Raw genomic sequence first — 55,569 nt, 5'->3', positions numbered from 1 at the left:
CACCATCCGCTCGTCGCTGCAGGTGCTGCTGGACGGCGACCTCGCCTATGAGGACGGCCAGTGGCGGCCCGCTGAGGGCCTGGCCGTCAAGCGCACGTCGTTCACCTTCCCCGGTCAGAGCGAGGAGAGGCCGACGGCGCGGTGGCCGGGTGCGGAGATCGTGACCGTCCCCCGACACGTGCGAGCCCGGCGCGTCGAGATCATCACCGACGCGGCCGTGTTCACCCCGGAGATGATCTCCCTCATGCAGCTGCCGACCGACCAGTGGGACGCCGTCATCGGCCAGTTGCCCGAGGGCCCTTCTGAGGAACGCCGCCCCGTCGCCGAGTTCACCATCGTGGCCGAGGCCATCGGCGTGGACGGCCGGCGTGCCACCGGCGTGGTGCGCGCCACCGACATCTATGGCAGCGCCGCGGTGTTCACCGTCGAGGCGGCGCGCCGCCTGGCCGCCGGAGAGGCCAAGGCCGGGGTGCTCAGCCCGGCGCAGGCGTTCGACTCGGCCGCCTTCCTGGACTGTCTCGCCCCGTACGGCGTCGAATGGAGCGTTGTCGCCGGCGAGAAGGTGAACGCGAGCTGACTAGTCATTTGACAGATTCGCACACAGGGCCGTGCCTTTAGTCTGAACAATGCGAACCGCCTGGTGACAGGCCTCGCCACGGTGCATCGCCGCGGACGAGACCGCTGGGGGAGGGCGTTGGGCACGAATCTCTGCTGGTGACCGGCAGATCAAGCCAGGCATCGAAGTCCTGGTCGGCGGCCGGCGCCCATCGTGACGAGGGCGGAAACGGACGGCGCCGGCAGCGTGGCCGGACAACGCCGGGCGAATGGGGATGCTCATGCTCATAGGGCGGAACAAGGAGCAGGCGGCGATCGACCGGCTGCTCGCCGCGGCCAGAGCCGGGAAGAGCGGATCGCTGGTGCTGCGCGGCGAAGCCGGGATCGGCAAGTCGGCGCTGCTCGACCACGCCGCTGCCGCAGCAGCGGGTCAGGAGATGCGGGTGCTGCGCGGGACGGGCTTCGAGCCGGAGATGGAGTTGCCCTTCGCCGGGCTGCACCTGCTGCTGCGCGGCACCGTCGACACCATCGACCTGCTGCCCGCCGCGCAGGCCCGGGCCCTGCGCAGTGCGCTCGGCCTGGAGCCCGGCTTCAGCGGTGACCGGTTTCTGATCGGGCTGGCCGTGCTCACCCTGCTGGCCGACCTCGCCGAGCGGCGCCCGCTGCTGTGCCTGGTGGACGACGCCCAATGGCTCGATCACGCCTCCGCCGAGGCGTTGCTGTTCGCGGCCCGGCGGCTGGAGGCCGAAGGGGTGGTGCTCGTCTTCGCCGCCCGCGAGGACGAGCGCGCCTTCCCCGCCGCCGGCGTGCCGGACCTGCACCTGACCGGGCTCGACACCGTTCGCTCGGCCGAATTGCTGGCCGCCTATGCTGGCGACCTGGCCCCGCAGGCGCGCGAACGCCTCCTGCGCGAGGCACGCGGCAACCCCCTGGCCCTGCTGGAGCTGCCCGCGCTGCTCACCCAGGCACAAGCGGCGGACGCGGCGCCCATCCACGCCTTCGGCATCGGCTCCTCCCCGGCCCCGGGCCGGGTGCACGGCGCGTTCCGCGACCGCATCGCGCGCCTGCCCGAGGCGGCGCGCACTGTGCTGCTGGTGGCCGCCGCCGACGACACCGGCTCGCTCGACGTCATCCTGACGGCGGCCCGCACGCTCGGCGCGGACCTGGCCGGCCTCGACACCGTCGAGGCGGCCGGGCTGGTGCATGTCGGTGACGGGCGCGTCTGCTTTCGCCACCCCCTCGTCCGCAGTGCCGCCTACCATGTCGCCTCCTTCATGCGGCGGCTGGCCGCCCACCGCGCGCTGGCCGGGACGTTGGCCGGGCGTCCCGGCGACGTGGACCGCTGGGCCTGGCACCTGGCCTCGGCCGCCACCGGGCCCGACGAGGAGAGCGCGGCGGCGCTGGAGCGCAGCGCCGAGCACGCCCGCGCCCGGGGTGGGCACGCGGCGGTCGCCGCCGCCTGCGAGCGCGCGGCCCAGCTCAGCCCCGACCCCCGCGAGCGCGGCCGCCGCCTGACCCTCGCCGCCGCCGCGGCCGCCGAGGCCGGGTTGTACGAGCGCGCCGGCGAGCTCGCCGACCGGGCGGCCGCGGACGTGGCCGACCCCAAGGTGCTGGCCGACCTCGCCCGCACCCGGGCGATGATCGCGATGGCGCACGGCGAGCCGGAAACCGCCCATGCGGTGCTCACCGGAGCAGCCGAGGCGATCATCGGCCAGGCCGAGGACGTCGCCGTCACGCTGTTCTTCGAAGCACTCACGCCCGCCTGGATCAGTAGCAACTACGCCGCCATCGCACGGGCGGCCACCCGCGTATCCCAGCTCCCCAGCACGAAAGCGGGGCCGCTGCGGCCGATGACGCGGATACTGGCCGGCATGGGCGGCCTGGCCGGCGAGGAGCCGCCGGCCGGCCTGGCGTGGCTGCGCGACATGATCGAAGGCCTGCGCGACCGCTCCGAGCCCGCCGAGCTGCAGGAACGCGCGCAGCTCGCCATCTGGGACCTGGTGATCGGCGACGACACGAAGGCCTACGAGCGCGCCGTGGCCATCGAGCGCCAGTGCCGGAACCAGGGCGCGATCGGGGTCCTGCCGCTGGTGCTCGCCCTGGTGGCCCGCTCGCAGATGTTCCTCGGCCTGCACCGTGAGGCGCTGGCCAGCGCGGAAGAAGGGCTGCGCATCGCCCGCGACACCGATCAGGGGTACTACGGGGCGCTGCTCATTGGCGTCCTGACGTACCTGGCTGCGATCGAGGGCGACGAGGAGCGGTGCCTGAAGTTCGCTGAACAGATCGCTGACGTCCACGACGCCGCCACCGGCGGCATGCGCTGCGTCTCGCTGAACCTGCTCGACCTCGCGCTCGGCCGGCCCGAGATGGCCCTGCGCAGGGCCGAGGCGTTCGGCACGGTCGGGCCCGCCGCCCGTACCGTCATGATCATGCACCGCATGCCGGACCTGGTGGAGGCGGCCGTGCGGGCCGGCCGCCCCCGCTTCGCCGCCGCCGCGTCCGAACGGGTGCAGATGTGGGCGGCGCAGACCCCGTCATCCTGGGCTGATGCGGTGGCGCTGCGCTGCAGCGCGCTGCTGGCCCCCGACGAGGACGCCGAACGCTACTACGAGCAGGCACTGCACCTGCACCAGCGGGGCGGCCGGCCGTTCGAACGGGCCCGCACCGAGCTGCTGTACGGCGAGTGGCTGCGGCGGCTGCGCCGGCGTGCCGACGCCCGCCACCAGCTCCGCTCGGCGCTGGACATCTTCGACCGGCTCGGCTCGCGGCCGTGGGCCGAGCGGGCTCGTGCGGAGCTGCGTGCGGCGGGAGAGCGGCAGACCAGCGATGGGCGTCCGTCGGAGGGTGTGGTGGATCGGCTCACGCCGCAGGAGCTGCAGATCGTCCGGCTGGCGGCCACGGGGCTGAGCAACAGGGACATCGCGGCCCAGCTCTTCCTGAGCCCGCGCACGATCGGCTACCACTTGTACAAGGCTTATCCGAAGCTGGGGGTGGCCTCCCGGGCGGAGCTGGCCGGGCTCGACCTCGACGAGGGCGGCCGACTTACCGGCTGAGAGCTCAGCGCCGGGGATTCGGTCACCGCGTGTGCTGTCCTTGTCGCGTCATGGCTGTTCGGCCGGGCTGATGTGGCGAGCGAGGGATTGATTCATCGGCTCGATCACCACGTAGCCGTTGCTCCAGCCGTTGTAGTACTCGTACGCCTCCTGCGCGCTCAGACCCCGGTGCATCATGGCCTGCCTGACCAGCCGGTTCAGCTCGTCGGAGCTGGTGACGAGCTCGCCCTCACCGGTGAGCTCGATCGTGCCCACCACGGTGGCGGTGCGCACGTCTCTGACTTGAAGCACGTTCACTCCTGCTCGAACATCGAACGAGTTCCTGCCGCATTCTCGGCAATCGCGACGAATCGGCTCCACACCTTGGCGTACCAGTCGGCGCGGCCGAGCGCTTCAAAGGCGGGCCGCGTCGAGCGGATCTGGCCGGCCAGCCATGCGACGTCCGCCTGGTTGAGCTCGTTGGGAAGGTAACGGAAGCTCTGGATGAGCAGCCCTGACCACGTTCTCGACACCCAAGGGTCGGCGAGCGGGCTGTTCGTCACTTCGGGGAGTACTCCGCGGTACTTCTCGGACACTTCGTGGAAGGCCGCCGACATATCGATGCCCCATGGATGGCCGTGCTCGTCGACGATGATGTTGAGAGAGTTGGCGTCCGCATCCCGGTTGAGGACGTGGAGGAGGCCGAGCACCTTCGCAGGCAGGGAGTCCATCGCCACCGGCGCGATCGCCATCGGGGTGCCCGTCGCCACGTACGGCATCGCGACCCGATGCGGGTCGAGCCGGTAGACAGCGGGGACGTTGGCGCCGATGCGCTCGCCGAGGATCGACCCCAGTTCCTCCGCGTCCGCCTCCCTCGTGGTCTTCACCTGCTTGAACACCCAGCTTGAGCCGTCCTCGAAGGTGAGAAGGCGGACCGATCTCGCACTGACGCCGCCGCCGAGCCTGAGCCCGTCGTCCGGGCCGACCGCCGCGAACGCCTCGGCCAGGTCCGGCGGGATCGGCCGATGGCCCGGGTGAGGCGGGACGGCCGGGTCCGGGGTCTGGGGCCTCGCCCGCGGGACGGCACCGTCGTGGGTGCGGGTGGGGTGGGCGGGTGGCTCGTCGTGGGGGCGGTTGATGAGCCAGTCGATGCGGTTGATCGAGGGTCGCGGCGCGCCCGGTGCGGTCACAGGACGGCTCGGGGCGCTCGCCGTCGTGGTGGCGGGGGCGGCGGCGGCCGTGCGAGGGCTCCAGGTCGCCACGCGCACGTCCACGCTCGACAGCGCCCCGCCCGTTGCCCCCTTGGCCACCGCCTCCCAGTCGATCGGGTCTCCTCTCAGCGCCATGACAGCCAGCGAAGTCCCGCCCCCGGCCACCCCGGAGTGCCCCATCATGGCCAGGATCGACCGGGGCGGCAGCAAGCCTGTGGTCAGCGTCAGCAGGCCGCCGGTGATCGCGCCGGACAGGGCCGACCAGCCCACCTGCGCCAGGTCGATCCCGTCGCGCCGGGACTGGGTGGCCTGGATGTAGAGGTCCACCCCGCCCATCAGCAGCCCGAAGAGTGCGATGTTGAGCAGCAGCCGCTTCGCCAGTTGCCGGATCATCGCCCGCGTGACCCGAGCCCGCGCGCCCGCCGCGCTCCAGGCGATCCCCGAGGCGGGCGAGAGGGCCGCCCACAGCAGCCAGATGAGCTGCACCATCAGCAGCAGCACCGACAGCTTGATCATGCGCTTGGTGTACTGGACCTGGACGCCGAGGTCGTTGCAGGCCAGCGCCATCCCGGCCAGCCGCTCGAGCAGTTCGGCCTTCCGGCCGCCGGTCATCTCCTTCGCCCGCTCCAGGAACGCCTCCAGCGCCTGGCCGTCCCATACGCCGTGCCGGGTGCCGGAGGCCGCCCCGCCGGCGAGCCGGCCGTCGCCGCGTACCCCGCCGTTGATGCGGTGGAAGGCCCTGGCCAGGTCATCGGCCAGCTGGAACAGCTTGGCCTCGTCCCCTTCCGGCCAGTCCATGCCGACCACCCAGCCGATCCACGGTCGCACCGGCTCCGGGACCGGGATCCCGTCCAGCCACATCGGAGTTCAGCCCTGCTCCGGCCTCAGCAGTGGTTGGTCGGCCGCCTCGTAATTCCCGGCCGCCGTGCCCAAGCCGGTGCTCAGCTCGTGGAGCTCGTCGAGGTAGGCGGCGAACGCGTCGAAGATCTGCTCTCTCAGCCGCGGGAAGCTCTTGTCCAACTCCGCGCCGTACTGGTCGTGTCCCATCGGGCGGCCGGCGGCGGCGAAGGCCTCGCGCACGTCGTCGCGTACGGCCTCGACGAACTCGGCCTCCTCCGCCGCATCGCCGCCACGGCGGCGGACGCCTTCCGCCTCGACGGTGAAGCCGTCCGGCGAGCCGCTCACGCCCTCTCGCCCGGTGCCGGGAAGGGTGCGGAGAAGAACGCCTCCAGGCTCGCGCCCGCGCCGAAGATCTCCTCGTAGCGCAGGCCGTCCGGCATGAGCGGCTCCACCACCTCCCGCAGGTGCGCCGACACCTGCCTGGAGGCGACGGCGATCTGACCGGTGATCGCATCGGCCAGCTCGGACGGCGACAGCTTGCGATAGACCCGGGGGTCCAGAGATATGGAAACAACCTGGCCGTGAGCTCCCACAGTGACCGTCACCATCCCGTTGGAGGATCGGGAGGTGTGAGTCAGCTCCTTCAACCGGGCGTACACCTCGCGCAGCGGGCCGGTGGTGCGCTCGAAATCAGCCGCCGCCTTCTCGAGTGCGGCATGAACCTCGTCGTGCACACCAAGCCCCTTATCGGAGACCGCCATCCCTGTCGCCGCAGACAACGTTAGATCCATCGAAGAAGACGTGAATCCGTCAGTCGACTGGTTGCCGGCATCCTTACTCCTGGGGGCAGTCCTTGGCGTAGTCGGCCCGGACGGGGCGGTCCCAGCGGAAGCCCCTGCTGATGCCGAGGCTGCTGCGCGGGATCGACAGGCACTGCAGGCTGGTGCCGTCCATCAGGACGACGGTCCCCTGGATGGTGTAGTCGCAGTCGTTGCTCACCCAGGCGTAGCCATAGCCGGTCGTCTCCAGCTCCGCGCAGGCGCCGAACGTCCTGTCCGAGGCGGAGGCGGGGCCGGCCGTGAGGGCGCCTGCCGCCGCGAGGGCCGCGACCGTGGCGAGAGCGGCCGTGAAACGCTTGATCGCAGACATGCGTGTGCTCCTTAGGGGGTGCGGATCTTGCGACGGGTCACACTATTGAGCACGCGCCGGACGTCGTGCATCAGTCACCTGACCGGTGCCGTCCTCGAGCGCCCGGGGTACGAGCAGCGCGGCGACGGCGCCGAGCGTGGCGCAGGCCGCGAAGAGGTAGAAGCTCCACGTGTAGGACGCCTGCGCGTCCATGAGGACGCCCACCACCAGCGGCCCGGCGATGGCGCCGGTACGCCCGACGCCCAGGGACCAGCCGAGCGCCCCGGCCGGGCGGGCGGGAAACGTGGCCGCGACGAAGCTGTTCACCAGGACCTGGCTGGAGACCGCTCCGGTGCCCGCGAGGGCGAGCAGCACGTACAACATCAGCGGGTTCAAGGGGATGCTGAGTGCCAGCAGGGACACCGCGACCATGAGGAAGGAGGTGACGACCGTGATGCGGTGCCCGAACCGGTCGCCGGCGGCGGCGGTGGCCCAGGATCCGAGCGTTCCTCCGATGCTCAGCGCCAGTAGGGCGCCGATGGCCGGCCCGAGCGGGTATCCGGCCGACAGCATGATGCGGGGCAGCCACGTGCCGAGGCCGTACCAGGTGAGCAGGGCCAGGAAGGTGGCCGCCCAGAAGCAGAGGGTGGCCGCCAGGTTGCGTCCACGGAAGAGGGGCTGGGTGCTCGGCCTCGAGGACGCTCTGCGCTCCGGGACGGTCAGGCCGTACCGGTGCGCGAGCGCCGCGGCCCGCTCGGTTTTGCCGGCCTGGGCCAGGTGGTTCAGCGATTCGGGCAGGTAGCGCCACGCCAGCGGAACGATGAGCACGAGCGGGCAGGCGCCGATCCAGAACAGGGCCCGCCATCCGGGGGAGGGCAGCAGCGCCGCCGACAGCATGGCCGCCAGCACTCCGCCGAGGGGGATGCCCGACAGCGCGAGCGCGTAGGTGAGGGTGCGGTGGCGGGGTGGCGCGTACTCCATCAGCAGCGCCGAGGCGGTCGGGATGAGCCCGCCGAGGCCGAGGCCGGTCAGCAGCCGGCTGGTGGCGAGCGCGGTGGGCGAGCCCGCCAGCGCGCAGCCCATCATGCAGATCGAGAACAGCGTGATGGAGGCCAGCATGCAGGCGCGGGGGCCGAACCGCTCGCTCAGCACGCCGGCCGTGATGGCCCCCAGCAGCATGCCGAGGAAGGTCAGCGATCCGATGACGCCCAGCGTCGTGCCGTCCAGCGTCCAGCCGGGTTCGGATGCGAGCACCGGCAGGACGCTGCCGTAGACGATGAGGTCGTAGCCGTCGAAGACGATGGCCGACCAGCACAGAAGCGTGATGAGGAGGGCTGGGCGGCGTGAGAGCGCAGGGAGGACGACGCTCATCTGGGCATCCCCTTTCCGGGGCCGTGCGAGTTCAGGTGGGTGAGCCGGCCCCGCGGACAGGGATGCTCATGTGGCCCAGCCGGCTGATGGAGACCGAGACGAGGTCGCCGGCGACGATGGGGCCGACCCCGGGCGGGGCTCCGGTCATGATCACGTCGCCCGGGTGCAGCGTCATGAGCGCCGACGCGTGCGAGACGATCCGCGCGACCGGCGTGACCATGTCGCCGGCCGACACCTTCTGGCGGACGGCGTCGCCGACGCGCAGCTCGATGTCGAGCGACTGGGGGTCGCCGACCTCGTCGGCGGTGGTGAGCCACGGGCCGAGCGGGGTGAAGGTGTCGTGGCTCTTGCGGCGGGAGCGGTCGCCGTCGCCGCGCTCGGTGATGTCCAGGCCGATGAGGTAGCCCAGGACGTGGGAGAGCGCCGCGTCCTCGCCGATGTCCCTGCCGCCGCGCCCGATGACGAGGGTGAGCTCGCTCTCGTGGTGGATCTCGCGGCCGGCGGCGAGCGCGGGCAGGACGATCGGGTCGGCCGGCCCGCTGATGGAGCTGGGCGCCTTGAGGAAGACGTCGAAGTCCAGCAGCCATGAGGGTGGCGCGCTGGCGTGGCGGGGGAGCACGACGTCGCGCATCTCGGCGACGTGGGCGGCGTAGTTGGACGCGCACGCGATGATCTTGCCGGGGTTGAGGACGGGGGCGCGCAGCCGTACCTCGCGCAGGGGGCGGGCGTGCGCCTGCCGCGCGGCCTCGGCCAGGGCGGGCCGGAGCGCGGACAGGTCCCGGCACAGCCGCAGCCACCAGCCGGCGCCGTGCGGGTCGGCGTCCCGCCGGTCGGGCACGGCGGCGGTCACGTCCCTGATCGTGTCGCCGCCCGCGCCGACGAGGCCGAGCCGCCAGTCGTCGAAGATCGCCAGTCGCATGTCTCAGCCCTTCACCGTGTAGTGGTCCAGCGCCTCGGGGTTCCAGCGCATGCCGTGGCCGGGACGGTCCGGTGGCACCGCCATGCCGTCCCGCACGGTGAGCGTCTCGGCGAGCAGGTCGTCGATCAGCGGGAAGTGCTCGACGTAGGTGGCGGACTTGGCGGCGGCGGCGAGGTGGACGTGCAGCTCGGGCAGGAAGTGCGGGCTGATCGCGACGCTTGCGGCCTCGGCGAGCGTGGCGATGCGCAGGCATTCGCTGATCCCGCCGGCCAGCGGCGCGTCCGGCATGAGGACGGCGCAGGCGCCTTCGTCCAGGTACTGCTTGGCCTCGAACCTGCCCAGCAGGTGCTCGCCGACGGCGATCGGCACCGGGCAGCGCGCGGCCAGCAGGGCGTGGCCCCTGACGTCGTCGGACGGCAAGGGTTCCTCCATCCAGGCGACGTCATGCTCGCCGAGCCGGTGGCCCAGGCGCTGGGCGTCGGCGGCGGTGAGCCGCTCGTTGCAGTCCACCATGATGACGATCTCGGGGCCGACCGCCTCCCGGACCCTCGCCACCCGCCGCACATCAGCCTCGACGCCATGCACGCCGGCGCGCAGCTTGACCGCCCGGTAGCCCTCCTCGACGTACGACAGCGCGCCGGCCACGAGGTCGTCGTCGCTCATCTGGTGGGTGGCGCGCCCGCTGCCGTAGATGGGGACGGTGTCGCGGTGCGCGCCCAGCAGCCGGAACAGGGGCAGGCCGGCGCGGCGGGCGCGCAGGTCCCACATGGCGATGTCCAGCGCCGACAGGGCGGGCAGCGCGACGCCCCGGCCGACGCGGTGCGTGGCGGCCCAGAGCCGGTGCCAGGTGCGCTCCCAGTCCAGCGGGTCGAGGCCGGTCACGGCCGGGGTGTAGAGGGAGGTGAGGATGGCGTGGGCGCCTTCGATCCCGCCGGTGAGGGCGTAGGTGAAGCCGGTGCCGCTCGCCCCGTCCGTGTCGTGCACGGTGACGTGCAGCACCTGGACGCTGGTCGCGCCCGATCCGCCCCTGGCGGCGCCCAGGGGCACGACGACCAGCCTCGCGGCCACGTTGTCGATCTTCAAAGGGTTCAGCTCCTGTCTTGCGCGGGCAGGCCGAGGCAGAGCCAGCCCTGCCGGACCTCGACGGGGTAGGTGGGGACGGGCTGGCCGCGGCGGTCCAGCCGCTGGCCGGTGCTCAGGTCGTAGCGCCATCCGTGCAGGGGGCAGGTGACGGCGCCGTCGCCGACGCTCCCCTCGCTGAGCGGGCCGCCCATGTGCGGGCACGATCCGGCCAGCGCGTGATAGCCGTGCTCGGTGTGGAAGAGGGCGATCCGGTCACCGTCGATCTCGACGGTGACCGACTCGTTGAGGGGAAGCGCGCCCGCGGGGGCGAGGCGCACCCAGTCGATCACGTGCGCGGAGGCAGGTAGTACGAGAGGTACGCGCCGGTACGGGCCCATGCGGTGGTCGCGGCCACGGGCCGGTACACCTGCGGCCGGAAGTCCTCGTGGAAGGCGTGACCGGCGCCTGGGTAGGTGTAGATCTCGGCGGGCTTGCCGTGCAGCCGCTCGGCCAGTTCGGCGGCGTCGGCCGGCGGAACGAGATGGTCGGCCTCGCCGAAGTGGCCGAGCACCGGGCAGGCCGCCTTGTCGACGGTCTCCAGGGGGGAGACGGGCTTGTTCTCGGTGAGCTCGGTGTAGCGCAGCATGCCGTAGAAGGTGATCGCGCAGCTCAGGTCGGGGATCTGGGAGGCGGCCAGCAGCGCGTACGTGCCGCCGATGCAGAAGCCGAGGGCGCCGACGCCGCCGTACCAGCGGTCCTTGAGCCAGGCGACCGCGTCGCTCATGTCGGCGAGCACCTGAGGGTCGGACAGTGAGGCGACCGCCCGCATGACCTTGTCCATGCCGCTGAGGTCGGGGGCCTTGCCGCCCTGGCGGGCATAGTAGTCGAGCACCAGGCAGGCGTAGCCGTCGGCGGCCAGCCGGTCGGCCTGCCGCAGGACGTAGTCGTTGACGCCGGCGATCGCGGTGGTGAGCACCAGCGCGGGCCGCTCGCCGCCGCCGCTGCCGTCGCTGACGAGGAACCCTCCGGCGCCCCGCTCGCCGACGACGACCGGCTGCCGCACGATCTCAGGCATCGGCGTCGTCCTTCGTCCGGGTGACGCTCCAGGAGGGGCTCGTTCCCGTGACCATGTGCCGGATGTTCTCCTGGCCGAGCGGCTCCTCCCAGAACAGGGTGCGGCTGACGGCCATCATCGGCATGTCCTGGACGACGTACATGAGGGTGTCGGCCTCGCCCTCGGCGTAGTGCGCGTGGTACGCCCAGGCGGGACAGGCCAGCGTGTCGCCCTTCTCCCAGTGGTACTTCGCCCACGTCGAACCGGCCTCCTGGACGGCGGTGTAGCCGCTGCCCTCCAGGATGTGGTAGATCGCGACCGAGTTGTGCCGGTGCGGCGGGACCTCTTCACCGGGGTGGATGAGCTGCCAGCCGATGAAGATGAAGGGCGTCGCGCCGACGAGCTCGCCGGTGTCGGCGTTCACCGTCGTGCAGAAGCGCCGCTCGGCCTCGCGCAGCGGCTCCTCGGCGAGCCGGTCGAGGGTGGCGCGGACGTCTGCGAACTTCCAGAAGGCCGGGCGGGTGTCCGGCTTGTTGACGACCTTGAAGTAGTCGTCGGCGGTGAGAACGGAGGCCACCTCGTTGGACTCCGTCACCGAGCGCATGTTCGGGAGCAGCTCGCGGTACTCCTCGATGCTGATCGCTTTGCCGTGGGCTGGTCGGGACTCTGTCATCGCGGGGCACCTGCTTATCAGTTTAGGTATGACTTTACCTAAAAAAGCACCTACTGACCGGCGCGTCAAGAGGCAATGGGCGCAGATCGCGCGGGCCAGTCGCGCGGCAGATTCGATCGCCCGGGCACCGGTGCCAGGCTTGCCGTGAACCCTTATGTGCTCGAAGGAGACCCTTTGATGGCCACTCATCGCTTCGCGGCGCCGGCGAGACCGGCGTACTTCAGGCAGCGGACGGACCCGGCGCGGCAGGCGCACTCCAGGCACCGGATGGAATCGGCGCAGCCGGTGACCATGCTCGCGAGCGGGCTCCTGGCAGCCCTGGCCGCCTTGTCCGGTGTGGCCGCTCTGGCCGGCACCATCATCGGCGGGCCGGGCCAGGTACCCGCCGATTTGGCGTATGAGCCGTTGGTGGCCGAGTTGCGTCGGGCCGAGGTCCACACCGAGCTCGTCATGCGCGGCCACGTCACCGCCAGCGCCGGGCTGCTCGTGCTGGCGGTGACTCTGCTGCTGGCCACCCGGCAGCGCGGGGCGCACGTGGCGCTCACCCTCGTCACGCTGCCGGTCATCGCCTTGTGGGTGTACGACGCCGGCGCGAGCGTCGTCGTGCTCCGGTCGGTTCTGTCGTTCGCGGCCGCGGGCTGTGCGGCCTGCATGCTCGTCCTGGTCTGGCTTCCGTCCTCGCGCAGGTGGCTGGCGTTCCGGCCGGGCCGGTAGGACCAGGAGGAAGGGATCGGCCGGGCGCGCGCTGCTGACCCGCTGACCTTGGGCCCGAGCGCAGGACCGGTCACCGTACGGATCCGCGCCGGCCTCGGCCCGCCTGTCTACGCTGAGGTGTCCGGGACGAGCGGTAGCAGCAGTTCGTAGAGGCCGCGCAGCCGGTCGGCGTCGATGGGCGGGAAGACGACGGTGGCGCCCACCGCGAGCAGGTAGGGCAGCAGGGCCGCGGTCCTGGCCGCCTCGTCGCTGTCCACGGCCGGTCGCCACACCTGCTGCAGCGCGGCCAGCCGGGCCTCGTCGAGGCGGGTCTGCACGGCGCGTACGTCGGCGTCCCAGGTGGCCCAGGCCCGCAGGGCGATCTCGAGCTCGGGCCGGTAGAGGCCGGTGCCGTCGGGGCGGACGAGCCGCGTCAGGTGCGCGAGCACGGCGCGGGCGTCCGTCGATCCGGCGGCCTCGGCGATGGCACGGTCGAGCGTTTCGAGCGACAGGCGCTCGACGTGCGCGAGAAGCGCCTGCTTGTATCCCTCGGCGCCGTCGAAGTGGTGGTGGAACGAGCCCTTCGACAGCTTCAGCCGGGCGGCGATCCGGTCGATGCGGACCCCTGCCGCGCCCTCTTCCGCGAGGACCTTCAACCCTTCGTCCAGCCACCGGTCACGTGCCGTGCTCATCGGGCGAACGTAGCACAGGCGCCGGGCCGGCCCGGGTGTGCACGGGCGCGGGCCGGCCTCATGGCAGGAAGCTGTAGACGCCGGTCGCGATGCAGATCAGGAGCATGCCGGTCGCATTGAGGAAGAGATTGCGGCCGAAGTCGCGGGCCATGATGTGCATCGAAATGGCGACGATGAAGTACAGCACGAGCGCGGCGCAGGTGAGGGCGGCGAGGTACGGCAGCCAGATGCCGATGATCAGGCCGGCCGCGGCGGCGAACTTCAGCGGCGGCATCATCCACCAGTAACGCCGCGGCCAGTTCACGTCCTCGAAGCACTGGGCGATGAACGGCATGGGCTTGATGCACATGACGGCGTCGCCGGCCTGGATGAAGGCCAGGACGGCGACCGGCCAGATGGGGTCGGGCAGGGCGTACCAGAGGGGGCCGGACAAGGCGTACATATCTCTCCTCGGATCACGGGACGACGGACAATCCAACGAGACCATACCATACGGTATGGTACGTCGTGGAGGGCCCGGCGGCCAGCCAGGCGACCGGGGTGATCGGCGGCGCTGCACGGCGTGGAGCAGGATGGCGGCGGCCAGGCCGAGGGTGTGCTGGACGGTAGCCGGGCATCGTCACCAGCCGCGGCGCGGCGGCCAGGGCCGGCAGGCGATGAAGGCGCGATGGTCAGCGAGGGTCGTGGCGCGGCGCTGCGCGGACAGGGTCGTGCGGGGGTCGGCGAGCACGTGGCGTCCGATCGTCGGCAGGAAGCCCGCGCGGGCACCCTGGCGATGAGAGCGCTCCGATCAGGGCCTGACAGGGCAATCGGAGAGTAATCGCCCGGCTGCCGGCGCACATCTGTCATGTGACTGGCCCTGCGAAGGGCGGCCGTGCGTACGTTCTGGGGCCGGATCAAAGGGGTACGCCGGGCACCTGATGCTGCGCCCTCAGCGGCCGGCGCCATGCCGGAACCAGCCGCCCGGCACGGAGCGGCGGCACGACCGGACCGCGCCCGGCCCGAGGGCGCTCGACCAGCTCGGCGCGGGCGCGGAGCTGGCCGTCGACGCCCTGACCCGCCTTCGCCCGCACGGACGGTGCTCGGGCGTCAGTCCCCGTTTCCGGCGGAGCGGGCATCCACCGAGCGGGAGCGGTAGCCGCCCGCTTCGACGGCCTTGACGATGAGGTCGTGGACGGGCCGGGGCTTCGTGGTGAGCAGGCTGGTCAGATCGGTGCCGCGGGCTTCGAGGACGCCCGCGCCGGCGTTGGCGAACAATGACATCGAGTGCGCGATCTGGTAGGGCTCCAGGCCGCTGCCCTCCAGCGCCTTGCGGGTCTCCTCCAGGGAGACGGGCCGGTATTCGACCGTACGGCCCAGCGCCGTGCTCAGCACCCCGGCGATGTCGTGGCCGCCGATCGCGGTGACACCCTCGAGCTCGTAGACCTTGCCCGCGTGCCGGCTGCGCCCGCCCGCGTCGAGGTCGTGCTGGGTCTCGGCCGCCACGCGTACGGCGACGTCCGCGAGGTCCTCCTTGGCCACCACCGACACCCTGCCGTTGCCGAACGCCGCCGCGAAGACCCCCGTGGCCGCGGCGGATCCCGCTCCCGCCGCGGCCAGGCCGACCGGCACGTCGGCGTAGAAGCCGTTGCGCAGGACGGTCACGTCGAACGGGGCGGCGGCCAGGCGGGCCTCGGTCCAGCGATGTGACAACGCGAGGGTCATCAAGTCGCCCGAGCCCGCCAGGCTGGTGTAGATCACGTGCCGGATGCCCGCCGCTGCCGCCGCCGCGACCACGGCCCCGTGGCGGGCGAGCACCACGTCGTCCTCGGCGTACCCGGCCGAGACGAACACCAGCACGTCCACCCCGGCGAACCCGCCGGCCAGGGTCGCCGGGTCGTCGAAGTCGACGCGGCGCGCCGCCGTACGGGTGGCGGAGCTGGTGCCGGCCACCACCTCCATCCCGCCGGCGGCGGACAGGCCGTCCAGGACCAGGCCGCCGAGAGCTCCGGAAACACCGGTGACGAGAATCATCTGGGGACACTCCTTTGTGTTGATCCCGCGCGGACAGGTGGAGTATGCGCGGGTCTTCACGCAGGGCGTAAGGAGGCACTTTCGTGTCGGTCACGAACATGGCGGTAACCTCCCAGGTCACCGTGGTCATCTCGGCTAGGGTCAGGAGCGTGCTGGGCGATGTCACCTGATGGGGCCGGATTCGCCAAGGGGTTCTTCTCTGGATGCCGCGCGTGCGGATCGCCGTGGCATGGGAGAACTCCTCAAGGCTCGTCCTCGCCTGCTCCGGTGGGGTCTCGCCGGGCGGGTCATTCCCGGACCCGCAGCACGATCTTGCCGGTGGTGCGGCCGGTCTCGCCCAGTCGGTGCGCGGTGGCCGCCTCCGACAAGGGGAAGACGCGCTCGACCGCGGCGTGCAGCCGTCCCGTGGCGGCCAGGTCCGCGACGGCGGCCAGGGCGGCGTTGTCGGGCTCGACCAGCATGAAACCGGCATGCAGGCCGAGGGCCGTGGCGTGCGGTTTCAGTGCGTCGTCGGCCGGTGAGGCGAGCGAGACCAGTGTTCCCCCCTTGCGCAGCACGTCCAGGGACCGGGGTCCGTAGTCGCCGCCGACGGGGTCGAGCACGATGTCCACGTCCCGGACGGCGGTGGTGAAGTCCGTGATGGTGTAGTCGATGAGGTGATCGGCGCCGAGTCCGCGCAGGAACGCATGCTTGTGCCGGCGTGCGGTGGCGACGACGTGGGCGCCGTGTGTCTTGGCGATCTGGACGGCGATGTGCCCGAAACCGCCGGCGGCGGCGTGGCTCAGAACCCGCTGTCCCGGCTTGAGCTGTGCGGTGTCGAAGAGGGCCTGCCAGGCCGTCAGCGAGACGAGAGGCAGGGCCGCCGCGTGGATGTGGTCGATCTGCGGTGGTTTGCGGGCGAAGTGCCGTGCGGGAGCCGCCACGTACTCGGCGTACGCCCCGGCCTGGTGCGGGAAGCGGGGCATGCCGAAGACCTCGTCGCCCTCCCGGAACAGCGTCACGCCCAGGCCTGTGGCCTCGACCGTCCCGGAGGCGTCCCATCCGACGATGGGCGGGTCGGCCCACAAGCCGAGGCCGCCACTGGTGCGCTGTTTCCAGTCGGTCGCGTTGACTCCGGCCGCGTGCACCCGCACCAGGATCTCGCCGGGCCCCGGCGCTGGCCGGGGAAGCTCGGTCTCGCGCAGGCCTTCCGCGCCTCCCCAGGCGGCCACGACGATGGCCCGCATCCGCGCGGTCGTGTCGTTCATGTTCGATGTGCCCCTCTCGGTGTGCAGGACGCCGCCAGCCTGCCGCCGGAGGGGAGCGACCACCATTGGCCGGAAGGTCACTTTGTGCCAGGATCTGGCCATGCATCGTGTGGTCGTTCTCGCGCTCGACGGCGTCATCCCGTTCGAGTTGGGCATTGCGTCCCGCATCTTCGGCGAGGCCACGGGGGCGAGCGGGGAGCCGCTCTACGAGGTGATCGTTTGCACGGTGGACGGAAAGCCTGTGGTCAGCAGCGAGGGCTTCGCGATCGGCGCCGCGTATGACGCCGGAGCCCTCGACGGCGCCGACACCATGGTGATCCCTCCGTTCACCGCTCTGGGGCCGGTGCGCGAGCACGGCCGATTGCCTGAGCCCGTGGCCGGGGCGCTGTCGCGCATCCGGCCGGGCGGCCGCATCGTGTCGATCTGCACGGGCGCGTACGTGCTGGCCGCCGCCGGTCTGCTGGACGGCCGTCCGGCGACCACGCACTGGCGCGAGGCGGAGGCCTTCCAGCGGACGTTCCCCCAGGTCAGGGTTGATCCGAGTGTGCTGTTCGTCGATGACGGCGACGTGCTCACCTCCGCGGGCGCCGCCGCAGGGGTGGACCTGTGCCTGCACCTGGTCCGGCTGGACCACGGCAGCGAGGCCGCCAACCGCGCGGCCCGCGGCTGCGTCGTGCCGCCCTGGCGGGACGGCGGGCAGGCGCAGTACATCGAGCGGCCCATCCCCGAAGCGGCGCAGGCCACCACCGCCGGCACCCGGGCCTGGGCGCTGGAGCAGCTCGAACAGCCCCTGACCCTGGCCCAGCTCGCCGCCCATGCGCGAACGAGCGTGCGCACCTTCACCCGCCGCTTCCGGCAGGAGGTCGGCATGACCGCCGGGCAGTGGCTGACCAGGCAGCGGGTGGAGCGCGCCCGCCGCCTGCTGGAGACCACCGACCTGACGATCGACCAGGTAGGCGACAGGAGCGGCTTTGGCGGCCCGTCGTCCTTCCGGCAACACTTCCGGACGATCGTCGGCATCTCGCCCGCCGCCTATCGCCGCAGCTTCCCTTCACCCGAGCGCGTCACCCCGGCGGTGAGAGGGCGTCCTGGTAGCGGAGGGTGAGGCAAGCCCGGCGGCTCAGCCCCCGAGGTTCGTGCACTTCTCTGCTTCGGCCTCGGCCGCCTTGTCATCCTTGCCCAAGCCCTTGACCTGCTCCAGCGTGATCTTCCCCGCCATGTAGGACTGCAGGTCGTCCTGGTCGCCGAACTTGAGCGCGACCTCTGCCATGCAGTCGGTCAGGTCCCCCGGCAGCCCCTTGAAGTTCTCGTCGGCGGTCAGCTTGCCCACGAGCCCGGCCTTGTCAGGCGCGCCGGTACCGCCGGCGTCACCAGCGGCATCACCACTGCCGCACGCCGCGACGGCCAGGGCCAGGATGGCCGTCGTGATGCCCAGTGTCAGAGCGCGGACCGTCGTGGAGAGGATCATGTGGGTGCCTTCCGGATTCGGCGTCGAAGATCATTTGGCTTCGGACGTGGAAGCAATGATGCAGACGGCCACACCCCTGGTCCATCGGATGCGCCCCTGATTCCGGAGACCAGTCACGTGACGGATACGGCCGATCCCAGAAGTTCATCGAGGTCCGCCTCGATGCGGGCGCGGGCGTGCTGCAGGTGCCGGAGCGTCCTGTCCAGGCCAGGCCCCACCAGGCTCGCGGGGCCGTGCGTGGTGATGGTCATGGCGCCGAGCGTGCGGCCGGAGCGGTGCTGGATGGGGGTGCCGACGGCGGTGATCGTCTTTTCGCACTCGCCCTTGGAGATGGACCAGCCGGTGCTTCTCGTCCAGGTGACGCCGTTCATGAGCCGGTCGAACTCCGCCGTCGAGACGCCCGCGCTGTGATCCACGCCGAGGTACAGCCGTTCGAGCGCCGGGTCAGGGAGAGCCGACAGGATCGCCTTGCCTCCCGCGGTCCTGTGCGCGGGCAGGATGGATCCCCGCCAGTCGTGGGTGCCGCCGGGCACGGTCGCGCTGGACAGGACGCGGATGTCGTGCTGGGCGTGGACGGCCAGGTTGATCGAGTTGCCGACGCGCCGGCTGAGCCGGATCATGTGCGGCGTGGCGATCCGGCGCAGGTCGCGGCTCCAGCTCAGGCCGGCCGCCCCGGCGGACATGGCGGGCCCGGGGACGTAGGCGTGCGTCTCGTCCTGGACCAGGAAGTCGCGGTACACCAGCGCCTGGAGCAGCCGGTGCGCGCTGGAGGTGGCGATGCCCAGCTCCCGCGCCGCCTCCTTCACGCGGATGCCGCCTTCGTCGCGGACGAGCTGGATCAGCCGGAGGCCGCGATCGAGGGCGTTGGTGGGGTACATGGGCGGTGTTTTTCCCATGAGGGCACCTTCATTCCCGAGCCTGGCCCGTCACGACGGGCCGCGCGATCGTTCCGCTCATGAGCGCCGGTGTACGAGCCGGCACCTTCGTCGTGCTGGTCCGGTCGAACACTCCGGCAGGCGGAAGACGCACGTCACGCTCCCATCGTGATGGGGAAGGCGAGGGAGTCGCCGGTGCCCGGCCCGTACACCGGCATCGACGCGGCCCATCGGCTTCTCACGATAGAGGCCGGAGGCGGCGTGCCGAATCAGTCACCCGACCGGAAATCGCCTCCCGAGCCCTGTGAGGTGGCGAAGCCGTAGAGCAGGCCGTCGACCAGGGCGGAGATCTCTTCGGCGCCGGGCAGGGGGCTGCCGTCGGCGACGCGGATGGAGATGACTCCCGAGATCAGGTCCGCGATCAGCCTGGCGTCGGTGCCCGGCGGGAACGTGCCGCGTTCGATCCCCCGCTCCACCAGCGAGGAGATCAGCTCCAGGCGGCGCTTCATGACGTCGCGGAACAACCCGGTGAAGTCCGGATCGCGGCAGGCCTCGCCCAGTCCCTGCCTGAGCAGCATGCGCAGCTCCGGCCTGCCGAACTCCCGCATGATGACCGTCAGCAGCTCGCACAGGTCGTCGCGGACGGAGCCGGTGTCAGGCAGATGAAAGCGTTTGAGGCTGACCTGGGAGAACGCCTCGACCAGCAGCTCGCGTTTCGTCGGGAAGCGGCGGAACACCGTGGTGCGCCCCACCCCGGCACGTGCCGCCACATCGTCGAACGTCATGTCCAGGCCGCGCTCGAAGAGCAGCTCGGCCATGGCCTGCCTGATGGCCTCGTCGACCTCGGGATCGGGCCTGCGTCCTCCGCGATTGGCCGGCATCGGTCACCCCCACGCCCATTGACAACTATCCGGTACTGAGAGTACCGATTTAACAACCGGTACTTGTAGTACCGGAACTCTGAGTATCTCATGGAGGCGTTGTGAGCGTCATCGTCGTGGGGGCCGGTCCCACCGGGCTGATGCTGGCCGGAGACCTGGCCGCCGCCGGCATTCCGGTCAAGGTCCTTGAGCGCCGGGCAGAGGAGTCCAATCTGACCAGGGCCTTCGCCATCCACGCTCGCACTCTGGAGTTGCTCGACATGCGTGGCCTGGCCGACAAGCTGGCGGCCGAAGGTCTCAAAGTCGATGAGGTACGACCGCACGTCAAAGGTGTGAAGGGGGACGGGGTCGTCTTCAACGTGCGTCACCCGGACAGCCGTTTCCCCTATCTGATCATCCTGGGTCAGGCCCGCACCGAGGCGGCGCTGGCGGAGCGGGCCCGCGGGCTCGGTGTGGAGATCGTCCGGGGCGCGGAGGTCACCGGTCTGGCGCAGGACGGTGCCGGGGTGACGCTCACCCTTGCCGGCGGCCGTACCGAGCGGGCCGGCTACGTGGTGGGGTGTGACGGGGCGCACAGCGCGGTGCGGCGGCTGCTGGGGGTGGGGTTCAGCGGGCGCGCCTACGACACCCGCATCCTGCTCGCCGATGTCCGGCTCGAAGCCGACCTGCCGCTGGCGGTCAACCCGTTCATGGGCGACGACGGCGTCGTGCTCCTGCCCCCCTACGGCGGCGGCTGGTACCGCGCGACGATCTGGGACCGCACCGGCCAGGGCATCCCCATCGAGCGGCCGGTGGCCATCGAGGAGGTCCGCGACGCGATGCTGCGGATCACCGGCCGCGACCTCGGCGTGGCCGAGATGCGCTGGTCCACCCGGTTCCTGAGCGAGCGCCGCCAGGCCAGCGACTACCGCGTCGGCCGGGTCTTCCTGGCCGGGGATGCCGCCCACGTGCACTCACCGCTCGGCGCCATGGGGATGAGCACCGGCATCCAGGACGCCGCCAACCTGTCCTGGAAACTGGCCGCCGCCGACCGGGGATGGGCGCCGTCCTGGCTGCTGGACACCTATCAGCCCGAACGCCACCCGGTCGGCCGCCAGGTTCTGCGCCTGACCGACACGCTGCGCCGCGTCGCCGAAGCACCGCCGGCCGTCCGGGCGGTCCGCCCCTACCTCTTCCCGAAGATCGTCAACCATCCGCGGGTCTCCGAACGGCTCCGGCTGATGTTCGCCGGCATGGCCGTCACCTACCCCACCCCCGGCCCGGCCACCGCAACGCCGCTCGCCGGCACCCGCGTCCCCGACCTGGCGCTCACCCTGGACGACAGGGCGAGCCGCCTCTACGAGCAGCTCGGCGACGGCCGCTTCGTCCTCCTCGACACCACGCAGAGCCTCCCGCCCGGCGACGATCCCTGGCCCGACCGGCTGCGCGTCCTGCGCTCCTCCCGCCCGCTGCTGCTGGGCAAGGCCACCACCATCCTGGTACGGCCCGACGGCTATACCGCCTGGACGGGGACCTTCCCGAGCGGAGAGCAGATCAGCACGGCGCTCGCCCAATGGTTGTCCCGCTAGCAAGGAAGAAGCGGCGTGCCGGGAATCCTCCGCATTCCAGCCCCGCAGGCCTCATGAGTGCTCGACGATGATGGGCATCGGCGCCGCGCGCGAGACGTTACGGATGATCGTGGCCGGTCAGGCCTTCTGCATCTCGGGGCTTGGCACGCTGGCGGAGCTGGCCGCGGGCGTGGTGACAGGTGTGGCGCTGAGCCGGCGATGACGACCCGTGGGGCGGGGGATCCCGCCACCATCGCCATGCTGGGGCCCTTCGTGATCGCCGTGGTGGCGGGCCTGCCCCTACTGGCGACCGCGGCGGCGCTGATGACCCGTACCGGACTGCCTTTCGCGCCCCGGCACCCCTTTGAGGTGCGGGCAAGGGCCTGCGGCGTGCGGTCCGGGCGACCGGTGCGTCCGGCGGCCTGGCGAAGAGCCCGGTGGCGCAGGTGATGGTGATGGCCTCGCGAGTCCTACCAGCCGAGCTCGGGCAGAGGGCTCGGCGACTTGATCGCGCTGGGGTCGAAGGCGGCTTGCGGATCGTCGACGATGTCCGCCTGTGCGGGGTCCCAGATGGCGCGGGCCTCGAGCAGGTCGGGCTTGGCGGCCGATACCGGCTTCACCAGCGGCAGGTCTCGGGTGAGCTGGTTGAGCGTCACACCCGCGCCCGACAGGATGAGGCCGACCTTCAGCACCAGTTTCCAGTGGTTTCTGATTACGTTGGACAACGACACGTGCATTTTTCCCACGAGGCTGATCGCCTGGGCCTCGGCCGCCGGACCGGCCGGCGTGGGCCGCACAACGATCACGTACGCCGCCAGCGCTACCAGAATTCCGGCGAGGGCGACGCAGATCATCGTCAGTGCGTGGAAGGCCGTCGCGGAGCATTTGAGGGTGTTCCCGCAGCCGATCCTGTTGTTCTCCAGCGTCTGCAGGTGGCCGTCGAACTCCGCGACCTTGTCGAGGAACGAGGTGTAGGCGCGTCCTTGCCAATCCTCGGACTCGCCGATCTGGCTGCTGAGTCGCTTCAGCTCGTTGCGCACGTAGGTCAGGTCGCTGACGCCCTCCGTGTGCACGGCCGGTGCCGACGGTGCCGACGGGCCGTACTCGGGGCCGATGCCGGTCGGGGTTTCGTCGAGCCACTGCTCGGCTGCCCGATGCTGCTCTGCGGGGTCAGCGATCAGCGTCGACATGAGGCCGGCGATCGGCAGCACGTACGGAATCACGCCTGATAGGGACGTGATGGTCACGACAGCCCCCATGAAGAGCTGCAGATCCCCCTGATAGCTTTCCATCTCACTGCTCCGGAATGCCGAACGTTGCCGGCGTCGTCGTCGGGAGCGGCCTCAGTACTCGAGGCGCTGCACCATCCGATGGATCTCTCCCGCGGGGTCCCCGAACATGCGATCTTGTGCCGCCCGCAACAGACGCGCCTGTTCCGCAGCCGGTTCCGGGTCAAGGTCAGGGCGCAGCGGGTTCTCCTCGCCGAAGACCTCCTCCATCTTCTCGGTCGTCTGCCGCCGCAGGTCCGTCGCGGCCTGTTCGATGGCACGTTTGACGCGCTCGGCCAGTTCGGCGGAGGTGAGCAGCATCGCCTTAGGGTGCAGCCGGAGGTCATCGAGCCCGGTGCCGGCGTAGGTGACCGTCACCAGTTCGTCCTCGGCCCGGCCCACGAGCCCGGCCATGGCGGTGCCGAGGTCGGCCGAGCGCGCCATCTGCGCGTCGGCGTTCTTCAGGAGCCTGTCGATGTCCAGATGCCCGAGATCCCGCTCGATCATGCTCCCGCACGTTATGTCCACTCAGGCACGGGACGAATCTGTCGCATGACCGGTTACGCGAGGGCCCGCTGATGCGGCCAGCCGTCCAAACGGCCGGCCGACAAACCTGCAGATGCTATCGGCGGGCTCGCCGATAGCATCCCCATTCGTGCCACCCCGACCCTCTGTCGATCAGATTTCCGTGGGCAGCGGAACGCTCTCCGTGACGAGACGGCCGCAACTGAGGGCGCTGCCGGCCATCGCATCGCTGGGCGTGACGCACGTGGTGACGCTGCTGTCCCGGCACGAAGGTGCCCTGCGACTCGGCTCTGCCGTCAGGGCGCTCGGCCTGCCATGGATATGGATCCCCCTTCCCAGCGCGGCCCCTCCGCCGCCTGCCGGCGATCAACGGCTGGGGATCGCCTTCATGCAGGTGAGTTCCCTGTTGCGCGATGGCGGGCACGTGCTGGTCCACTGCTCCGCGGGGATCCACCGGACCGGGATGTTCGCCTACGCGTTACTCCGGTTCACCGGCATGACCGCCGAGGAAGCGGCATTGTCCCTGGAACGGCTGAGTGCCGTCATGGCCGCGGAAGTCGGAGACCATCGGCTGGCCTGGGCGGACCATATCTACGCGACCTGGCGTGGTTGACCGCTCACCCACCTTGCACGGCACGCCCGTAGAAGGCGCGTTGCGACACCAGGGCGCGTCAGACCGGTCGTGCGACTGATTCGGCTGATGTCGCCTCGATCTATTCTCTCAAGGGTTTTCTGCAAGCCGAGATGTGGTTACAGGGGACTGTCCGCCGGGATGCGTAGACAGAGTTCATGAAGGGATCCCAGTGCGGAAGATCGCGAACAGCGTCATGGCAGCCGGAGCACTTGTGTGCGGTCTTCTTCCGGCGCAACCGGCCCAGGCCGTCCCTCGCACAGCCGAGACAGCTACCGCGGTGATCTACTGGTCATTTCGGAACGCCTCCACCGGCGGCTGTCTGAGCACCTACGAGAGCGGCAAGGTCATCACCTGGGTCTGCGAAGATGACAGCCAGGCCCAGCAGTGGCACTGGATCGACAGCTCGTGGAACGGCGATCACCGGCTACTCAAGAACAGGTGGACCGGGAGGTGTTTGATCGCGACATCGCCGGTCACCTCGGGCACTTGCGAAGACTGGACGAGCAGGCACTGGAGGATCGCTGACTCCGGGGCGAAGAACAGTATCGTCAGTGGTACCGACGCGGGCCGCCTGTTCGTGCATGAGTGGGATCGCCTCGAGGTGTATGTCGCACCAGGCGACATGGGCTACTGGTACATCGACTAGTGCTTGCTCGTCCGGCCGGGCAGGGCACTTGTCCGCGTCCTCGAATTCAACATCGATGAGTTATTTTGCAGGAGTGAGTGAGACCCGCCAGAGACGAGGTCCCGGACGCCGTCCAGGGGCGTCGGGGACCCGCGAGGCCATCGTGCGAGCAGCGCAGGAGAGTTTCGCCGAGCGCGGCTACACGACGACCACCATCCGGGGCGTCGCCCGCCGTGGCCGGCGTCGATCCGGCGCTGATCCTGCAGTTCTACGGCAACAAGGACGGGCTGTTCGATGCCGCCCTGCGGGTCGATCCACCGACCCGGTCCCTGCTGGCCCTGGTGTTCGAGGGGGAGACCGGGACGCTGGGCAAGCGGCTGCTGCGCCGATACCTCGAGCTGTGGGAATCACCGGACACGGGGGCACGGCTGCTGGCGGTGGCGCGTGGGGCGTCGGCGTCGCCGAGTGCGTCGGCGATGGTGGCGGCGTTCATGTCCGAGGAGGTGATGCTGCCCCTGGCCCGCGCCATCGGGGCCGATCACGCCGAGCTGCGGGCCAACCTGACGGGCGCCCACCTGCTGGGGCTGGCCACGGCCAGGTACGTCCTGCGCGTGCAGCCACTCGCCTCGCTCGACCGCGAGCGACTGGTCGCTGTCCAGGCGCTGTCGTGCAGCGCCACCTCACCGGAGACCTCGGCTGACACGCTGCTCACCCCGATGAGGCGGCCTCACCGCCGGTGGCACTGCTCGTCCCGACCGGCGGCGGCCGCACCGCCGCAAGGGGGGCCGCGTCGGCTCATCCGCCCTGCTTGTGGCACGGATCCGGCGGTGCGGACTCCGGGACGGGCAGTCCCCGCCCTGCCCTTGGGTGGCCGGCTGGACATCGAGAGTGCGCCAGTCCGCGCCGGACCGGTCCACCATGACTGCCAGCTCCGGTGTCAGCCGCTCCTCACCGCGCCTGCTGGTCGGCCGGCGGGTCATGGCGACGACGAAGACGACGGAGTGCCTGGCGCTCTCCTGATCCGCTTCAGCTCGCCGGCGGCTCCGGGGCGGCGCGTTGCTCCTCGGGCATCGGCAGGTAGGAGTAGACGTCGAACGGCAGCGGGCCCGCTCTGGACGGGACCGGGGTGCTCACCGCGGTGGCTCGCGCCGCGCGCTTCGGCCCTGCGGCGCAGGTGGCCACACTGTCAGGTAGACGCCGAGCGCCGCGAGAGCCATGGCGGCCGCGGCGAAGGCCGCCCCTCGCCGGCTACCGGAGCGTGCGGGCATGAGCGGGCACACCATTCAAACGGGATGACGCCGCCGCCGACCCAGGACGCAAGGTACCTTCATTGATACTGTTATGCGTACCTGTCACGTTACTCATTAGTGGATGTTCATGTCGCTTCGTCACGCGCTGCTCGCCATGCTGACCGCCGAGCCGATGACCGGCTATGAGCTGGTCAAGTACTTCGACGGCAGCGTGGCCTATGTCTGGAGTGCGCCGCACAGCCAGATCTACCCGGAGCTGCGGCGGATGGAGCGCGACGGCCTCGTGGACGTGGAGATCGTCCCCCGGGGCGAGCACGCGAAGAAGCGCATCTACTCCATCAACGAGGCCGGTCTGGAGGAGTTCCAGCGGTGGATCCGCGAGCTCACGCCGTACCAGCCTGAGCGGGATGTGTACCGGCTGAAGGCGGCTCATTTCGAGCAGTCCACCTACGAGGCGGCCCGCCGCCAGATGCAGGAGCATCTCAACCACTACACCCGCGCCCTGCAGATCTGGAAGCAGGTGCTGGACGACGTGGACAACCGGCGGGTCTCGCTGCTGCGCGAGCGCCTGGCCCAGCGGCCGCAGGAGGAGCACGAGGCCATCGTCGCCTTCCGCAAGCTGACCTTCAGGGGCCAGATCGCCAAAGCGCGCATGGAGATCCAGTGGGCCAAGGAGGGGCTGGCCCTGCTGGATGAGCTGGAGAGCAAGGGCGTGCCGCTGCGGGGCGAGCCGTAGTTCAAGCGTCCAGATAACGTTGCACGCTGTCGCCCACACAGGCGACGAGAGCGTCGAAGTCCATGGAGGCCAGCGGTTCCAGCCGCAGCAGGTAGCGGCCGACGATGACGCCGAGCCCCTGCGCGTGCACCAGGGCGGCCTTCGCCTCGATGCCGGGATCGTCGGGGAAGGCCGCCTTCAGCACGGGCAGGACCTGGTGGGTGAGCAGCCCCTGCACGGCTTTCGCCGCATCCTCGTGGGTCATGGCGGAGCGGTGCAGCGCGGCCATCGCCTCGTCGTCGCCGCGCTCCCACGGTTCGAGCGCCGCCCGGACGAACCGGCGCCCGATCTCGCGGGCGGGCACGTGGGTCAGGTCCAGTGACAGGAATCCCGCCCTGGTGGTCAGCGCGAACAGGTCGGCCTTGCTGCCGAAGTAGCGCACCACCATGGCCGCGCTGACCCCGGCCTCGGCGGCGATCGCGCGGATGGTGGCCCGGTCGTAGCCGTCCTTGGCGAACCTGGTCCGTGCGGCCTCCAGGATCGCCCGTCGCGTCGGCGCCGAACGCTCGCTGAAACGCATGACCGGCGCCCATCCCTCGCCGCCCTTTTCCTCCATGCCGATTGACAATATCACCACCCGTATGCATACGATCGTTTGCAAACGACTGTTTACAGTTGGGGTGATCATGAGAGTCCTCCTCCGCAGGCTGGCGTACGTGGCCACGTTCGACACCGAGGACCAGGAACTGAGCGACGCGGACATCCTCATCGACGGGCCGCGCATCGCGGCCGTCGGCCACGACCTGCACGCCGGCGACGCCGACCGGGTCATCGACGGCACCGGCCTGCTCGCCCTGCCCGGCCTCATCAACGCCCACCAGCACCTGTTCCAGGCCTCGCTGCGCACCCTGCCGCCGCTGGAGCGCTCCGGCATGCCGGACTTCCTGCGCCTGCAGGACGAGCTGGTGCTGCGGCGCTGGCGGGAAGGCCGGTTCGGCGCCGCCGACATGAGGGCCACCGCCCGCGCAGTCCTGGCCGAATCCGTGCTCGGTGGCGTCACCACCGTCGCCGACCAGCACACCGTCTTCCCGGGCGCGGAGCCGGAGCCGTACGTCGAGGCCGTCATCGAGGCCGCCGCCGAGGTCGGCGTGCGGTTGCACGCGGGCCGCGGCAGCGTGACCTTCTCCCGCGCCCGCGGCGGCATGGTCGGCGACGTCTTCGCCGAACCGGTCGACGCCGTCATCCGGCACGCCGAGAAACTGATCGCGGCCCACCACGACCCCGAGCCGTACGCGATGACCCGCATCGTGCTCGCCCCCTCCGGGGTGGTCGCCGACGTGCCGGAGATGTTCCGCGCCTTCGCCGACCTGGCCGCCGCGCATCCAGGTGTGCGGCTGCACACCCATCTGCACCACCACGAGGACACCCGGTTCGCCCGGGCCAGATTCGGCACCTCGCCGTGGCGCATTCTCACCGAGCACGGCTTCACCGGCGACCGGCTGTGGGTGGCCCACGGGGTCACACCGCCGCCGGAGGAGATCGCCGAGTACGCGGCGGCAGGGATCGGCGTCGCCCATATCCCGGTCGCGGACCTCAAGCTCGGCTGGGGCCTGGCCCCCGTGCGCCGCTACCTCGACGCCGGGGTCACGCTCGGTTTCGGCACCACCGGCTCCATGACCAACGACGGCGCCAACCTGCTCGGCGACCTGCGGGTCGCCGCGCTCGCGCACCGCGCCCACCGCACCGACCCGGGGGAGTGGCCCACCGTCAGGGAGCTGCTGGCGATGGCCACCCGCGGCTCCGCCGCCTGCCTCGGCCGGCCCGATCTCGGCTCCCTGGCCGTGGGACAGGCCGCCGACATCGCCTGCTGGGATCTGACCACCGTCGACCGGGCGGGCACGCACGACCCCCTCGCAGCGCTGCTGTTCACCGGGCTCAGCGACATCGCATCCCTGGTGCTGGTCAACGGCACACCCGTCGTCGAGGACGGCAGGCTCACCCGGATCGACGCCGCCACCGCCGCGCGCGAAGTGCGCGCGCTCGCCGCCGCCGACGGAGGGCGGGCACGATGAACATTCACGAGACTTTTGTCTGCATTGTCGGCGCGGGGCCGGCCGGGCTGGTCACGGCACTCGGCCTGGCCCGCGCGGGCGTGCCGTTCGTCCTGCTCGACGACGGCGACGGCCCTGTCAAGGAGTCGCGCGGACTGGTCGTGCACGCGGGCGCCCTGGAGGTGCTCGACGAGCTCGGCGTCGCCGCGGAGCTGCTGGAAAGGGGCACAAGGGTCGGCACCTTCCGCGTCGCGGTGCGCGGGCACGCGCTCATGCACATCCCGCTCGGCACCGTGCCCACGGCCTTCCCGTACTTCCTCATCGTTGCGCAGGCCGTCACGGAGTCCGTCCTGCGCGACCGCCTCGCCGCGCAGGGGCACGCCATCCTGTCCGGTCACCGCGTGACCGGCGTGCGCCAGGACGGGGACGGCTGCGAGGTCACCGGCAAGGACGCGCAGGGCCGGCCGTTCGCCGTGCGCGCCCGATGCGTCGCCGGCGCGGACGGCCTGCACAGCACCGTACGCGAGCAACTCGGCATCGGCTTCCCCCAGCACACCTACGACACCGCGTTCCTGACCGCCGACGTGGAGCTGACCGGCGGGCCTGACCGCGCCCTGGCCCACATCACGCCCAGCCGTCACGGGCTGCTGTTCATGGCTCCGATGCCCGGCGGCGGGTGGCGTCTGATCATCTCCGTACGCTCTCCCGGCGGCCGGCGCCCGCAACCGCCCGCTCTCTCCGAGGTGCAGGCGCACCTGCGGCGCCGGGGGCTGCCGCACGCCACGGTCACGACCGTGCACAAGAGCGCCGGCGTCCTGCTGCACCACGGCCTCGCCGACGACTTCGGCCGTGGCCTGGTCGCCCTGGCCGGCGACGCCGCGCACGTGCACAGCCCCGCCGGCGGGATGGGCATGAACACCGGCATCCAGGACGCCTGCGACCTGGCCGCCACGCTGGCCGCCGTGCACGGCGGCGCGGACGCGGACACCATGCTGGCCGGCTACCGGCGCCGCCGGATGGCCGCGGCCGGGCAGGTCGTCGGCTTCACCGACCGGCTGATGCGGCTGGTCAGCCTCGACACCATGGCCGTGCACGTGGTGCGGACGGCGGCGTTCGCCCTGGCCGGGCTCGTGCCGGCGATCGGGCGGCGGGCGGCGCTGATGGTGTCCTGCGTCACCCGCACGCCCGCCTGGACGGGAGCGCCCCGGCTGCCGGCACCGTGACGGGAAGGCGCCACGTCACCGGGAGGCTGTGGAGCCCGTACACATTCGCGTCGTGCTTGAACGGCAGCTCCTCGAAGGGCAACGTCCGGACTTCGCCCATGGCCGCCATGCGCCGCTGGGCCAGGATGCTCTTGCTGACGATCTCGGCGGTCCGGGTGTGGAAGAAGTCCGCTCGAAGGACGGCACGCCGGGCAGGTGGGGAAGGTTCGCACGAGCCGGCCGCCGTGAACCCCCGCTCTGCGATACAGAATCTCGCCCTGACACCGTGCCGACCGCCCTACCTTCCGTCCTGAGGCGAGGCTTCATCGGAAAGGTGTGACGGGTGAAAGCGGATGGCGATCCCGTAATCAGCGAGCGTCCTGGTGACCTGCTGAGCGATTTCTCGCTGGAGATGACCGCAAAGGACGCCGGGGCACTGGAGAAAGCGGCCGGACTCCTCCCAGCAGGGACCCGCGTCAACGTGACGTTTCTCGCCGGTGAGGACAGCGCGCTGCGGGTGCACGCCGCACGGGTCATACGCCGGCTCGGCTTTCGTGCCGTTCCCCATGTGTCGGCCCGGCGCCTGACCTCCGAGCGGGAGCTGATGCGGTATCTGTCCGCCCTCGCCGACGCCGGCGCGGCGGAGGAGGTGTGCGTGGTCGGCGGCGACCCGGCCCGGCCCGCAGGCCCTTACGAGGACGCGCCGGCCCTCATCCGCACGGGGCTGCTCGCCCGGTCCGGCGTCCGCCAGGTCAGCGTCGCCGGTTACCCGGAAGGGCATCCCCACATTCCGCCCGCCGAGTTGTGGCGGGCCCTTGAGGACAAACATCGCGCCCTGCTGGAGCAGGACCTGGGCATGACCGTGATCACGCAGTTCGGTTTCGACGCCGCGCCCGTCGTGCGCTGGCTGGGCGAGCTGCGCGCGCGGGGAATCCGCTCGCCCGTACGGGTCGGCGTGCCGGGGCCGGTCGGGGTCAAGCGGCTGCTCCGGTACGCCCGCCGTTTCGGGGTGAACTCATCGGCGGGGATCGTCCGCAAGTACGGGATCTCGCTGACGAACCTGCTGGCCACCGCGGGACCGGAACGGTTCGTGGAGCGGCTGCGCGGCCAGCTCGACCCCGCCCGGCACGGCGATGTCCGCCTGCACCTCTACACCTTCGGCGACCTGCCCGCCTCGGCCCGGTGGGCGCACGAGCACAGGTCGGCCAGGACACCATGACGCACAACCGGGCGCCCATGCTCCATGACCACGCCAGCCTGATCGTGTACGGCGACGACCGGCCCGGCATCGTCGCCGCCGTCGCCGGGATGCTGGCGCGGCACGGCGCCAACATCGTCGCGCTGGACCAGCACACCGACGACGTGGAAGCGGGCGCCTTCTTCCAGAGGACCGTCGTGCACGTGAAGGATCTCGCGGCCGCCCTGCCGGCGCTGGAGAAGGACCTCGCCGGCACGGTCGGCGACGAACTGGGCCTGCGGTGGCGGCTGCGCGATCTCTCGGTCCCGCTGCGCGTCGCCATTCTCGCGTCCAAATCCGACCATTGCCTGCTCGACCTGCTGTGGCGGCAGCGCCGGGGCGAGCTGCCGGTCGTCGTCCCCATGGTGATCTCGAACCATCCGGATGTCGCCGACGACGTGCGGTTCTTCGGCGTTCCCTTCTTTCACGTGCCGTCCCAGGGCGCCGACAAGCGGGCCGCCGAGGCCGAGCTCCTCCGGCTGCTGGCGGGCAACGCCGACCTGATCGTGCTGGCCAGATACATGCAGATCCTGTCCGGGTCGTTCATCGAGCAGGTGAACGTGCCGATCATCAACATCCACCACTCGTTCCTGCCCGCGTTCGTGGGCGCGGGCCCGTACCAGAAGGCCAAGGACCGCGGCGTGAAACTCGTCGGAGCCACCGCCCACTACGTCACCGAGGACCTCGACGAGGGGCCGATCATCGAACAGGACGTGATCCGGGTGTCCCACCGTGATTCCGTCGCCGAACTCGTCAGGCGCGGCGCCGACATCGAACGCCAGGTCCTTTCCCGCGCCGTGCTGTGGCACTGCCAGGACCGGGTGATCCGCCACGACAACCAGACGATCGTCTTCTGACGTCAACAAGGAGGCCCTTTCATGGGAGAAGGACGGTCCCTTCAGGACCTGATCGACGCGACGCCGAACCTGGTGGATTACTTCCACAACGACACCATCGCCCCGCACTACCGGGCGCGTACGAGCCTGACCTCGGCGTTCGTCCCGCCGGAATTCTCCAACTGGCGGGATGAGCAGCGGGCCTGGCGCGAGAGCGTGATCCTGTTCGACCAGTCCCACCACATGCCCGAGCTGTTCCTGAAGGGCCCGGACGCGCTGCGCCTGCTGACGCGGGTCGGCATCAACACCTTCGCCGGGTTCGGCCCGGGCCGGGCCAAGCAGCTCGTCGCGTGCACGCCCCGCGGGCACGTGGTCGGCGACTGCATCGTGTACTGCCTCGGCGCCGACAGCTTCGAGCTCGTCAGCGGCATGGCGGTGCTGAACTGGGTGCACTACCAGGCGGAGACGGGCGGATACGACGTCACGATCGAGCGGGATGCGCCGACTCCGTACAACCCGGCGGGCAGGCGTGTCTTCTACCGTTTCCAGCTCGACGGGCCGGATGCGGGAAAGACCTTCGGCGACGCCGTCGAAGGGCCGGTGCCGGACATCCCGTTCTTCAGGACCGCGCGGGTGCGGATCGGCGGAGCCGAGGTCCTGGCCCTGCGCCACGGAATGGCCGGCCACCAGGGAGTGGAGCTGTCCGGCCCGTACGAGGAGCTCGGCACCGTACGGTCGGCCATTCTCGCGGCAGGCGAGAAGTACGGAATCGTCCAGGGCGGCACACAGTCGTATTTCAGCACCATCTTCGAGAGCGGCTGGATCGCCTACCCGCTGGCCGGGATCTACACCGGCGAGGAGCTGAGGGACTTCAGGCAGTGGCTGCCGGCGAGCGGCTGGGAGGCCAACGCGCAACTCGGCGGCAGCTTCGTCTCGGCCGACATCGAGGACTACTACGTCACCCCGTGGGATCTGGGTTATGACCGCCTGCTCAAGTTCGACCACGACTTCATCGGCCGCCCGGCGCTCGAGAGCCTGGCCTCCTGGCCGCACCGCAGGAAGGTGACCCTCGTCTGGAACGAGGAGGATGTGCTGCGGATCCTGGCCTCGCAGTTCGGGGCGGGTCCCCGGTTCAAGTCGCTGGACTTCCCGGTCTCGTTCTACGGCTTCCCTCAGTTCGACGAGGTCCGCGACGAGGCAGGCGGGATGGCGGGACTGTCCAGCCACTGCGGCTACAGCAACAACGAGGGCGCCGTGCTCTCGCTGGCCATGCTCGACGAGCGGCACGCGACTCCTGGAACGCAGGTCGTGCTCGTCTGGGGCGAGCCGGACGGTGGCTCCAGAAAGCCCCACGTGGAGCGCCACCACCAGACCACCGTCCGCGCCACCGTCGCGCCGGCACCGTACGCCCGGCACGTCCGCGAGGTGAAACGGGCGACGATGACGGCCGCCGGGTCGCCGTGACCAGTCAGACGACTGATCCACACAAACAGATGGGGCAGATGTCAACCGGGCATCGCCCGTCGCGCGACCGATGTGCCGAGCCTCGCCGGGATCTACCTTCAGGCCGTCAACTCTGATCCGTACGCAAGGGGCTCCATGCGTAAGCTCATCTCTCTCGGCGTGACTGCCTTGGTCGTCGCGGCATCCAGCGGAACGGCGGTGGCGCAGGCGGCGACGTCCGAGGGGTCGTCCGCCCTCGTCTTCGGGGCGTGCCCGGCGGACATTGCCACGCCGTACCCCCATCTGACCTGCGCCAACGTGAAGGTGCCCATCGACTACGCCAATCCGGGCGCGGGCACGACGACGCTGCTGATCTCCAAATCGGCGGCGACCGACCCGGCGAAGCGGCGCGGCGTCATGCTCATGGACCCGGGCGGTCCGGGCCGGGGCGGAGCCGACTACATCGGCCGGCTGACCCAGGCGGACGCCTCCGGCAACACCCGGCTGCCTGCCAAGGTGCTGGCCGCCTACGACGTCATCGGCCTGGACCCGCGCGGTGTCGCACACAGCTCGCCGATCAGTTGCGTCGACCCGTCCTATTGGGCGGGGCCGCAGCTCGACCCGGACGCGAGCGCCAACCGGCTGAAGCTCTGGAAGTACTGGGACGACTTCTCCGCCGCCTGCGCCAAGAACGCCGGCCCGCTGCTGGCCCACATGGGCACCCGCGACGTGGCCCAGGACATGGACCAGATCCGGGCCCAGCTCGGCGAATCCAAGATCAGCTATCTGGGGTTCTCCTACGGGACCTACCTCGGCGCCGTCTACGCCACGCTCTTCCCCAGCCGTGTCGACCGCATGATCCTCGACGGCATCGTCGACCCGACCCCCGAGCGCATGTGGTACAAGGCGACCCTCGCCCAGAACGAGAAGATGCAGAAGCGCCACGACGCCTGGCTGAGCTGGGTCGCCAAGTACGACAACGTCTTCCACCTCGGCACCACCCTCGACCAGACGCGCGCCGCCTGGAACGCGACCCTGACCGAGTTCCGCACCACCCCGCACGGCGAGGTCGGCGGCAGTGAGTTGCTCTCGCTCGCCTACGGCTCGGCGCTGAGCGAGTCGTTGTGGATCCCGCTGGCCCAGGCGCTCAGCGACTACGTCGTCAACCATGACGACAGCATGCTGGTCGCCTTCGCCGCGCCCTCCGCCGACGCGGCCAACGAGAACTACAACGCCGCCTACAACGCCATCATCTGCCGTGACGCGCCCTTCCCCGCTGAGACCATCGAGTACGAGCGCGACGCCGGTAGGTCGGCTCAGACCTCGCAGTTCGCCTACCTCAACATGTGGACCAGCGGCGCGGCGTGCGCGAGCTGGTCGGTGCCGAGCCAGCAGCGGGTGCTGCCCACCGGTGCGGGCCTGCCGCCGATCCTCATGTTCAACTCGGTCGACGACCCCGCCACCCCGTACGAGGGCGCTGTGAAGATGCACCAGGCGCTGCCGAGCTCGGTGCTCGTCACGGAGCTGGACTCGGGCAAGCACACCGTCTTCGCCGGTCCGTTCATCTCCACCAACCCCGCGGCGCAGCAGATCGGCGCCGACTACCTGGTGGACGGCAAGCTGCCGGCCGGCGACATCAGCATCCCTGGGCACGCCCTGCCGGTGCCGGCGGCCGCCTCGGCCGGAGAGCCGGCGCCCAGCGCCGTGCCCGCGCTGCCCGGGGCTGAATAGCGAGAATCGATCACTACCGGTCTGCCGGGCCGAGCATCGCCCGGCAGGCCGCCGCCCACCAGTCACCTGACGGATGCACGCCGCCACGACCGCCTTCTAAGGTCGATACACATCAGGAACGGTGGCCGGCGGGTGACGTCCGTCGTCGGTTCGCCGCCGCGTCGTGGACTGCCGAGGTGAGGGTTGCGTGCGTCCGAACTCCCGCTTTGCCGTTGTTCAGCCGATCGGCCTGGATCAGGTGGCCGCAGCGGCCGGGGACGATCCGGACGTGCTGCGGCTGGAGAACCTCGACACCGACATCGCGCCGCCGGAGGTGGCGGTGCAGGCGACCGCGCAGGCGCTGATGGAGCGGCAGGGCAACAGCTGGCTGCCGCTCACCGGGCTTCCCGTGCTCCGCGAGGCGGTGGCGGCCGAGCTGTTGACGCGTACAGGGCTCGGCTACGACCCGGACCGGCAGATCGTCATCACCTCCGGTGGCACCTCGGCGGTCATGCCCGTGCTGCTGTCGGTCACCGAGCCGGAAGATCCGGTGTTTCTCACCGACCCGACCTATGCGGGCCTGCTCCAGCGGGTACGGCTGGCGGGGGCGCACCCGTCGCTGGTCCCGCTGCGGGTCGAACGCGGCTACTGGCGGCTCGACCGGGAGGAGCTCGTCGAGGTGGACCGGGCCGCGGCGTTGCTGCTGATGAGCCCGTCGATGCCGTCCGGAATGGTCTTCGACCAGGATGACTGGGAGACGATTGCCGAGGTGTGCGCCAGGACGGGGGCGTACCTCATCTACGACGCGGCGATGGAGCGCATCGTCTTCGACGGCCATCCGCGGATCAACCCGTGCCGAGTGGACGGGCTGGCCGAGCGGACCATCGTGATCGGGTCGATGTCCAAGGAATACCGGATGATCGGCTGGCGGATCGGATGGATCGCCGGCCCCGCAGACATCATGGAGCGGATCCGGCTGGCGACCATCTACAACACGACGGTAGCCAGCGGCTTCGCCCAGCTGGGTGCCGCCGCCGCGCTACGCGATCCGTCAGGGGCCGGCGTGCGGGAGGCGGTCGCGGAATACCAGGCGCGCCACGACGTGGTGATCGAGCAACTGGCGGGGCTGCCCGTGGTGCCCGCCGCGGGCGGCTGGTCCTGCCTGCTGGACGCCGAGGCCCTGTCCCTGACGGCGCAGGAGCTGTCGGATCGCCTCCTGGCACGGGGCCGCGTCGCCGCCACACCGATGACCGCCTGGGGCGGAGCCGTCGCCACCCGCCACGTCCGCCTGGTGTTCAGCAACGAACCGATAGCCCGCCTGTCCAGCCTGCGGGCCCGCGTCGAGGCGGCGCTGGGCTGACGGGCCCCGAACAACGATCACATCCAAGGAGCAGGCATGAGCACACCTTCGTCCCTCGCGGGCATCGCCGAAACGAGCATCGGCGTGGCCGCCATCCGCGCGATGGAGGACAGCCGTGCGGATCGGCTCTTCCGCGACCCGTACGCCGAGCGCTTCGTCCAGGCGGCCGGCGGCGACGGCTACTGGGACACGGCACCCACCGCCTGGGCAGGCTTCGTCGCGCTCATGGGCGAAGAGGTGGCGGTACGCACCCGATACTTCGACGAGGAGCTGCTGCGGGCCGCGGCGGACGGCTGCGAGCAGGTGGTGCTGCTGGCCGCCGGCATGGACGCGCGCGCGTACCGGCTGAGCTGGCCGGAATACACCCGCGTGTTCGAGATCGACGTCGCCGAGGTGCTGGCGTTCAAGTCCGCGGTGCTGAAGGACGCGGAGCCGGCGTGCGAGCGGGTGGAGGTGGCGACCGACCTGCGGCTGGACTGGCCGCTGGCGCTGCGCGAGGCCGGGTTCGTGCCCGGTGTCCCGACGGCCTGGCTGATCGAGGGCATCCTGTACGCCCTGACGCCCGAGGCCGCGGACGGCCTGCTCGCCCGGGTGACGAGCCTGTCCGCGCCCGGCAGCGTCGTGGCCTTCGAGCACGTTCCGGACAGTCCGGCGCTGCGGGCGGCCAGGCAGGCGATCTCCGCCGAGATGGCGAACATCTGGTTCGGCGGCCCTGAGGGCGAGCCGGGCCTGTGGCTGAGACGGCACGGGTGGACGTCGCAGGTCCGGGACATCTCCAAAGTGGCCGCGGCGTACGGACGCCCCGTGCCCGCCGCGTTCGACCCCTCCAGGGAAGGCTCCGGCCCCGGCTGGCTGGGCACCGGCCGGCTCGCCAAGCCCGAATGACCACGACCCGCATCGCTGCGGCCTCCGACGACGAAGGGCTCATCGGCGGAGGCCGGCGGGCCTGCGGCCTTTCGCTCAGCGGGTGCAGCAGTGGATCCGCTCGGCCATGCACGCCGCCGGCCGCGTCTTCAGCTGTCTGGCTGAACTGGTACGAACCCCGGTCGGGAAATGCGCACGGACACCGCTGACCTGCACCATGTGCAGCGTGAGGTGGCCGCGCTGCACAAGCGCAAATCGGATCTCACAGGGCAGGCGAGAAGCACGCGTCGGGCCCTGACCGGCATCGGCTGAGATGCCCGCGGTCAGGACGTGGCCAGGATCTTCTCCAGCTCCTCCAGCGCGGCACACGTCTCGAAGACGCCCATCTCGGCGGTGAAGCGGACGGCGTCACGCACGTCGTCCGCACCGGCGACCTTGAGGGCCAGCTCGACGTGCCGGCGGAACGACTCGCCGAGCGCTCGTTGGGTGACGTGCGCGGTGAGCGCGACGAAGGCGCGCTCGCGCGGGCTCAGCCGCTCCTCCGACCAGGCCCGCCCGGTACGGGAGGCCACGAACCCGGCCATCCACGAGTCCGCCACCGGCCAGGAGACCCCCGCCGAGCCGCCCGTCGAGCTGTCCGTCACCCGGGACGGCTCGGCAGTGGTGTCGAGACCGAGCTCGCCGGCGATCTCCGCCACCCGGCCGAGCGCCCCCGCGGCCGACGGATAGCCGGAGTACGGCGCCACGAACCTGATCAACGCCAGCATGTCCGCGTACGGGATGCCGTGCATGCTCATCGCGAGGACGTGCATCTTGAAGGGCAGGCCGAAGCTGGCGCGGCAGATGTCGTGCGCCGTTACCTGCAGCAGCTTCTCCCGCACGCTGGTGCCCGGCAGGCCGAAGGTGAACCCGCCGGTCTCCAGCGCCATCTTCTCGAACTCGGTGTCGACGGCGGCGAGCGGGCTGCTGGGGAGGTCAACCATGGGGCCGGCCTTTCTCGTGATCGTGGGATGGGGTGGTGAGGGGCCGAGGAGCTTGGCGAGATTCGCCGGGGCAGGGCCGCGCCGTCTTCCGCCTCATCAGCTCACGATATATCCCCAAATGGGGACTTTCAAGTCCTCGTTTGGGGATATGGTGTCAGGAGTCTGACTCCAAGGAGGCGTAATGACGATGAGATTCGGAGTCGCCCTGCACCTGCCCGCCACCCGTCGCGAATGGGTGGAGAAGTGCAAAAAGGCCGAGACGCTCGGTTTCGACACGATCTCCGTGGCCGACCATCTGGGGATGCCGTCGCCCTTCCCGGCCCTCGTTCTGGCCGCCGAGGCGACCGAGCGGGTACGGGTGGGCACGTACATGCTGAACGCCGGCTTCTACCGGCCCGCGCTGGCCGCGCGGGACATCGCCACCACCGACGTGTTCACCGGCGGACGGCTGGAGGTGGGGCTCGGCGCCGGGCATGCCCGGCAGGAGTTCGAGGCGGCCGGCCTGCCGTTCGGCACCGGCGGCGAGCGGGTCCAGGCACTGGGCCGGATGGTCTCGCGCCTGCGCGAGATCTTCGCCGACCCCGGGTCCCAGCCGCGCCCGGCCCAGCGACCCGGACCACCGATCATGATCGCCGGACGGGGCGACCGGCTGCTGCGACTCGCCGCCCGTGAGGCCGACATCATCGGCTTCAACGGCGCCGCCTCCTCCGCTCATGACGGCAGCGGCCTGCCGGTCTTCGCCGGGCTGAAGGATCTGACCGAGCGGGTCGAGTTCGTCAGGGCCGCGCTGGACGGGCGGGAGGTGGAGTTCAACAGCACCGTCCCGGTCGTCGTCATCACCAACGAGCGCAGGGCGGCCCTGGAGAAGCTGGCCCACTTCGCGCCCGGCCTGAGCGTGGAGGAGCGGGCGGAGATGCCGAGCCTGATGGTCGGCACCGCCCGGCAGATCGCCGACAAGATCCTGCTCAACCGCGAACGGCTCGGCTTCGGCTACGTCACCGTGCACGAGGGCGGGCTGGAGGCGATGGGCGAGGTCATCGCGCTCCTGCGCTGAGCCTTTTTGCCTGAGATCCGGTCACATGACGGATTCGTAGCCGCACGCCCGGCCTCTAGCTTGGCGTGCATGTCACCACTGCTCACGGCTCCGACGGCATGACGAGGACGAGGGTGCGTCACGTACCGGATCGCGACCATAAGGACTCCTCCGGCGAGGAGAAGGAGCCCAGGTGGCGCGTCGTGCTCCTCGCCATTCTGTCCGTCCTGCTGGTCATCCAGGTCCTGTGGATCGCGGGCATGATGTTCCTGCTGTACTTCGACGGCCCGCGATGACGCCGGGCCGGGGCTTCCCTCCCCTGCCGATCGTCATCGCCGTCGGCCTGCCCGTCGCCATCGGCGTCCACGCCGAGGGTGCCACCGGCGGCTAGGTCACCTGCCGATGGTTGCGCGGGCGGCGCGGCGGGCATGGCGGCCAAGGTCAGCGCCGCTCCCGTGTGCTGGATCACGATCCGTCCGCGATCACGGGCAGGTGGGTGCCCAAAAAGCCGACCGCCCGGCTCCACACGGCGGCGGCCGCTTCGGGATGGTAGAACATCGGCGCCTCGTGATTGTGGAAGGCGTGCCCCGCCTCCTCGGCGACGTACACCTCCACGTTCGCCAGGTCGCGGGCCGCCTCCTCCACCACGGCGACGCGGTCGCGCGGGATGTACTCGTCCTTGCCGCCGAACACCAGCAGCAGCGGCGAGCTGATCGTGCTCATGTCGCCCGCGGCGGCCGGGACGGTGGAGCCGTAGAAGGAGACGACCGCGTCCATCGTGTCGGCCAGCGCGTAGTTGAGCCCGCCGCCCAGGCAGAAGCCCACGGAGCCCACCCCGCCCCGCACCTCCGGCAGAGTACGCAGATGGGAGAGGGCGAGTGCGGAATCGGCCACTCCCTGGGCGAAGTCGAAGTCGCGCGACAGGTCGAGCGCCTCGGCCACGCCCCGCTCGGAGTGATCGCCCCGCCAGTTCCGGCGGATCCGCCAGAACAGCTCGGGGGCCAGGACGACATAGCCCAGCTCGCTCAGGTCGCGCGCGACCTTCTCGATGTACGGGCCCACGCCGAAGATCTCCTGCAGGAGCAGGATCCCGGGGCCGGTCCCGGCGGCGGGCAGCCAGATGTAGGCGTCGAACGAGCCGTCGGCGGTGGTCAGGGTGTCGATGCGGGTTCGCATCCTCAGATGTTCCAGGCAGCCGCGGCGCCCCCGAATCCGTCAAGCGACTGGATCTTGCACCTGCCGCCGGTCAGGCACGCCCGGCGCGGGTGGCGTTCGTCGCCGCGGCGGCCAGCATCAGGACGGCGGCCAGGTAGGGCAGGCCGGCTGCCCCCCACGCCTCGAGGGCGAGTGCCCCCACCCCTCCGGACAGCGACACGGCCAGGTAAACGGCCGACTGGTAGAGCGAGGTGACCAGCCCGGCGCCTGGCCCGGCCAGGCTGATGACGAGATGTTGCTGTGGCGTCGTGACCGAGAACGACAGGAACCCGACGACCACGATGGTCACCACGGCCGTCCCGAACGTGCCGCGTCCGAGCGGGATGAGAGCGAAGGCCGCGGCCAGGGCGAGCATGACCGTCACGACCACGCGGCGGGGGCCGTGCCGGTCGGCGAGGTGCCCGGCGGTGAGGTTGCCGGCCGTTCCGGACAGGCCGTAGACCAGCAGCAGGACGGCCAGCCCCGAGCCGCCCGCCCAGGCGGGCGCGAAGATCTCGCTGACGTAGGTGTAGGGCAGGTAGATGCCGGTGAAGGCCACCACGGTGACGCCCAGCAGGGTGACGACGCGCCGGTCGCGTAGCGGCGCGAGGAAGGCGCGCAGGTCGCCGTCGCCCCGCCCGGCCGCCCCGGGCAGGCGCAGCCAGATGGCGGGGGCGGCGAGCAGGCCGAGCGCCGTGACCAGCCACATCGCGGTCCGCCAGCCGGCGAGGTCGCCGATCAGCGTGCCCAGCGGGGCGCCGAGGACCAGCGAGGATGTCACGCCGAGCATCACGAACGAGATCGCGCGGCCCCGTTCCCGCTCACCGGCCAGCAGCGCCGCCGTCGCGCTCGCGGTCGCGGTGAACAGCGCGGCTCCGGCGGCGGCGACCGCTCGCGAGCCGAGGACCAGGCCGTACGACGGGGCCAGCGCGGTGATCGCATTGCCCGCCGCGAACACCGCCAGAGCGGTGACGAGCACCCTCCTGCGCGGCCACGAGGCGGTCAGGGCGGCCAGCACCGGTGCGAGCACCGCGTACGAGGCGGAGAACACGGTCACGAGCTGGCCGGCGGCGGCCACGGTGACGTGCAGGGACGTGGCGACGGCGGGGAGCAGCCCGGCGACGACGAAGCCGTCGGTGCCGACCGCGAAGGCGCCGAAGGCCAGCACCGCGGCGTGGAGACGCCAGCGCGTGCGCGGGGCGGTGGGCGAGGGCGAGGTCACGATGCCTCCTCCGATATGCGTCGGAAACTACGACACTCATCGTAATAGAGCTACGATGGATATCGTAAAAGAGGACGGTCATCGGACATGAGAGGGGCGCGATGGAAACGTGGATGGCACAGCCCGACCTCGATGAGATCGACGTGGCCACCGTGCTGCAGGCGCTGGCCGACCCGATGCGGCTGCGCATCGTCCGGCTGCTCGCCGAGGTGGAGGAGTCCACCTGCACCGCACTCGATCTACCGGTGAAGGTCTCGACGGTGTCACATCACGTCAACATCCTGCGCCACAGCGGCCTGGTCTCCACCCGGATCGACGGCACCGCCCGCCCGAGCCGCCTGCGCCGCGACGACCTGGAGCGCCGCTTCCCCGGCCTGCTGTCCGCCATCCTCACCGCCACCCCGCCCAGACCCCAGCGGTGAGGCGGGCTACCGCTCGTACACCGGGTTCTCCGTCTGCGCCAGCGCCAACGCGGGAGTGAACACCGCACGCCAGGTGCCGCCCATCTTCTTCCGACCGCGGTGGATGCCGTAGGCGGTGCCGCCCCAGTACCACGGTCCGCCGCTGTCGCCGCCCCGCGTGCCCGCCTTGATCATCGCGGTCAGGCCGCACGCCTCACCCGAGCAGACGTTGACCTTGTAGACCTTGGCATGCTTGGAACCGGTCGTCCGGCCGAAGTTGGCGATCTTGATGCCCTTGACCGGACGCTTCACCTGGTCGACGTAGCGGGTCTTGTTGTAGTCCCAGAAGTACGTCCTGGCCGCGGTGTAGGAGCCGCGGGTGTACCAGGCGAAGTCGCCGAAGATGTTCTCGTTGCCGCCCTTCCACTTGATCGTGGTGTAGGCGGAACTGCCGTGATTCAGGTAACGCAGCGTCCGTCCCCGGCCGCAGTGCTCGGCGGTAGAGACGCCGTAGCCGCCGTCACGTAACTTGACGGTGAACGCGGTGGTGCAGATTCCGTCGTCAGGGAGATCCAGGTAGCCGCCGCCTCTGATGTACGCCTCGGTGGCCTGCTCGATCTGGTCGACAACGGTGATGTTGACCTGGATGGGGGAGCCGGGCACGGGGGCCGGCTGCAGATCGCCCTTCAGGTGTTGCCGGGCCGCCGCGGTCAGCCCCGCCTGCGGCTGTACCTCGATGGTCACCACGCCGGTCTCGACGTCGTAGTCGCCGCCGGTGTCGGCGACGAGGTCCGTCCGGGCCCGGATGCCGTAGTAGGTGTCCGTCAGCGTCCTGTTCAGCTCGGCCTCGGAGAAGCCCCACGGCGGCGCCGGCGTACTCGTCCGGATAGGTGTCCTGCAGATGGTTGGCGAAGGTGACGAAATCCTCCTGCCAGCCGTAGCGGGCGGTGGCCTCCTCCAAGGTGAGGCCCTCGTCGGCGGCGACGGTGCCCAGATCCTGCGCCAGCGCCGCCTGCTCGTCAGCGATGGTCGCGACATCCTCGGGCTCGGCCTGCGCCGGGCCCGTGGACAAGGACAATCCCGTGACGAGCGCCACGGTGATCGTCAACGTACGACAAGGCATGGGTTTCCGGCCTTCCTCGAGTCGTTGTTGCCGATGGTCGGCGAACGCACGGGTGAGGCGAATCAGTCACGCGACGGTATTTGCGCGAGCTCACCGGCGCTCGTCCGGCGCGTGCCCCCGCAGCAGGCCGGGCGCGACACAGGCGAGCACGCCGGCGGCCAGGGCCGCGAAGCCCGTCAGCGCGATACGCGCACCGATGTGCTGGGTCGCCACGCCGAGCCCGATCACCGGGATCGACATGCCCACGTAGGCGGCCAGGAACAGCGTGGCCAGCACGCCCGCCCGGTCGCGCCCGTCCTCCGCCTGCGCCGTCCCCGCCGCCACGCTGACCTTGAACAACAATCCCGCGCCGCCCCCGCACAACACCCCGCCGATCAGGAACGTCACCAGCTCCGATGCCCAGACGGCGACGGTTCCCAGAGCGAGCCCGCACCACAGCAGGACCAGGGACGGCACGACCGGGCGGGTGCGCCGCAACCAGGCCGAGGAGAGCTGGGTCGCCGTGCCCGCGGCCAGGACCGCGAACACCGCCGCGCCTGTGAGCGCGGGCGATCCGCCGCGGCCGATGGCGGCCAGGACCGCGGGCGTCATGCCCACATAGAGGCCCAGCACCGCGAACGCCAGCAGATTGCCCCACACGGCAGCCCAGAACACGGCCCTGCCCGACTCCGGCACCGCCGGCCGTTGCGGGCGGTATCGCCATCCGTTCGACATGGGCCTGACATCCGGCGCCAGCCGCAGCCCGCCGAGGCCCAGGGCCAGCAGCGCCGCGTAGACCAGATAGGGCAGGACGAGCGGCGCCGGTCCCCACTGCGCCAGGACCCCGGACATGAGCGGCCCGGCGGCCAAGCCCCCGAAGTTGGCCGCCGTCCCGGTCCTGGCCGCCCGGTCCCGGCCCGCACCGGCATACAGGTCGGCCAGGAAAGCGCTGGCCGCAGGGGTGAGGAGACCCACGGCCAGCCCGGACAGGACTCGCGCGATCAGCAGCCCCGCCAAGCCCGGCCACAGCACGAACGCCGCGACGCCGAGCGCCTGCACCACCACCGAGACGACCAGTACCGGCCGCCGCCCCGCGCGATCGGACACTCGGCCGGCCAGCAGCAGGCTGGCCAGCACGCCCACCGCGTACACGCCGTAGACCAGCGTCGCGGTCGAGACGCCGAACCGGTCGCGCTGCTGGTACAGCGGATACAGCGGCGTGGGCACGGTGTTGGCGGCCATCCCGGCCGCGTAACAGGCGCTGACCGCCGCCACGGGCCGCCACGTTCTGGACACGGCACCCACTGTGGAGACATCATCGATCTCCGTCCAACATGAAAACCCGATGAGCTGAGCAGAAACAGAGATGGACTTCCGCAGGTTGGAGCACTTCGTCGCCGTCGCCGAGGAGCTGAACTTCACCCGTGCCGCCGCCCGCCTGCACATCGTGCAGTCCGGCGTCTCCTCCTCCATCAAGGCGCTGGAACGCGATCTCGGCCTGGCGTTGTTCGTACGCACCACCCAGCACGTCGAACTCACCCCCGCCGGTCACGCCCTGCTCCACCAGGCGCGGCGCATCCTCGACGACGTCGCCGCCGCCCGCCAGGAGCTGGCCCGTATCCGCAGCGGCCTGACCGGCACACTCAATCTCGGCATCCTGTACGGTTACGCGCCCACCGGCATCGCCATCCACCTGGCGCGATTCCGCGCGGGGCACCCCCAGGTCGCCATCCACTTGCAGGGCACGGGCGCGCACGATCTCGCCGACCACGCCCAGCGCCTGCACGACGGCGACCTCGACCTCGCCTTCCTCCTGGTGACCTCGGCCCTGCCCGGCCTCGTCCTGCACCCGATCGGCACCGAGACCATCCTGCTGGCCTGCCACCCCGGCCACCCCCTGGCCGGGCGCGACACCGTCGGGCTGGCGGAGCTGACCGCCGAGAACACGATCGACTTCCCCCTCACCTGGGGCGTGCGCTCCGCCGTGGACGCCGCCTACGCCGCGGCCGGTCTCAAGCGGCGGGTCACCTTCGAGATGAACGACCTGTCCACCATCCTCGACCTGGTCCGGCACGGGCTGGGGATCGCGTTCGTGCCCGGGTTCCTGGCCCGCGACGCGTCCGGCGTGCGGTTCCTGCGGGTACGTGACCTCCCGGCCGAGTTCGAGGTCGCGCTGGCCGCCTCCGCCTCCCGCCCGCTGGGCCCCGTCAGTCACGCCTTCCTCGAAACGGTCCTGCGGCCGGGGTCCCTGAGACCAGTCACGTGACAGATTCGCCCGCCCCGGTCTCTGGGGGAAGGTTCCTGCATGCATGCCGCGCCCGCCGAAACCCGCGTCGAGGATCCGGATTCATGGCGGATGTGATCGTCGACCCCCGGGTGCCGCCGAAAGACGCCCAGTCGCTGAGGGAGAGCCGGGACGTCCTGCTCAAGTCGCGCCGGGGCTGGACTCCCGGGCTGCGACGACCGTCCCGACGCAGCGAGTACCTCATGATCGTGGCGTTTGGCTTGGCGGCCCTCCCCGGCGTGCTGCTGATTCTGGGGCTCACGGGCCTGGGCCTGTTCCTGCTGCCGCTCGTGCCGCTCGCCTTCTGCCTGTTGATCGCGTCTCTGATCGAGTGTTTCCGCCGGCCGAAGGATGAGGATGACGAGTTCGAGCACGAGCGGAAGTTGTTCTCGCTGCTGCGCTGCTACGAGGGCCACTATGTGCTCGTCGAGGATCTCGACGCGTCCGCCGGGCGCCTGCTGACCCGCGCCCGGCGCGCCATCTTCGTCGTCACCGCCTCCGAGGTCAATGCCAAGGGCCTGCTCGATGACGTGCGCAACGCGGTGATGCTGCCCGCGCAGGAATGGGAGATCGCGCGCCTGCTGGCCAAGCTGTCGGCCGTGCGCGCCATGCACGGGGCAACCGTCTCGCAGGGGCTCACCCCCGAGGCCGAGGCTGCGGTCATGCCGCTCACTCGTGCGCTGGACCTGAGCGAGAAGGCGGTGCTGGCCCGCGTGGTGGCACTCGAACGGTACGCCGCCCACGTGTCCGAGGCCGACCGCGCGTTCCAGGCCCGCCTTCAGGTCGAGGAGCTGCGCGGGCGGGTGCACCAGTACGAGGAACTGGTGGCCGAGACGGGGGCCGACGGGTTCGCCGTACCGGAGCTGGAACGCCTGGCCGTGGACGCCGGCCTGCTGGAGCGGGCGCTGCGGCGGAGCATGGCCTCCGCCCAGGAGGTCTTCGGCCACCTCGACCCCGAGCCCTCCGCCCTCAGGGAAAGGAGCGGCTGGAGCGGGACCAAGGGTTGACCTACAGGAGGCGGCCCTGATGTCTGGCGTCACTGGTGCGAGCGACGCGCTCGCGTACACGGCCACGGCCGGTCAACAATGAGGAGAAACGTGCCAAGAAGAATGTCCCTGTTCACCACCGCCCTCGTGGCGATGGCAACGCTGTTGACCGCTCCGATGGCGGGAGTGGCCGGCGCGGCGACGACTGGAGAGGACGTCACCGACGAGATCGGCAGGCGCGGCATCACTTGGGGGCCGTGCGAGGAGGAGCCGAGCGTCGAGTGCGGCACGCTGGCCGTGCCGATCGACTGGTCCCGGCCGTACGGGCCGACCGTCAACCTGGCGCTGGCCCGGCGCAAGGCCACCGACCCGTCCGCCCGCATCGGGTCGCTGCTGACCAACCCCGGCGGGCCGGGCAACTCGGGGGTCAACGACATCCTGCGCCCCTCGGGCTTCAGCGAGGAGATCCAGCGGCGCTTCGACATCGTCAGCTACGACCCGCGCGGCGTGGCCCGCAGCGGCTCGGTGACGTGCTCGGCCGCGGTCTACAACGAGATGCCGTACCCGGTCATGACCAGCCAGGCCGACTACGACCGGTGGGTGGCCTTCGACCGCAAGCTGCGCGATGACTGCCGCAAGCGGACCGGCCCGCTGTACGACCACCTCGACTCGGTCAACGTGGCCCGCGACATGGACGCCATCCGCGCCGCGCTCGGCGAGAGCAGGCTGACCTCCTACGGCGTCTCCTACGGCACCCTGGCCCAGCAGATGTACGCCGAGCTGTTCCCGCACCGCATCCGCGCCATGATCCTGGACAGCAACATGGACCACAGCCTGGACGTCAAGGCGTTCCAGGTCACCGAGGCGGCCACCGTCCAGGACAGCTTCGAGGAGTTCGTCGCCTGGTGCGAGCGCGACACCGAGTGCGTGCTGCACGGCCGCGACGTGCGCGCGCTGTGGAAGAGCCTGCTGGACAAGGCCGAGCGCGGCGAGCTGCTGTGGCCGGGCGACGGCCGCCCGGTGCCGGCCCACAACCTGCTCTGGCTGGGCGTGATCATGAACGAGGCGCCGTCCTGGCGGCTGGAGGCCCAGGTGCTGCTCGCCCTGGACGGCGGCCCGGTGCCGGACGACATGCCGGGCCCGCCCGGCAACTGGCAGGTGGGCGGCGAGACCGCCGAGCTGCCGACCGCGATCCTGTGCCAGGACTGGAACCTGGGGCTGCGCGACTACGCCCACTACGCCGAGGTGATGAGCGCCTCCAACGCGGTCGCCCCGGACCTGCGCTACAACCCGATGCCGATGGGCGACATGCCGATCTGCCAGGGCCACCCGGTCGGCAACCCGCAGCACCGGCTGCGCTACCTCGGCAGCACCCCGCTGCTGGTGGCCACCTCGAAGCACGACCCCGACACCCCGTATGAGTGGTCGGCCAACGTGGCCCGCCAGCTCGGCTCCAAGGCCACGCTGCTCACCTACGAGGGCTGGGGCCACGGCGTGTACGGCATGACCGAATGCACCACGAAGGTCATGGACACCTACCTCATCTCACCGGCCACCCCCGTCACCGGCAACCGCTGCCCGGCGGAAGAGCCCTCAAGGCTTGCCCGGGCTGCGGCGATCCGCGGGATGCACCTGTGGTGAACCAATCGATCAGAGGTTCTGTGCCAGTGTTCAGCTCTCTCACCGGCACCATCGTCGCGCCGGGCGGCACCCTCGAACTGCGCGACGTCTTCATCAGCACGGGCGAGGCAGCGTTCAGCCATCGCGGCGAGCTGAACACCGGCGCGGGCCGGCAGCCCTCCGACGAGCAGACCTTCCGCAGGATCGCCGCAGGGTAGCCGCGGCCTCCAGGCATCGGCCGTACCGCGATTCGCCTCCTCGCACAACACCCCCGGCCGGAGAACGCTCTTCAGTCATGAATTCAAGGCCCGGGATCGAGGAGCCGCTCACATGTCACCACGGGCAGGGGCCGCTGCCGTGCGTTCCCGATGGTCGGGTGTCGCACGACTGTCGGTGGCCGCGGCGGCGGCCGGTGTGATCGTCGCCGCCATGGGCCTGCCGGTGGTCGGGGGCTCCGGGGCGCTGTTCGTCTCCGCGTCGGAGAGCCTGGACATCAGGCCCGAAGAGTTTGCCGAGCCTCCGCTGGCGGAACGCACGACCGTCCTGGACGCCAAGGGCAACGAGATCGCCTGGTTCTGCGAGCAGTACCGCGAAAGCGTCACGCTCGACCAGGTGGCGGCATCCTGTCCGGCGTGTTCACCAAGGGCACGATGCGCGGGGTCGGCGGCATCGGCCGGCCCGCCGCCGGCAAGACGGGCACCACGGACGCGCAGGCCACGGCCTGGTTCGCCGGGTTCACCCCGGACCTGGCGGGCGCGGTCAGCATCGGCGACCCGCGAGGCGCGCAGGACCACAAGCTGAACGACGTCACGATCGGCGGCCGCTCCTACGGCTCGGTCTTCGGCGCCACGATCCCCGGCCCGATCTGGAACGACACCATGATGGCCGCGCTCAAGGGCACCCCGAAGACCCCGTTCACCCCGGTCAACAGCGCCCGCTTCGGCGGCTGCGGCTCGAGCTGCCGACCGGTGCGGCCCGCCGTCCCCCGTGATGAGCCCCATGACGAGGGCGGTGACGACGGTGCCGGGCGTGGTGGCGAGGGCACGGCCTCGCCAGCGACAGATGACGGAGGATGACGGACGACTCCGGTGACGGGCAGGGCCTCGGGACCAAGACCGCGAGCGGCACAGCCGGGTCGCGGGGCGAGAGCCGGGCGCCTGTCCAGTCATCCGACGGGTTCGCACGTTTCGGGGCCATCGACGTGCTGGACGACAACGCTGGACACGGCCATCTCGCGGCTCTCGAAGAGGGCGGTGACGCCAGCACGCGCATGCTGTTCGCCACCAACTTCTCCAGCCCGATCGCCCTGATCAAGGCCGTCCTGCGCGCCAGGCGCGCCCGGCGTGCAGGGGTGATCGTCAACATGTCGCCGTTCACCGCGCGCATACCGATTCCCGGCACCGCCTGCTATGCGGCCAGCAACGCGGCGCTGGAGGGCGCCTCGTACGCGCTGGCGGAGGAGATCGCCCCGCTCGGCATCAACGTCATGGCAGTGGAGCCGGGACGGGTCCGCACCGACTTCGCCGCACGCTCCATCGTGCGCTCGGTCACCACGATGGACGACTACGCCCAGACGGTGGCAGGTACACCAACCACGCCGTCAGTACCGCTGGTGCCCAAGCCCGGGGACCCGGCCCGTGCGGCCCGCGTCATCATCAAGGCGGTCGAGGCGGACGAGCCCGTCCCTGCTGCTGCCGGCGAGCGCGAGCCGGTGGGCCTGCGTTCAGTTCGTGCGGCGTGACCAGTGGAGCGCAGTGACGGCGACCGCGGCGAACAAGGACAGGTGGAGCAGCACGCTGGCTGAACGGCTATGGGTGCTGGATGCGGACCTGGAAGCGGTATTCGATCGGCTCAGCCACGATCACCTCTTCGCCTCGCTGGGGACCTTCCCCGCTCGGTAGCTGGCCGGCCGGTGGCTCAAGATACGCCGACGACCTGCTGGTCTTGTGTCACTCTCGTAACAGGCTGAGCTGGTCACGACGTGCCTGGCCGTCTGGCCCGATTCCCGGGGTCTGGCCTTCAATGAGGCGAAGACGCCGATCGCCCACCTGGACGACGGGGTGGACGGTGGACGGTGCTCGATGACCTCGCCCGAATGCTCAAGGGGCATGGGGCCGGCGACGTCACGATCGAGCGTTCGCGAGCAGCCCGGCAGGAGACCGGCGGCAAGTTCCGCAGGGTCGTCCCGCTGGCGCGGGAGCGGGCCTGCCGGGCACCGGCTACCCGAGCTTCTCCAGGGGAACGGCGCTGACGCTGAACGGCAGCTCGGGTTGCCCGTCGGGGTCCTGGTCGAGCTGCGCGTTCACCACCAGCAGCCGGTTGTAGAGGAGCGCGGCGGTGGTAGGGAAACGGAAGGTGGTGTCGGTGTAGGAATGCACCACCCGCGCCTTGACGGTGCCCAAGGTGAGGGTGTCGAGCCGGTCCGGGGCGGAACGCGTGACGACCAGCCGCTTCCCCGTGAAGGTGAGGCCGTCACCTCCGGTCAGCGGCCCCTGCTCGACCGGCACCTCCGTCACCCGGCCGCCGGGCAGGGCGATGGCGAACAGCTTGCCCGTGTTCGACTGGACGGTGAGCAGTGAGCGCCGCCCGGGGGCGAGGGCGATGCCATTGAGGTTGAAGCCCTCTTGGTAGCGCACCGTCGTCCGAGTCAGGTCGAGGAAGCGTTCCGCGGAGGCTGGCGTGGCGGACGGCCGGATCTGGCCGGCCGGCAAGCGCCACAGCACCGGCGTGCGGGAGTCGGTGAAGTACGCGTTCCCCGCGGGGTCCAACGCCACGTCGTTGACCAGCACGTCCTCCCTGAGGCCGGTGTCGAAGCGGCGGACCAGGGATCGGGTCCTGGTGTCGTAGACCCACATCTGGCCGGTGGCGCCGCCCGCCACGTACAGCCGACCCCGCGGGTCCAGGCGCAGGCCCTGCGCTTGCGTGCGCCCATCGGCGCCGCCGGGCAGGAAGACCTCCAGTCGCTGGTGACCGGCTCGGCCGCGGTAGATGGTGCCGTCGTAGGCGCTGCTGACGTAGAACACGCCGCGCGCCTGGTCGGCGACGACTCCTTCGGGGAAGACCCGCTCACCCGCGATCGTGTACGAGAAGGTGTACCGGCGGGGGTCGGCATGGGCGGGACCTGCCGACACGCCCGCCAACACCGCTGTCAACGCGGTGGCCGCCGTCACCCGCCATCGCCTCAGAGTCTCCACGAGACGAGTACGCTACGCTGCGGCGGGCTCGCGCGAATCCGTTCGATGACTGGCCGGGTACGGGCCTGTGCGAGGCCGTCTCTCCGTGATGTGGACGGTCCGGCCGATCAGTGGGCGACGACGAACAAGATCTACAAGGTAAAGGCGGTCGCTTTGGTGAACTGACAGCCAACCGTCAGTGCACAGCCCGCGCCAGAAGCCGCCCCATCAAGGCAGAGCAGGGACAGCGGGTGCGGCGTTCGTCCAGCCGGCGTGCAGGACGAGATCAGTGTTGTCGACGCCCGGTCGTTCGGCCTTTTGCGCGTCCGAGAGCAGGACCATGCCGGCGGTGTCGACGATCAGCCGCCTCGTGATCTTTCCCTGCTTGTCCTTCGGACCGGTGGCCTGCCGCTGGTCGATCGACAGGGCGGTGCCGTTCCTGCCCAGGTCGTCGCCTGCGGCGCCCTCGGCGTGCACGCCGGGCAGCGTCAGCAGCACCTGGTAGGCCGCGGCGCGGACCTGTTTCGGCGCCGGGAGGCGGTAGAGCAGTTCGGGCAGCGTGCTGGTGACGCGGACGTCGATCTCCCCGCCTCCTTGCACCTGGACAGCCTTGGTCAGCCACGCCTTCAGCGCGGCCGGGTCGGCGGGCAGCCGCTGCACCTCCTCGTACGTCAGGTACTGCCCTGCGAGGAAGAACTGGGTGTTCTGGCCGCGTATCGGGGTGACGTGGCCCCTGGTCGGCCGGGTGGACAGCACCACGGTCTGGCCCGCCACGTCGCGGGTCCACTTGGCGGGCGAGCCGTCGCGCCGCCAGGCCTCGCGGTCCTTGGCGCTCTTCTGGTATGCCGCCGCTTCGCGGTACCCGGTCCAGCCCCTGCCGTCCGTGGTGTGCCACTGCTCGATGAGCCGCTGCTGAACCACCCAGTACGGGTTCGCGCGGCTGCCCACTTGCCGGAAGTTGTCGCGGCGGGACAACACCCTCGTGTGCCAGTACGTGCCCTCCGGCGTCGATGCGGCCGCCAGCCGCGTCACTGGTGCCTCGGCCAGTCCCGGCAGCGCCGGCGGCGCGGCGGCAGCCACCGCCAGGCACGTCCCGGCGACGATCAGCCGCCGCCCCGATGCGGTCGCCAGCTTCATGTGCATCCTCCGTGGTTGCGAGGTAACGCCTCTCACTACGCTCGGGCGCCCCTGAAGGTTGCCTGTGACACACGAGCAACCTTGCGGACGGCCGAGGCGTATAAGGGGGCGTGAAACGGGAGACATCGCCGTGAGCGGCGGCGCGGAGGATGACTTCGGCGCGTTCGTGGCGGCCAGGGCCACGACCCTGTTGCGGCTCGCCCACCTCGCCTGCGGGGACCGGGCGGAGGCGGAGGACCTGCTGCAGACGGCGCTGGAGCGTACCTACAGGAACTGGAACAAGGTACGGCACGACAGTCCCGAGCCCTATGTGCGCCGCGTGATCGTGAACACCGCCATCAGCCGGGCCCGCCGCCGGGCGATTCTGCGGATGATCCCTGTGCGTGTGCTGCCGGACACCCCCGCGCGCTCGGACGACGTGGATCTGCGCGAGGTGCTCATGGACGCGCTGCGCGCGCTGCCGCCCCGGCAGCGTGCGGTGGTCGTGCTGCGGTTCTGGGAGGACCTCAGCGAGCAGCAGACGGCGCAGGTGCTCGGCTGCGCGATCGGGACGGTCAAAAGTCAGTGCTCGAGGGCACTGGCCAAGTTGCGTGCGGCGCTCGGCGAGGAGTCCGTGGAAGGAGTGATCGGCCATGGCCGCGCTTGAGGACCGCATTCGCCACCTCATGGCGGAGGAGGCCGCGAGGCTGCACGTCCCGCCGGACCTCGGGCTGCGGGTCATGCGATCCGCCAGGCGGAGGAGGAGGCGCAGCGTGCTGGCCGCGCTGGCCGCCACCGTGGCCGTCACCGGCGCCGCCCCCTTCTACCTGGCGGCGGTCACGGGCTCCGAGCCGGCGCCGATCGTCACCGAGACACCGCCGCCCCCGCCCGCCATCGACGACCTGCCCCCCACGGGCAGGCCGACGCAGAAGGATCTCGGGGACCTGGGCGACGGGAAGGCGTTCGGGCATGTCAAGGTGGGCTATCTGCCCGAGGGGCTGCGGTGGCAGAACTGGTCCGTGGACTTCGGCGACAGCTATTCGACCGGTTACGACTACAAGGGCGACAAGAACGGCTTCTACTGCGTCCAGATCTACGTGTTCGAGGACGAGGCCGTGCTGGAGGTCGACGACCGCATCAGCATTCACCGGCAGGAGGGAGAGGGGCAGGAGGTGGCCATCGGCGACCGTGCTGGTTACATGGTCGTGCAGAACGTCGGCGAGGACGGCATGAAGGGCACCCCCACGCTGTTCCTCGACATGGGCGAGCGGCGGCGGGCCGAGATCTCGTTCAGCCCGGTCTACGCCAAGGACCTGCGCACCTCCGAAGCCGTCGAGCGCGAGCTGCGCAAGATCGCCGAGGGCCTGACCTCGACGGACTGACGAGCATGAGGGCGTGCGGGCTTCATCGCTCGGGCGCGTAGATCCAGAAGTCGGCGACCAGGGCGGCGCCGAGCGCCGGGAGCGGCCGTGGCACCTGCAGGCACCAGAAGGGATGCGGCTCGTCGCCGTACCTGGCCGCCCAGGCGGCCGTGACGCCGGGGAAGTCGTGTACCGCGGTGACGAAGTACTGCGCGCGCACCGCGCCGGCCATGGATGTGCCGGCGGCGGCACACAGCGCGTCGGCGTGGTCGTAGATCGTGGCGGCCTGCAGGTGACCGGCATGGGCGAGGCCGTCCAGGGTCGGCGAGATTCCCGCGCCGGCGACGGCTCCGTCCGCCCTCACTGCCATCAGGCCTGAGGGCAGGAGCAGGTCGCCCGCCCGGACGCAAGGGCCGAGCGCGGCGCCATGCGGCAGTCCGGCCTCGACGACCGTCTTGCGTCCGGCCGCCTCGTTCCGCAGCGCGACGAGGTTCATCTCGATGCGTCCTTGGGCGATGCGGAAGGCGGCCGCCGGGACGACCGTGAGCGCGCACGGGATGCCGTTCAGGTGCTCGGACCAGACCTCCAGGAACTCCGGCAGGTCGTCGCCGTCGCCGAGGAAGACCTGCGCCTTGACGACCGTCTCCCACGACGACCCGGCCGCCTCCAGGAGCGGGGTGAGCTGGTGGGCGATGAGGTGCTCGGTCTGGCGCCGGATCGCGCTCGCGCCCCAGCGCATGTCCGGCGGGACGGCGGCGCGCGGGTCGAGCCTCTCGCCGGACTGGCTGGCCATATGACCGGAGACGAAGACGAACTCCCCGCACGTCACCGCAGGGGGGACCCCGTGCCCGCCGGCTTCGGTGCCGGGCGGGTGGACGGCGGCGACGTCGTGTCCCGCGTCCGGGTGGGCGGCGATCAGGCCCGCCGAGACGGAGCTCGTCGCGGCGAGGCAGCGATCGACGACCACGGACGTGCTGGCCGGGAGATGATCCCCGACGGCGTGCCGCCGGGCGCGGTGGTAGGGGTTGACCGCGTCCGGGCTGGTGTAGAACTGGTCGACGCGCACGCTCCGCGACCAGTCCGTGCCCATCTCGCCGAGCAGCCGCCGTAGTTCGGCGATGACGGCCTCGCCCTCGCGGCGGCGGCGTGACTCGCCGATCTTCGGGGCGTTCCCGCCGGTCGCGCCGGTGGCCGGGTCGATGGCCTCTTGGCCTGTGACGAACACCCATGGCCCGGCCTTGACGGCGGGCGCGTGGCGGATGGCCGTCCCGGCGAGGTGCGGAACGACGGCTTTCACGATCTCGTTCATGCTCCCACCTGGCCTCGTGCGCCGGCCGCGACGACAGGGTTGCGCAGCTCGCCGATTCCCTCGACGCCGACGGTCACGACGTCGCCCGGTCTGAGGAAGATCTGCGGGTCGCGGGCGTACCCCGCTCCGGCGGGCGTGCCGGTCGTGATCATGTCGCCGGGGCGGAGCCGGTACCACTGCGAGAAGTAGGAGACGAGCCGCGCGATGCTGAAGATCATCTCTCCGGTGCTCGCCGACTGCATGACGGTGCCGTTCACCGTGGTCGTGAGCCGCAGGTCGTGCGGGTCGGCGATCTCGTCCGCCGTGGTGAGGACCGGCCCGCACGGGAGGAACGTCGGGAAGAGCTTGCCGTTGATGGCGCGCCCCCAGCCCTGCAGGACGTCGACCTTGCCCGTGGCGGCGTAGAACTCACCGGCCCAGTCGCGCGCGGAGACGTCGTTGGCGAGCGTGTATCCGGCGACGTACGCCATCGCCTCGTCCTCCGGCACGTCGTGGCAGGTGCGCCCGATCACCACGGTCAGCTCGCCCTCCCAGTCGACCATGTAGGGGAACCGCCGGGGCAGGACGATCGGGTGGCCGTGCCCGGTGAGCGTCTCGCGGACCTTGATGAACGCGTACGGGAGTTGCGGCGGGGCGACGTTCCGCATCTCCTGGAGGTGCGTGCGGTAGTTCATGCCTGTCGACAGGACGAGCGCGGGGTCCGGGACGACGGCGCGCAGCGGCGTGACGGCGTACGGGGTGAGCGCGCCCGCCTCGCGCAGGCGCTCTTGTTCCGTGTCGTCGGCTTCGATGGTGGCCACGATC

The 55,569-nt window shown here is 70.9% G+C and carries 57 protein-coding genes and 1 pseudogene (2 of these 58 running past the window's edge); 28 read left to right on the top strand and 30 right to left on the bottom strand.

What is annotated here, in order from left to right; translation table 11 throughout:
• Both HCN51_RS36405 and HCN51_RS36400 read left to right on the top strand, forming a co-directional pair.
• Positions 1–577 carry the 3' portion of a saccharopine dehydrogenase family protein gene (locus tag HCN51_RS36405; protein ID WP_168016055.1) on the top strand. 485 nt of this gene lie to the left of the window's left edge, so only the last 577 of its 1,062 coding nucleotides appear in the window; its start codon lies beyond the left edge, outside the window; it ends in the stop codon at positions 575–577.
• Between the two features lie 259 nt (positions 578–836).
• A complete protein-coding gene (locus HCN51_RS36400) occupies positions 837–3,608 on the top strand; it encodes a helix-turn-helix transcriptional regulator (protein WP_168016053.1) in 2,772 nt (923 codons plus the stop codon).
• A gap of 48 nt (positions 3,609–3,656) precedes the next feature.
• On the opposite strand, the gene HCN51_RS36395 is transcribed toward HCN51_RS36400, so the two are convergent.
• The 11 genes from HCN51_RS36395 to HCN51_RS36345 form a co-directional block, all read right to left on the bottom strand.
• Entirely contained in the window at positions 3,657–3,899 is a 243-nt protein-coding gene (locus HCN51_RS36395; RefSeq protein ID WP_168016051.1) for a hypothetical protein, read from the bottom strand.
• Between the two features lie 2 nt (positions 3,900–3,901).
• Positions 3,902–5,626: a WXG100-like domain-containing protein gene (locus HCN51_RS36390; protein ID WP_168016049.1), complete on the bottom strand. Its 1,725-nt coding sequence runs from the start codon at positions 5,624–5,626 to the stop codon at positions 3,902–3,904.
• A 39-nt stretch (positions 5,627–5,665) separates the two neighbouring features.
• Complete coding sequence (locus tag HCN51_RS36385) at positions 5,666–5,983, bottom strand: hypothetical protein (protein WP_168016047.1); 318 nt, start codon at positions 5,981–5,983, stop codon at positions 5,666–5,668.
• Complete coding sequence (locus HCN51_RS61660) at positions 5,980–6,372, bottom strand: YbaB/EbfC family nucleoid-associated protein (protein ID WP_346433918.1); 393 nt, start codon at positions 6,370–6,372, stop codon at positions 5,980–5,982. Before HCN51_RS61660 ends, HCN51_RS36385 begins: the two co-directional genes overlap by 4 nt.
• Positions 6,373–6,472: 100 nt before the next feature.
• Entirely contained in the window at positions 6,473–6,787 is a 315-nt protein-coding gene (locus tag HCN51_RS36375) for a hypothetical protein (RefSeq protein ID WP_168016045.1), read from the bottom strand.
• A gap of 42 nt (positions 6,788–6,829) precedes the next feature.
• On the bottom strand, positions 6,830–8,137 hold the full coding sequence (locus tag HCN51_RS36370) for an MFS transporter (protein WP_168016043.1): 1,308 nt from the start codon (positions 8,135–8,137) through the stop codon (positions 6,830–6,832).
• A 31-nt stretch (positions 8,138–8,168) separates the two neighbouring features.
• Positions 8,169–9,056, bottom strand: a complete 888-nt coding sequence (locus tag HCN51_RS36365) for a fumarylacetoacetate hydrolase family protein (protein WP_168016040.1) — start codon at positions 9,054–9,056, stop codon at positions 8,169–8,171.
• 3 nt (positions 9,057–9,059) lie between these two features.
• Positions 9,060–10,139 carry a mandelate racemase/muconate lactonizing enzyme family protein gene (locus tag HCN51_RS36360; protein ID WP_168016038.1) on the bottom strand — a complete coding sequence of 360 codons (1,080 nt, stop codon included), beginning with the start codon at positions 10,137–10,139 and terminating at the stop codon, positions 9,060–9,062.
• A gap of 5 nt (positions 10,140–10,144) precedes the next feature.
• Positions 10,145–10,468 carry a Rieske 2Fe-2S domain-containing protein gene (locus HCN51_RS36355; protein WP_206068300.1) on the bottom strand — a complete coding sequence of 108 codons (324 nt, stop codon included), beginning with the start codon at positions 10,466–10,468 and terminating at the stop codon, positions 10,145–10,147.
• Positions 10,465–11,193, bottom strand: a complete 729-nt coding sequence (locus HCN51_RS36350) for a dienelactone hydrolase family protein (protein WP_168016033.1) — start codon at positions 11,191–11,193, stop codon at positions 10,465–10,467. The genes HCN51_RS36355 and HCN51_RS36350 overlap by 4 nt, the downstream gene beginning before the upstream one ends.
• The gene (locus HCN51_RS36345) at positions 11,186–11,845 is read right to left on the bottom strand and encodes a cupin domain-containing protein (protein WP_168016031.1); all 660 of its coding nucleotides are present in this window, start codon (positions 11,843–11,845) and stop codon (positions 11,186–11,188) included. The genes HCN51_RS36350 and HCN51_RS36345 overlap by 8 nt, the downstream gene beginning before the upstream one ends.
• A 177-nt stretch (positions 11,846–12,022) precedes the next feature.
• On the opposite strand from HCN51_RS36345, the gene HCN51_RS36340 reads away from it, so the two are divergent.
• Positions 12,023–12,559, top strand: a complete 537-nt coding sequence (locus HCN51_RS36340; RefSeq protein ID WP_168016029.1) for a hypothetical protein — start codon at positions 12,023–12,025, stop codon at positions 12,557–12,559.
• A gap of 107 nt (positions 12,560–12,666) precedes the next feature.
• On the opposite strand, the gene HCN51_RS36335 is transcribed toward HCN51_RS36340, so the two are convergent.
• From HCN51_RS36335 to HCN51_RS36320, 4 genes are all read right to left on the bottom strand, one after another.
• On the bottom strand, positions 12,667–13,230 hold the full coding sequence (locus HCN51_RS36335; RefSeq protein WP_168016027.1) for a TetR/AcrR family transcriptional regulator: 564 nt from the start codon (positions 13,228–13,230) through the stop codon (positions 12,667–12,669).
• A 58-nt stretch (positions 13,231–13,288) separates the two neighbouring features.
• Positions 13,289–13,672, bottom strand: coding sequence for a DoxX family protein (locus tag HCN51_RS36330; protein ID WP_168016025.1), 384 nt, complete (start codon positions 13,670–13,672; stop codon positions 13,289–13,291).
• 647 nt (positions 13,673–14,319) lie between these two features.
• Complete coding sequence (locus HCN51_RS36325; RefSeq protein WP_168016023.1) at positions 14,320–15,243, bottom strand: NAD(P)H-binding protein; 924 nt, start codon at positions 15,241–15,243, stop codon at positions 14,320–14,322.
• 287 nt (positions 15,244–15,530) lie between these two features.
• Entirely contained in the window at positions 15,531–16,490 is a 960-nt protein-coding gene (locus HCN51_RS36320; protein WP_168016021.1) for an NADP-dependent oxidoreductase, read from the bottom strand.
• Between the two features lie 100 nt (positions 16,491–16,590).
• On the opposite strand from HCN51_RS36320, the gene HCN51_RS36315 reads away from it, so the two are divergent.
• Entirely contained in the window at positions 16,591–17,595 is a 1,005-nt protein-coding gene (locus HCN51_RS36315) for a GlxA family transcriptional regulator (protein WP_168016019.1), read from the top strand.
• Positions 17,596–17,610: 15 nt separating this feature from the next.
• Here HCN51_RS36315 and HCN51_RS36310 read toward each other — a convergent pair whose 3' ends face one another.
• The 3 genes from HCN51_RS36310 to HCN51_RS36300 all read right to left on the bottom strand — a co-directional run bounded on the left by HCN51_RS36310 (position 17,611) and on the right by HCN51_RS36300 (position 19,714).
• Entirely contained in the window at positions 17,611–17,958 is a 348-nt protein-coding gene (locus HCN51_RS36310; RefSeq protein ID WP_168016017.1) for a hypothetical protein, read from the bottom strand.
• Between the two features lie 113 nt (positions 17,959–18,071).
• A complete protein-coding gene (locus tag HCN51_RS36305; RefSeq protein ID WP_168016015.1) occupies positions 18,072–18,854 on the bottom strand; it encodes an IclR family transcriptional regulator in 783 nt (260 codons plus the stop codon).
• A 248-nt stretch (positions 18,855–19,102) separates the two neighbouring features.
• A complete protein-coding gene (locus tag HCN51_RS36300) occupies positions 19,103–19,714 on the bottom strand; it encodes a TetR/AcrR family transcriptional regulator (RefSeq protein ID WP_168016013.1) in 612 nt (203 codons plus the stop codon).
• Positions 19,715–19,815: 101 nt separating this feature from the next.
• Here HCN51_RS36300 and HCN51_RS36295 point away from each other — a divergent pair, with 101 nt between their 5' ends.
• Entirely contained in the window at positions 19,816–21,282 is a 1,467-nt protein-coding gene (locus HCN51_RS36295) for an FAD-dependent oxidoreductase (RefSeq protein WP_168016011.1), read from the top strand.
• Between the two features lie 67 nt (positions 21,283–21,349).
• Complete coding sequence (locus HCN51_RS61655) at positions 21,350–21,484, top strand: hypothetical protein (RefSeq protein WP_277350177.1); 135 nt, start codon at positions 21,350–21,352, stop codon at positions 21,482–21,484.
• 247 nt (positions 21,485–21,731) lie between these two features.
• On the opposite strand, the gene HCN51_RS36290 is transcribed toward HCN51_RS61655, so the two are convergent.
• Both HCN51_RS36290 and HCN51_RS36285 read right to left on the bottom strand, forming a co-directional pair.
• Positions 21,732–22,553, bottom strand: coding sequence for a WXG100 family type VII secretion target (locus HCN51_RS36290; RefSeq protein WP_168016009.1), 822 nt, complete (start codon positions 22,551–22,553; stop codon positions 21,732–21,734).
• Positions 22,554–22,604: 51 nt separating this feature from the next.
• On the bottom strand, positions 22,605–23,036 hold the full coding sequence (locus HCN51_RS36285; RefSeq protein ID WP_168016006.1) for a YbaB/EbfC family nucleoid-associated protein: 432 nt from the start codon (positions 23,034–23,036) through the stop codon (positions 22,605–22,607).
• 181 nt (positions 23,037–23,217) lie between these two features.
• Here HCN51_RS36285 and HCN51_RS62560 point away from each other — a divergent pair, with 181 nt between their 5' ends.
• The 4 genes and pseudogenes from HCN51_RS62560 (at position 23,218) to HCN51_RS36265 (ending at position 26,299) form a co-directional block, all read left to right on the top strand.
• Entirely contained in the window at positions 23,218–23,667 is a 450-nt protein-coding gene (locus HCN51_RS62560) for a phosphatase domain-containing protein (RefSeq protein WP_168016004.1), read from the top strand.
• Between the two features lie 190 nt (positions 23,668–23,857).
• The gene (locus tag HCN51_RS36275) at positions 23,858–24,334 is read left to right on the top strand and encodes a hypothetical protein (RefSeq protein WP_168016002.1); all 477 of its coding nucleotides are present in this window, start codon (positions 23,858–23,860) and stop codon (positions 24,332–24,334) included.
• A 77-nt stretch (positions 24,335–24,411) separates the two neighbouring features.
• Positions 24,412–24,957, top strand: a pseudogene (locus HCN51_RS63115) (TetR/AcrR family transcriptional regulator); the annotation flags it as partial.
• Between the two features lie 733 nt (positions 24,958–25,690).
• Positions 25,691–26,299, top strand: a complete 609-nt coding sequence (locus tag HCN51_RS36265) for a PadR family transcriptional regulator (RefSeq protein WP_168015997.1) — start codon at positions 25,691–25,693, stop codon at positions 26,297–26,299.
• A 1-nt stretch (position 26,300) separates the two neighbouring features.
• Here HCN51_RS36265 and HCN51_RS36260 read toward each other — a convergent pair whose 3' ends face one another.
• A complete protein-coding gene (locus tag HCN51_RS36260; RefSeq protein ID WP_168015995.1) occupies positions 26,301–26,894 on the bottom strand; it encodes a TetR/AcrR family transcriptional regulator in 594 nt (197 codons plus the stop codon).
• A gap of 70 nt (positions 26,895–26,964) precedes the next feature.
• Here HCN51_RS36260 and HCN51_RS36255 point away from each other — a divergent pair, with 70 nt between their 5' ends.
• The 8 genes from HCN51_RS36255 to HCN51_RS36220 all read left to right on the top strand — a co-directional run bounded on the left by HCN51_RS36255 (position 26,965) and on the right by HCN51_RS36220 (position 37,002).
• Entirely contained in the window at positions 26,965–28,350 is a 1,386-nt protein-coding gene (locus HCN51_RS36255) for an amidohydrolase (RefSeq protein WP_168015993.1), read from the top strand.
• Positions 28,347–29,552 carry an FAD-dependent oxidoreductase gene (locus HCN51_RS36250; RefSeq protein WP_168015991.1) on the top strand — a complete coding sequence of 402 codons (1,206 nt, stop codon included), beginning with the start codon at positions 28,347–28,349 and terminating at the stop codon, positions 29,550–29,552. Before HCN51_RS36255 ends, HCN51_RS36250 begins: the two co-directional genes overlap by 4 nt.
• Positions 29,553–30,012: 460 nt before the next feature.
• Entirely contained in the window at positions 30,013–30,750 is a 738-nt protein-coding gene (locus HCN51_RS36245; protein WP_206068299.1) for a methylenetetrahydrofolate reductase, read from the top strand.
• 17 nt (positions 30,751–30,767) lie between these two features.
• Positions 30,768–31,625, top strand: coding sequence for a formyltetrahydrofolate deformylase (gene purU, locus HCN51_RS36240; RefSeq protein ID WP_206068298.1), 858 nt, complete (start codon positions 30,768–30,770; stop codon positions 31,623–31,625).
• A 21-nt stretch (positions 31,626–31,646) separates the two neighbouring features.
• Complete coding sequence (locus HCN51_RS36235) at positions 31,647–33,068, top strand: aminomethyl transferase family protein (RefSeq protein WP_168015989.1); 1,422 nt, start codon at positions 31,647–31,649, stop codon at positions 33,066–33,068.
• Positions 33,069–33,227: 159 nt separating this feature from the next.
• Positions 33,228–34,778 (top strand): alpha/beta fold hydrolase, encoded by a 1,551-nt coding sequence (locus HCN51_RS36230; protein WP_168015987.1) that lies wholly within the window; start codon positions 33,228–33,230, stop codon positions 34,776–34,778.
• A gap of 238 nt (positions 34,779–35,016) precedes the next feature.
• Positions 35,017–36,117, top strand: a complete 1,101-nt coding sequence (locus HCN51_RS36225; RefSeq protein ID WP_206068297.1) for an aminotransferase class I/II-fold pyridoxal phosphate-dependent enzyme — start codon at positions 35,017–35,019, stop codon at positions 36,115–36,117.
• Between the two features lie 36 nt (positions 36,118–36,153).
• Positions 36,154–37,002, top strand: a complete 849-nt coding sequence (locus HCN51_RS36220) for an SAM-dependent methyltransferase (protein ID WP_206068296.1) — start codon at positions 36,154–36,156, stop codon at positions 37,000–37,002.
• A gap of 302 nt (positions 37,003–37,304) precedes the next feature.
• Here HCN51_RS36220 and HCN51_RS36215 read toward each other — a convergent pair whose 3' ends face one another.
• Positions 37,305–37,964 (bottom strand): carboxymuconolactone decarboxylase family protein, encoded by a 660-nt coding sequence (locus HCN51_RS36215; protein WP_168015983.1) that lies wholly within the window; start codon positions 37,962–37,964, stop codon positions 37,305–37,307.
• A gap of 187 nt (positions 37,965–38,151) precedes the next feature.
• On the opposite strand from HCN51_RS36215, the gene HCN51_RS36210 reads away from it, so the two are divergent.
• Positions 38,152–39,018 carry a TIGR03621 family F420-dependent LLM class oxidoreductase gene (locus HCN51_RS36210; protein WP_240973606.1) on the top strand — a complete coding sequence of 289 codons (867 nt, stop codon included), beginning with the start codon at positions 38,152–38,154 and terminating at the stop codon, positions 39,016–39,018.
• A 444-nt stretch (positions 39,019–39,462) separates the two neighbouring features.
• Here the strand turns inward: HCN51_RS36210 and HCN51_RS36205 are convergent, their stop codons facing one another.
• Both HCN51_RS36205 and HCN51_RS36200 read right to left on the bottom strand, forming a co-directional pair.
• Positions 39,463–40,173 (bottom strand): dienelactone hydrolase family protein, encoded by a 711-nt coding sequence (locus HCN51_RS36205; protein ID WP_168015979.1) that lies wholly within the window; start codon positions 40,171–40,173, stop codon positions 39,463–39,465.
• 70 nt (positions 40,174–40,243) lie between these two features.
• On the bottom strand, positions 40,244–41,413 hold the full coding sequence (locus tag HCN51_RS36200; protein ID WP_206068295.1) for an MFS transporter: 1,170 nt from the start codon (positions 41,411–41,413) through the stop codon (positions 40,244–40,246).
• Between the two features lie 113 nt (positions 41,414–41,526).
• On the opposite strand from HCN51_RS36200, the gene HCN51_RS36195 reads away from it, so the two are divergent.
• Entirely contained in the window at positions 41,527–41,835 is a 309-nt protein-coding gene (locus HCN51_RS36195; RefSeq protein ID WP_240973605.1) for an ArsR/SmtB family transcription factor, read from the top strand.
• 6 nt (positions 41,836–41,841) lie between these two features.
• Here HCN51_RS36195 and HCN51_RS36190 read toward each other — a convergent pair whose 3' ends face one another.
• Both HCN51_RS36190 and HCN51_RS36185 read right to left on the bottom strand, forming a co-directional pair.
• A complete protein-coding gene (locus HCN51_RS36190; protein WP_168015975.1) occupies positions 41,842–42,558 on the bottom strand; it encodes a chymotrypsin family serine protease in 717 nt (238 codons plus the stop codon).
• A gap of 469 nt (positions 42,559–43,027) precedes the next feature.
• Positions 43,028–44,212: an MFS transporter gene (locus HCN51_RS36185; RefSeq protein ID WP_168015973.1), complete on the bottom strand. Its 1,185-nt coding sequence runs from the start codon at positions 44,210–44,212 to the stop codon at positions 43,028–43,030.
• A 70-nt stretch (positions 44,213–44,282) separates the two neighbouring features.
• On the opposite strand from HCN51_RS36185, the gene HCN51_RS36180 reads away from it, so the two are divergent.
• The 6 genes from HCN51_RS36180 to HCN51_RS36155 all read left to right on the top strand — a co-directional run bounded on the left by HCN51_RS36180 (position 44,283) and on the right by HCN51_RS36155 (position 49,547).
• Positions 44,283–45,182 (top strand): LysR family transcriptional regulator, encoded by a 900-nt coding sequence (locus HCN51_RS36180; RefSeq protein WP_168015971.1) that lies wholly within the window; start codon positions 44,283–44,285, stop codon positions 45,180–45,182.
• 83 nt (positions 45,183–45,265) lie between these two features.
• A complete protein-coding gene (locus tag HCN51_RS36175) occupies positions 45,266–46,207 on the top strand; it encodes a hypothetical protein (protein ID WP_206068294.1) in 942 nt (313 codons plus the stop codon).
• Between the two features lie 90 nt (positions 46,208–46,297).
• On the top strand, positions 46,298–47,827 hold the full coding sequence (locus tag HCN51_RS36170; protein WP_168015969.1) for an alpha/beta fold hydrolase: 1,530 nt from the start codon (positions 46,298–46,300) through the stop codon (positions 47,825–47,827).
• A 26-nt stretch (positions 47,828–47,853) separates the two neighbouring features.
• The gene (locus tag HCN51_RS36165; protein ID WP_168015967.1) at positions 47,854–48,024 is read left to right on the top strand and encodes a hypothetical protein; all 171 of its coding nucleotides are present in this window, start codon (positions 47,854–47,856) and stop codon (positions 48,022–48,024) included.
• A gap of 414 nt (positions 48,025–48,438) precedes the next feature.
• The gene (locus tag HCN51_RS36160; RefSeq protein WP_428981563.1) at positions 48,439–48,882 is read left to right on the top strand and encodes a hypothetical protein; all 444 of its coding nucleotides are present in this window, start codon (positions 48,439–48,441) and stop codon (positions 48,880–48,882) included.
• Positions 48,879–49,547 (top strand): SDR family NAD(P)-dependent oxidoreductase, encoded by a 669-nt coding sequence (locus tag HCN51_RS36155; RefSeq protein ID WP_168015965.1) that lies wholly within the window; start codon positions 48,879–48,881, stop codon positions 49,545–49,547. Before HCN51_RS36160 ends, HCN51_RS36155 begins: the two co-directional genes overlap by 4 nt.
• A 478-nt stretch (positions 49,548–50,025) precedes the next feature.
• Here the strand turns inward: HCN51_RS36155 and HCN51_RS36150 are convergent, their stop codons facing one another.
• Both HCN51_RS36150 and HCN51_RS36145 read right to left on the bottom strand, forming a co-directional pair.
• Positions 50,026–51,000 (bottom strand): SMP-30/gluconolactonase/LRE family protein, encoded by a 975-nt coding sequence (locus HCN51_RS36150; RefSeq protein WP_168015963.1) that lies wholly within the window; start codon positions 50,998–51,000, stop codon positions 50,026–50,028.
• 207 nt (positions 51,001–51,207) lie between these two features.
• Positions 51,208–52,116: a hypothetical protein gene (locus HCN51_RS36145; RefSeq protein WP_168015961.1), complete on the bottom strand. Its 909-nt coding sequence runs from the start codon at positions 52,114–52,116 to the stop codon at positions 51,208–51,210.
• A gap of 130 nt (positions 52,117–52,246) precedes the next feature.
• Here HCN51_RS36145 and HCN51_RS36140 point away from each other — a divergent pair, with 130 nt between their 5' ends.
• Entirely contained in the window at positions 52,247–52,762 is a 516-nt protein-coding gene (locus HCN51_RS36140) for a SigE family RNA polymerase sigma factor (RefSeq protein ID WP_168015959.1), read from the top strand.
• Positions 52,749–53,477, top strand: a complete 729-nt coding sequence (locus tag HCN51_RS36135) for a hypothetical protein (protein WP_168015957.1) — start codon at positions 52,749–52,751, stop codon at positions 53,475–53,477. The genes HCN51_RS36140 and HCN51_RS36135 overlap by 14 nt, the downstream gene beginning before the upstream one ends.
• A gap of 22 nt (positions 53,478–53,499) precedes the next feature.
• Here the strand turns inward: HCN51_RS36135 and HCN51_RS36130 are convergent, their stop codons facing one another.
• Entirely contained in the window at positions 53,500–54,765 is a 1,266-nt protein-coding gene (locus HCN51_RS36130; RefSeq protein ID WP_168015955.1) for a RidA family protein, read from the bottom strand.
• On the bottom strand, positions 54,762–55,569 hold the 3' portion of the coding sequence (locus HCN51_RS36125) for a fumarylacetoacetate hydrolase family protein (RefSeq protein ID WP_168015953.1). The gene runs 173 nt beyond the window's last position; 808 of the gene's 981 nt are visible here — the last part of the coding sequence; its start codon lies off the right edge, out of view — the gene reads right to left on this strand; the stop codon is at positions 54,762–54,764. Before HCN51_RS36125 ends, HCN51_RS36130 begins: the two co-directional genes overlap by 4 nt.

This window comes from Nonomuraea composti (assembly GCF_012034275.1).
Taxonomy (GTDB): Bacteria; Actinomycetota; Actinomycetes; order Streptosporangiales; family Streptosporangiaceae; genus Nonomuraea; species Nonomuraea composti.
The sequence above is the reverse complement of the archived record's forward strand: the minus strand, read 5'-3'. Positions and strand labels throughout refer to the sequence as shown.

Bases quoted from the DNA above. Each gene is read 5' to 3' on its own strand.
- HCN51_RS36400 (WP_168016053.1), top strand. From the start codon at position 837: ATGCTCATAGGGCGGAACAAGGAGCAGGCGGCGATCGACCGGCTGCTC.
- HCN51_RS36375 (WP_168016045.1), bottom strand. From the start codon at position 6,787: ATGTCTGCGATCAAGCGTTTCACGGCCGCTCTCGCCACGGTCGCGGCC.
- HCN51_RS36370 (WP_168016043.1), bottom strand. From the start codon at position 8,137: ATGAGCGTCGTCCTCCCTGCGCTCTCACGCCGCCCAGCCCTCCTCATC.
- HCN51_RS36365 (WP_168016040.1), bottom strand. From the start codon at position 9,056: ATGCGACTGGCGATCTTCGACGACTGGCGGCTCGGCCTCGTCGGCGCG.
- HCN51_RS36350 (WP_168016033.1), bottom strand. From the start codon at position 11,193: ATGCCTGAGATCGTGCGGCAGCCGGTCGTCGTCGGCGAGCGGGGCGCC.
- HCN51_RS36345 (WP_168016031.1), bottom strand. From the start codon at position 11,845: ATGACAGAGTCCCGACCAGCCCACGGCAAAGCGATCAGCATCGAGGAG.
- HCN51_RS36340 (WP_168016029.1), top strand. From the start codon at position 12,023: ATGGCCACTCATCGCTTCGCGGCGCCGGCGAGACCGGCGTACTTCAGG.
- HCN51_RS36335 (WP_168016027.1), bottom strand. From the start codon at position 13,230: ATGAGCACGGCACGTGACCGGTGGCTGGACGAAGGGTTGAAGGTCCTC.
- HCN51_RS36330 (WP_168016025.1), bottom strand. From the start codon at position 13,672: ATGTACGCCTTGTCCGGCCCCCTCTGGTACGCCCTGCCCGACCCCATC.
- HCN51_RS36325 (WP_168016023.1), bottom strand. From the start codon at position 15,243: ATGATTCTCGTCACCGGTGTTTCCGGAGCTCTCGGCGGCCTGGTCCTG.
- HCN51_RS36320 (WP_168016021.1), bottom strand. From the start codon at position 16,490: ATGAACGACACGACCGCGCGGATGCGGGCCATCGTCGTGGCCGCCTGG.
- HCN51_RS36315 (WP_168016019.1), top strand. From the start codon at position 16,591: ATGCATCGTGTGGTCGTTCTCGCGCTCGACGGCGTCATCCCGTTCGAG.
- HCN51_RS36310 (WP_168016017.1), bottom strand. From the start codon at position 17,958: ATGATCCTCTCCACGACGGTCCGCGCTCTGACACTGGGCATCACGACG.
- HCN51_RS36305 (WP_168016015.1), bottom strand. From the start codon at position 18,854: ATGGGAAAAACACCGCCCATGTACCCCACCAACGCCCTCGATCGCGGC.
- HCN51_RS36300 (WP_168016013.1), bottom strand. From the start codon at position 19,714: ATGCCGGCCAATCGCGGAGGACGCAGGCCCGATCCCGAGGTCGACGAG.
- HCN51_RS61655 (WP_277350177.1), top strand. From the start codon at position 21,350: ATGATGGGCATCGGCGCCGCGCGCGAGACGTTACGGATGATCGTGGCC.
- HCN51_RS36290 (WP_168016009.1), bottom strand. From the start codon at position 22,553: ATGGAAAGCTATCAGGGGGATCTGCAGCTCTTCATGGGGGCTGTCGTG.
- HCN51_RS36285 (WP_168016006.1), bottom strand. From the start codon at position 23,036: ATGATCGAGCGGGATCTCGGGCATCTGGACATCGACAGGCTCCTGAAG.
- HCN51_RS36265 (WP_168015997.1), top strand. From the start codon at position 25,691: ATGTCGCTTCGTCACGCGCTGCTCGCCATGCTGACCGCCGAGCCGATG.
- HCN51_RS36260 (WP_168015995.1), bottom strand. From the start codon at position 26,894: ATGGAGGAAAAGGGCGGCGAGGGATGGGCGCCGGTCATGCGTTTCAGC.
- HCN51_RS36255 (WP_168015993.1), top strand. From the start codon at position 26,965: ATGAGAGTCCTCCTCCGCAGGCTGGCGTACGTGGCCACGTTCGACACC.
- HCN51_RS36250 (WP_168015991.1), top strand. From the start codon at position 28,347: ATGAACATTCACGAGACTTTTGTCTGCATTGTCGGCGCGGGGCCGGCC.
- purU (WP_206068298.1), top strand. From the start codon at position 30,768: ATGCTCCATGACCACGCCAGCCTGATCGTGTACGGCGACGACCGGCCC.
- HCN51_RS36235 (WP_168015989.1), top strand. From the start codon at position 31,647: ATGGGAGAAGGACGGTCCCTTCAGGACCTGATCGACGCGACGCCGAAC.
- HCN51_RS36220 (WP_206068296.1), top strand. From the start codon at position 36,154: ATGAGCACACCTTCGTCCCTCGCGGGCATCGCCGAAACGAGCATCGGC.
- HCN51_RS36215 (WP_168015983.1), bottom strand. From the start codon at position 37,964: ATGGTTGACCTCCCCAGCAGCCCGCTCGCCGCCGTCGACACCGAGTTC.
- HCN51_RS36210 (WP_240973606.1), top strand. From the start codon at position 38,152: ATGAGATTCGGAGTCGCCCTGCACCTGCCCGCCACCCGTCGCGAATGG.
- HCN51_RS36205 (WP_168015979.1), bottom strand. From the start codon at position 40,173: ATGCGAACCCGCATCGACACCCTGACCACCGCCGACGGCTCGTTCGAC.
- HCN51_RS36195 (WP_240973605.1), top strand. From the start codon at position 41,527: ATGGCACAGCCCGACCTCGATGAGATCGACGTGGCCACCGTGCTGCAG.
- HCN51_RS36180 (WP_168015971.1), top strand. From the start codon at position 44,283: ATGGACTTCCGCAGGTTGGAGCACTTCGTCGCCGTCGCCGAGGAGCTG.
- HCN51_RS36175 (WP_206068294.1), top strand. From the start codon at position 45,266: ATGGCGGATGTGATCGTCGACCCCCGGGTGCCGCCGAAAGACGCCCAG.
- HCN51_RS36155 (WP_168015965.1), top strand. From the start codon at position 48,879: ATGACGGACGACTCCGGTGACGGGCAGGGCCTCGGGACCAAGACCGCG.
- HCN51_RS36145 (WP_168015961.1), bottom strand. From the start codon at position 52,116: ATGAAGCTGGCGACCGCATCGGGGCGGCGGCTGATCGTCGCCGGGACG.
- HCN51_RS36135 (WP_168015957.1), top strand. From the start codon at position 52,749: ATGGCCGCGCTTGAGGACCGCATTCGCCACCTCATGGCGGAGGAGGCC.
- HCN51_RS36130 (WP_168015955.1), bottom strand. From the start codon at position 54,765: ATGAACGAGATCGTGAAAGCCGTCGTTCCGCACCTCGCCGGGACGGCC.